Source organism: Rhizobium sp. NZLR8 (assembly GCF_019685025.1).
Taxonomy (GTDB): domain Bacteria; phylum Pseudomonadota; class Alphaproteobacteria; order Rhizobiales; family Rhizobiaceae; genus Rhizobium.
On record NZ_JABDVY010000004.1, the window covers coordinates 284789 to 340641 of the forward strand.

The 55853-nt window shown below is 62.0% G+C and carries 56 protein-coding genes and 1 other RNA gene (2 of these 57 running past the window's edge); 28 read left to right on the forward strand and 29 right to left on the reverse strand.

Annotated elements, in window-relative coordinates:
• Window positions 1-265, reverse strand: partial view of a DUF2000 family protein gene (locus tag HJB89_RS11820; protein WP_207581092.1) — the 5' portion only. Its footprint begins 143 nt before the window's first position; 265 of the gene's 408 nt are visible here — the first part of the coding sequence; its start codon is at window positions 263-265; its stop codon lies off the left edge, out of view.
• Between the two features lie 41 nt (window positions 266-306).
• Here HJB89_RS11820 and HJB89_RS11825 point away from each other — a divergent pair, with 41 nt between their 5' ends.
• The gene (locus HJB89_RS11825; protein ID WP_221149911.1) at window positions 307-1218 is read left to right on the forward strand and encodes an AraC family transcriptional regulator; all 912 of its coding nucleotides are present in this window, start codon (window positions 307-309) and stop codon (window positions 1216-1218) included.
• On the opposite strand, the gene HJB89_RS11830 is transcribed toward HJB89_RS11825, so the two are convergent.
• Both HJB89_RS11830 and HJB89_RS11835 read right to left on the reverse strand, forming a co-directional pair.
• The gene (locus tag HJB89_RS11830) at window positions 1178-2272 is read right to left on the reverse strand and encodes an AbrB family transcriptional regulator (RefSeq protein WP_221149912.1); all 1095 of its coding nucleotides are present in this window, start codon (window positions 2270-2272) and stop codon (window positions 1178-1180) included. The two genes, HJB89_RS11825 and HJB89_RS11830, sit on opposite strands and share 41 nt — an antisense overlap.
• A 255-nt stretch (window positions 2273-2527) precedes the next feature.
• Window positions 2528-3430: a LysR family transcriptional regulator gene (locus HJB89_RS11835; protein ID WP_221132073.1), complete on the reverse strand. Its 903-nt coding sequence runs from the start codon at window positions 3428-3430 to the stop codon at window positions 2528-2530.
• Between the two features lie 92 nt (window positions 3431-3522).
• On the opposite strand from HJB89_RS11835, the gene HJB89_RS11840 reads away from it, so the two are divergent.
• From HJB89_RS11840 to HJB89_RS11850, 3 genes are all read left to right on the forward strand, one after another.
• The gene (locus tag HJB89_RS11840) at window positions 3523-4557 is read left to right on the forward strand and encodes an aldo/keto reductase (RefSeq protein ID WP_221132072.1); all 1035 of its coding nucleotides are present in this window, start codon (window positions 3523-3525) and stop codon (window positions 4555-4557) included.
• 268 nt (window positions 4558-4825) lie between these two features.
• Window positions 4826-6238: an FAD-binding oxidoreductase gene (locus HJB89_RS11845; RefSeq protein WP_221115773.1), complete on the forward strand. Its 1413-nt coding sequence runs from the start codon at window positions 4826-4828 to the stop codon at window positions 6236-6238.
• Window positions 6239-6448: 210 nt separating this feature from the next.
• Window positions 6449-10156 (forward strand): AsmA-like C-terminal region-containing protein, encoded by a 3708-nt coding sequence (locus HJB89_RS11850; protein ID WP_221115772.1) that lies wholly within the window; start codon window positions 6449-6451, stop codon window positions 10154-10156.
• Between the two features lie 96 nt (window positions 10157-10252).
• Here the strand turns inward: HJB89_RS11850 and HJB89_RS11855 are convergent, their stop codons facing one another.
• The 4 genes from HJB89_RS11855 to ssrA form a co-directional block, all read right to left on the reverse strand.
• Window positions 10253-10471: a ribbon-helix-helix domain-containing protein gene (locus HJB89_RS11855; protein ID WP_207581085.1), complete on the reverse strand. Its 219-nt coding sequence runs from the start codon at window positions 10469-10471 to the stop codon at window positions 10253-10255.
• Window positions 10472-10640: 169 nt separating this feature from the next.
• A complete protein-coding gene (locus HJB89_RS11860; RefSeq protein ID WP_007630199.1) occupies window positions 10641-10835 on the reverse strand; it encodes a DUF4169 family protein in 195 nt (64 codons plus the stop codon).
• A gap of 47 nt (window positions 10836-10882) precedes the next feature.
• Window positions 10883-11398, reverse strand: a complete 516-nt coding sequence (locus HJB89_RS11865; protein ID WP_207581084.1) for an SspB family protein — start codon at window positions 11396-11398, stop codon at window positions 10883-10885.
• A gap of 128 nt (window positions 11399-11526) precedes the next feature.
• Window positions 11527-11889: a transfer-messenger RNA gene (gene ssrA, locus HJB89_RS11870) on the reverse strand.
• 111 nt (window positions 11890-12000) lie between these two features.
• On the opposite strand from ssrA, the gene HJB89_RS11875 reads away from it, so the two are divergent.
• From HJB89_RS11875 to HJB89_RS11895, 5 genes are all read left to right on the forward strand, one after another.
• Entirely contained in the window at window positions 12001-12795 is a 795-nt protein-coding gene (locus HJB89_RS11875; RefSeq protein ID WP_207581083.1) for a thymidylate synthase, read from the forward strand.
• A 13-nt stretch (window positions 12796-12808) separates the two neighbouring features.
• Window positions 12809-13327: a dihydrofolate reductase gene (locus HJB89_RS11880; RefSeq protein ID WP_221149913.1), complete on the forward strand. Its 519-nt coding sequence runs from the start codon at window positions 12809-12811 to the stop codon at window positions 13325-13327.
• 149 nt (window positions 13328-13476) lie between these two features.
• A complete protein-coding gene (gene hflK / locus HJB89_RS11885) occupies window positions 13477-14565 on the forward strand; it encodes an FtsH protease activity modulator HflK (protein ID WP_207581081.1) in 1089 nt (362 codons plus the stop codon).
• A gap of 3 nt (window positions 14566-14568) precedes the next feature.
• Window positions 14569-15528 carry a protease modulator HflC gene (gene hflC, locus HJB89_RS11890; protein WP_221115768.1) on the forward strand — a complete coding sequence of 320 codons (960 nt, stop codon included), beginning with the start codon at window positions 14569-14571 and terminating at the stop codon, window positions 15526-15528.
• A gap of 207 nt (window positions 15529-15735) precedes the next feature.
• The gene (locus HJB89_RS11895; protein WP_207581079.1) at window positions 15736-17511 is read left to right on the forward strand and encodes a Do family serine endopeptidase; all 1776 of its coding nucleotides are present in this window, start codon (window positions 15736-15738) and stop codon (window positions 17509-17511) included.
• A gap of 306 nt (window positions 17512-17817) precedes the next feature.
• Here HJB89_RS11895 and serB read toward each other — a convergent pair whose 3' ends face one another.
• Window positions 17818-18708, reverse strand: coding sequence for a phosphoserine phosphatase SerB (serB, locus tag HJB89_RS11900; RefSeq protein WP_207581078.1), 891 nt, complete (start codon window positions 18706-18708; stop codon window positions 17818-17820).
• Here serB and miaA point away from each other — a divergent pair.
• Together miaA and HJB89_RS11910 are read left to right on the forward strand one after the other, a co-directional pair.
• Entirely contained in the window at window positions 18707-19603 is an 897-nt protein-coding gene (gene miaA / locus HJB89_RS11905) for a tRNA (adenosine(37)-N6)-dimethylallyltransferase MiaA (protein WP_221149914.1), read from the forward strand. The two genes, serB and miaA, sit on opposite strands and share 2 nt — an antisense overlap.
• Window positions 19604-19911: 308 nt before the next feature.
• Window positions 19912-20814: a dihydrodipicolinate synthase family protein gene (locus HJB89_RS11910; RefSeq protein WP_221149915.1), complete on the forward strand. Its 903-nt coding sequence runs from the start codon at window positions 19912-19914 to the stop codon at window positions 20812-20814.
• Window positions 20815-20878: 64 nt separating this feature from the next.
• Here HJB89_RS11910 and HJB89_RS11915 read toward each other — a convergent pair whose 3' ends face one another.
• A complete protein-coding gene (locus tag HJB89_RS11915) occupies window positions 20879-22903 on the reverse strand; it encodes an ATP-binding protein (protein WP_207581075.1) in 2025 nt (674 codons plus the stop codon).
• A 324-nt stretch (window positions 22904-23227) separates the two neighbouring features.
• On the opposite strand from HJB89_RS11915, the gene HJB89_RS11920 reads away from it, so the two are divergent.
• Window positions 23228-25018, forward strand: coding sequence for an acetolactate synthase 3 large subunit (locus tag HJB89_RS11920; protein ID WP_207581074.1), 1791 nt, complete (start codon window positions 23228-23230; stop codon window positions 25016-25018).
• Window positions 25019-25101: 83 nt separating this feature from the next.
• A complete protein-coding gene (gene ilvN, locus HJB89_RS11925) occupies window positions 25102-25674 on the forward strand; it encodes an acetolactate synthase small subunit (RefSeq protein ID WP_207581073.1) in 573 nt (190 codons plus the stop codon).
• 34 nt (window positions 25675-25708) lie between these two features.
• Here the strand turns inward: ilvN and HJB89_RS11930 are convergent, their stop codons facing one another.
• Complete coding sequence (locus HJB89_RS11930) at window positions 25709-26557, reverse strand: aldo/keto reductase (RefSeq protein WP_207581072.1); 849 nt, start codon at window positions 26555-26557, stop codon at window positions 25709-25711.
• 151 nt (window positions 26558-26708) lie between these two features.
• Between HJB89_RS11930 and HJB89_RS11935 the strand changes: the two genes are divergently transcribed.
• The gene (locus HJB89_RS11935) at window positions 26709-27302 is read left to right on the forward strand and encodes a LysE family translocator (RefSeq protein WP_207581071.1); all 594 of its coding nucleotides are present in this window, start codon (window positions 26709-26711) and stop codon (window positions 27300-27302) included.
• Here the strand turns inward: HJB89_RS11935 and HJB89_RS11940 are convergent.
• The 3 genes from HJB89_RS11940 to HJB89_RS11950 are packed head-to-tail and all read right to left on the reverse strand — an operon-like array spanning window position 27294 to window position 29743.
• The gene (locus tag HJB89_RS11940; protein WP_207581070.1) at window positions 27294-27770 is read right to left on the reverse strand and encodes a DUF2269 domain-containing protein; all 477 of its coding nucleotides are present in this window, start codon (window positions 27768-27770) and stop codon (window positions 27294-27296) included. The two genes, HJB89_RS11935 and HJB89_RS11940, sit on opposite strands and share 9 nt — an antisense overlap.
• Entirely contained in the window at window positions 27770-29053 is a 1284-nt protein-coding gene (locus HJB89_RS11945) for an SDR family oxidoreductase (protein WP_221132067.1), read from the reverse strand. The genes HJB89_RS11940 and HJB89_RS11945 overlap by 1 nt, the downstream gene beginning before the upstream one ends.
• A gap of 21 nt (window positions 29054-29074) precedes the next feature.
• Window positions 29075-29743 carry a hypothetical protein gene (locus HJB89_RS11950; protein ID WP_246762676.1) on the reverse strand — a complete coding sequence of 223 codons (669 nt, stop codon included), beginning with the start codon at window positions 29741-29743 and terminating at the stop codon, window positions 29075-29077.
• Window positions 29744-30001: 258 nt separating this feature from the next.
• Between HJB89_RS11950 and nthA the strand changes: the two genes are divergently transcribed.
• Genes nthA through HJB89_RS11965 form a run of 3 tightly spaced genes read left to right on the forward strand, consistent with a single transcriptional unit; the run spans window position 30002 to window position 31660 of the window.
• The gene (nthA, locus tag HJB89_RS11955; protein ID WP_207581069.1) at window positions 30002-30646 is read left to right on the forward strand and encodes a nitrile hydratase subunit alpha; all 645 of its coding nucleotides are present in this window, start codon (window positions 30002-30004) and stop codon (window positions 30644-30646) included.
• On the forward strand, window positions 30643-31302 hold the full coding sequence (gene nthB / locus HJB89_RS11960) for a nitrile hydratase subunit beta (RefSeq protein WP_221149917.1): 660 nt from the start codon (window positions 30643-30645) through the stop codon (window positions 31300-31302). Before nthA ends, nthB begins: the two co-directional genes overlap by 4 nt.
• A complete protein-coding gene (locus HJB89_RS11965; RefSeq protein ID WP_221132064.1) occupies window positions 31289-31660 on the forward strand; it encodes a nitrile hydratase accessory protein in 372 nt (123 codons plus the stop codon). Before nthB ends, HJB89_RS11965 begins: the two co-directional genes overlap by 14 nt.
• 202 nt (window positions 31661-31862) lie before the next feature.
• On the opposite strand, the gene HJB89_RS11970 is transcribed toward HJB89_RS11965, so the two are convergent.
• The 5 genes from HJB89_RS11970 to HJB89_RS11990 form a co-directional block, all read right to left on the reverse strand.
• Entirely contained in the window at window positions 31863-32645 is a 783-nt protein-coding gene (locus HJB89_RS11970) for an anti-sigma factor (RefSeq protein ID WP_221149918.1), read from the reverse strand.
• Window positions 32642-33157 carry an RNA polymerase sigma factor gene (locus tag HJB89_RS11975; RefSeq protein WP_207581065.1) on the reverse strand — a complete coding sequence of 172 codons (516 nt, stop codon included), beginning with the start codon at window positions 33155-33157 and terminating at the stop codon, window positions 32642-32644. Before HJB89_RS11975 ends, HJB89_RS11970 begins: the two co-directional genes overlap by 4 nt.
• 49 nt (window positions 33158-33206) lie before the next feature.
• Window positions 33207-33587: a hypothetical protein gene (locus HJB89_RS11980; RefSeq protein ID WP_207581064.1), complete on the reverse strand. Its 381-nt coding sequence runs from the start codon at window positions 33585-33587 to the stop codon at window positions 33207-33209.
• Window positions 33588-33744: 157 nt separating this feature from the next.
• A complete protein-coding gene (locus HJB89_RS11985) occupies window positions 33745-34161 on the reverse strand; it encodes a VOC family protein (RefSeq protein WP_221132061.1) in 417 nt (138 codons plus the stop codon).
• A gap of 40 nt (window positions 34162-34201) precedes the next feature.
• Window positions 34202-34537 (reverse strand): cupin domain-containing protein, encoded by a 336-nt coding sequence (locus HJB89_RS11990; protein WP_221132060.1) that lies wholly within the window; start codon window positions 34535-34537, stop codon window positions 34202-34204.
• Window positions 34538-34674: 137 nt separating this feature from the next.
• On the opposite strand from HJB89_RS11990, the gene HJB89_RS11995 reads away from it, so the two are divergent.
• Both HJB89_RS11995 and HJB89_RS12000 read left to right on the forward strand, forming a co-directional pair.
• Window positions 34675-35253: a MarR family winged helix-turn-helix transcriptional regulator gene (locus HJB89_RS11995; protein ID WP_221132059.1), complete on the forward strand. Its 579-nt coding sequence runs from the start codon at window positions 34675-34677 to the stop codon at window positions 35251-35253.
• A gap of 115 nt (window positions 35254-35368) precedes the next feature.
• Window positions 35369-35857 (forward strand): Rrf2 family transcriptional regulator, encoded by a 489-nt coding sequence (locus HJB89_RS12000; protein WP_221132058.1) that lies wholly within the window; start codon window positions 35369-35371, stop codon window positions 35855-35857.
• Here the strand turns inward: HJB89_RS12000 and HJB89_RS12005 are convergent, their stop codons facing one another.
• The 4 genes from HJB89_RS12005 to HJB89_RS12020 all read right to left on the reverse strand — a co-directional run bounded on the left by HJB89_RS12005 (window position 35858) and on the right by HJB89_RS12020 (window position 39217).
• Window positions 35858-37339: a mechanosensitive ion channel family protein gene (locus tag HJB89_RS12005; RefSeq protein ID WP_221149920.1), complete on the reverse strand. Its 1482-nt coding sequence runs from the start codon at window positions 37337-37339 to the stop codon at window positions 35858-35860. It abuts the gene before it with no gap.
• Window positions 37340-37432: 93 nt separating this feature from the next.
• Window positions 37433-37852 carry a cupin domain-containing protein gene (locus HJB89_RS12010; protein ID WP_221132056.1) on the reverse strand — a complete coding sequence of 140 codons (420 nt, stop codon included), beginning with the start codon at window positions 37850-37852 and terminating at the stop codon, window positions 37433-37435.
• A 61-nt stretch (window positions 37853-37913) separates the two neighbouring features.
• Entirely contained in the window at window positions 37914-38669 is a 756-nt protein-coding gene (locus HJB89_RS12015) for an SDR family oxidoreductase (RefSeq protein ID WP_221149921.1), read from the reverse strand.
• 68 nt (window positions 38670-38737) lie between these two features.
• Window positions 38738-39217, reverse strand: coding sequence for a carboxymuconolactone decarboxylase family protein (locus tag HJB89_RS12020; RefSeq protein WP_221115751.1), 480 nt, complete (start codon window positions 39215-39217; stop codon window positions 38738-38740).
• Between the two features lie 132 nt (window positions 39218-39349).
• On the opposite strand from HJB89_RS12020, the gene HJB89_RS12025 reads away from it, so the two are divergent.
• Together HJB89_RS12025 and HJB89_RS12030 are read left to right on the forward strand one after the other, a co-directional pair.
• On the forward strand, window positions 39350-40267 hold the full coding sequence (locus tag HJB89_RS12025) for a LysR family transcriptional regulator (RefSeq protein ID WP_221149922.1): 918 nt from the start codon (window positions 39350-39352) through the stop codon (window positions 40265-40267).
• A gap of 79 nt (window positions 40268-40346) precedes the next feature.
• A complete protein-coding gene (locus tag HJB89_RS12030) occupies window positions 40347-41474 on the forward strand; it encodes an ATP-dependent RecD-like DNA helicase (protein WP_207581058.1) in 1128 nt (375 codons plus the stop codon).
• Window positions 41475-41598: 124 nt separating this feature from the next.
• On the opposite strand, the gene HJB89_RS12035 is transcribed toward HJB89_RS12030, so the two are convergent.
• The gene (locus HJB89_RS12035; RefSeq protein WP_221132053.1) at window positions 41599-42291 is read right to left on the reverse strand and encodes a MerR family transcriptional regulator; all 693 of its coding nucleotides are present in this window, start codon (window positions 42289-42291) and stop codon (window positions 41599-41601) included.
• Window positions 42292-42747: 456 nt separating this feature from the next.
• Here HJB89_RS12035 and HJB89_RS12040 point away from each other — a divergent pair, with 456 nt between their 5' ends.
• Both HJB89_RS12040 and HJB89_RS12045 read left to right on the forward strand, forming a co-directional pair.
• Window positions 42748-43500, forward strand: a complete 753-nt coding sequence (locus tag HJB89_RS12040; protein WP_221132052.1) for a pyridoxine 5'-phosphate synthase — start codon at window positions 42748-42750, stop codon at window positions 43498-43500.
• 176 nt (window positions 43501-43676) lie between these two features.
• A complete protein-coding gene (locus HJB89_RS12045; RefSeq protein ID WP_311044370.1) occupies window positions 43677-45509 on the forward strand; it encodes a WG repeat-containing protein in 1833 nt (610 codons plus the stop codon).
• Between the two features lie 114 nt (window positions 45510-45623).
• Here the strand turns inward: HJB89_RS12045 and HJB89_RS12050 are convergent, their stop codons facing one another.
• A complete protein-coding gene (locus HJB89_RS12050) occupies window positions 45624-46532 on the reverse strand; it encodes an SDR family oxidoreductase (protein ID WP_221149923.1) in 909 nt (302 codons plus the stop codon).
• Window positions 46533-46655: 123 nt separating this feature from the next.
• Here HJB89_RS12050 and HJB89_RS12055 point away from each other — a divergent pair, with 123 nt between their 5' ends.
• Complete coding sequence (locus tag HJB89_RS12055; RefSeq protein WP_207581054.1) at window positions 46656-47072, forward strand: helix-turn-helix domain-containing protein; 417 nt, start codon at window positions 46656-46658, stop codon at window positions 47070-47072.
• Between the two features lie 37 nt (window positions 47073-47109).
• Here the strand turns inward: HJB89_RS12055 and HJB89_RS12060 are convergent, their stop codons facing one another.
• The 5 genes from HJB89_RS12060 to HJB89_RS12080 form a co-directional block, all read right to left on the reverse strand.
• Window positions 47110-47292, reverse strand: coding sequence for a DUF6429 family protein (locus HJB89_RS12060; protein WP_246762763.1), 183 nt, complete (start codon window positions 47290-47292; stop codon window positions 47110-47112).
• A 165-nt stretch (window positions 47293-47457) separates the two neighbouring features.
• Complete coding sequence (locus HJB89_RS12065; RefSeq protein ID WP_207581053.1) at window positions 47458-48681, reverse strand: MFS transporter; 1224 nt, start codon at window positions 48679-48681, stop codon at window positions 47458-47460.
• A 105-nt stretch (window positions 48682-48786) separates the two neighbouring features.
• A complete protein-coding gene (locus HJB89_RS12070) occupies window positions 48787-49410 on the reverse strand; it encodes a TetR/AcrR family transcriptional regulator (RefSeq protein ID WP_207581052.1) in 624 nt (207 codons plus the stop codon).
• 59 nt (window positions 49411-49469) lie between these two features.
• Window positions 49470-50387 (reverse strand): bifunctional helix-turn-helix transcriptional regulator/GNAT family N-acetyltransferase, encoded by a 918-nt coding sequence (locus HJB89_RS12075; RefSeq protein ID WP_221149924.1) that lies wholly within the window; start codon window positions 50385-50387, stop codon window positions 49470-49472.
• Between the two features lie 261 nt (window positions 50388-50648).
• On the reverse strand, window positions 50649-51383 hold the full coding sequence (locus HJB89_RS12080) for an aspartate/glutamate racemase family protein (RefSeq protein WP_207581050.1): 735 nt from the start codon (window positions 51381-51383) through the stop codon (window positions 50649-50651).
• Between the two features lie 156 nt (window positions 51384-51539).
• Here HJB89_RS12080 and HJB89_RS12085 point away from each other — a divergent pair, with 156 nt between their 5' ends.
• The 4 genes from HJB89_RS12085 to HJB89_RS12100 form a co-directional block, all read left to right on the forward strand.
• Entirely contained in the window at window positions 51540-52004 is a 465-nt protein-coding gene (locus tag HJB89_RS12085) for an Lrp/AsnC family transcriptional regulator (RefSeq protein ID WP_207581049.1), read from the forward strand.
• Window positions 52005-52229: 225 nt separating this feature from the next.
• Entirely contained in the window at window positions 52230-52754 is a 525-nt protein-coding gene (locus HJB89_RS12090) for a BA14K family protein (protein WP_207581048.1), read from the forward strand.
• A 287-nt stretch (window positions 52755-53041) separates the two neighbouring features.
• A complete protein-coding gene (locus HJB89_RS12095) occupies window positions 53042-54307 on the forward strand; it encodes an NAD(P)/FAD-dependent oxidoreductase (protein ID WP_221115744.1) in 1266 nt (421 codons plus the stop codon).
• 417 nt (window positions 54308-54724) lie between these two features.
• Window positions 54725-55853, forward strand: partial view of a translation factor GTPase family protein gene (locus HJB89_RS12100; RefSeq protein WP_207581046.1) — the 5' portion only. The gene runs 839 nt beyond the window's last position; only the first 1129 of its 1968 coding nucleotides appear in the window; the start codon lies at window positions 54725-54727; its stop codon lies beyond the right edge, outside the window.

Genomic DNA, 55853 nt, shown 5'->3' on the forward strand with positions numbered 1-55853 from the left:
TTTCCTCGATGAACAGCGAGGCGGTGATATCGCGCTCCAGCGCACGGCGGTGGACGGCTGACATCGTCGCCTCGTCAGCGGAGAGAACAATGATCGGCTGGATCGATAGTGGATTGTAGAGATTGCCGGCACGGTCCTTGTAGGGCTCGCCAATGATCTCGGGATGCCCGCCGGCGATGCCGGTCATCAGGAAGGCGGTGACGTTCAGCTTCTGCCAGCCGGCAAGATTGTTTCGCAGGACGACGGCAATTTTGGTATCAAACATCGGACAGTTACCTCTGTATCGGTCATGGAGTATCGGGCCCATTGAGCCAGGATCTACATCCGCAGGCCTTCGAAGGTCTTGAACGTTTGTGCGCAGGACCATCCGGCAACGCCATCCTGGCGGCGCCGGCTTTTCCCGGCATCGAGCGCATCGGGGCGCAATTCTCAGGCAATGCCTTCGAGCCGCACCGTCACGACACCTATGCGCTCGGCGTGACGCTGAAGGGGGTGCAGACCTTCCGCTATCGCGGTGAGCAACGTTTCAGCCTGCCGGGGCAGGTGATCGTGCTGCATCCGGACGAGGAGCATGACGGCGGGGCAGGGACCGAGGACGGGCTGCAATACCGTATGCTCTACCTGGAGCCGTCGTTGCTTCTCGAATGCCTGGAGGCGGATGGGGTCGGCCTGCCTTTCGTCGACGAACCCGTCATCGGCGATCCGGGGCTGGCGGGTGTGCTGCTCGCCGCTCTCAGCGAACTCGACCGCGAACTGGATGAGCTTTTCGTCGACGATTTCCTGTCGCAGGTGGCGGGCGGGCTGTCCCGGCATGCGTCGATGCCGCGCCGGCCGCTCGGCGGCGTTGCCTGGCGGCAGGCGCGGGCGGCGCGGGATTATCTCGAGGCGCATGCAACGCGGCCGGTACGCTCCGGTGAACTCGAGGCGGTGACCGGGCTCGACCGTTTCGCGTTGTCGCGGCATTTCCGGACGGCCTTCGCCACCAGCCCGCATCGCTACCTGCTGATGCGGCGGCTGCAGCAGGCGCGGGCGATGATCGGCGCAGGCGAGGGGATTTCGGATACGGCAGCGGCAACGGGCTTTGCCGACCAGAGCCATCTCAACCGGCATTTCAAGAAGGCCTATGGCATGACGCCTGGCCAGTGGGCAACGCTCGTCCACAACTCTGCGCGGCGCTTTACACGGGGTTTTCCGCAAGGCCTGAACGGCGGGCGATGAAGCGGGCGAGCATCGGGCCGATCATCAGGATCACCAGGAAACGGCCGGTCTGCATCGCCATGACGAAGGGCACGTCGACATCGCTGGAGGCGGCGATAATGGCGACGGAATCGGCGCCGCCGGGGCTGGTGGCGAGATAGGCCGTCAGCGGATCGATGCCGGCGAAAATATGAAGGGCAGCCGCCATGCAGCCGCAGAGCGCCATCAGCAGGAGGATGCAGGCCGATACCCGCGGCAGGGCGCGCGCCACGTGGTTGATGATCGAACGGGTGAAACGCAGGCCGATGCTCCAGCCGACGAGCGCATAGGCGATGGCAAGCAGCCACATCGGCAGCTCGATCTTCAGGAGGCCCGAGCCCTGCAGAAAGGCGCCGAGAAAGAGCGGCACGATGATCGTGCCGCCCTGGATGCGCAGACGTTTTACGCCATAGGTACAAAAGGCCGCAAAAGCTAACGTCGCCGCAAAGGCCGGCCAGTCGACTTCGGGGAAGAGGACGAGCGGCGGCGGCTCGGCACCGTCGGCCGCCACCCACAGGCGCGAGATCACAGAGGCGCCGACGGCGACGAAGACGACGCGCAGATATTGCATAAAGGCGACGAGGCGGGCGTCGGCGCCATACGCCTCCGACATGATGACCATGGCGGACGCGCCGCCCGGCGAGGAGCCCCAGACGGCAGTCGTTCCCGGCAGGACCTGCCAGCGTGTCAGAAGCCAACCGAGGCTGGTGGCGATGGCGATGACCGAGAAGATGAACAGCAGAAAGAGCGGTGCGTCCTTTGCCATGGTGCCGAGAATGTCTGGCGTAATGGTGCGCGCCATCATGAGGCCGACGAGGACCTGGCCGAGCTGCAGCGGCCAGAAGGGCACATGAAGCTTTCCCTTGCCGACGGCGAGCGCCAGCAAGATCGCTGCGACCATCGGCCCGATCAGCAGCGAGGCAGGCAGGGCGAAGAGTTCGAGGAAGACGGTGAAAGCGAGCGAAAGCGCCAGCAGCAGCGCCCATTTCGGCAGGCCGGTATCGCGCAGCAGGCGGCTTGCGTCGCTGGGTGACATGTTCCCCGTATCTTTCCTGGCCGGTGCCAAGCCCTGAGGCTGAAGGTGGGAGGATGTCCCGGCATGGCAAAGAGCGGCCGGTGGCAAAGACCGCCTAGCGCGGTCCGGTATAGGCGGGTGCGAGGCGGACGGTCAATTGCGAAATCGGGCTTTATCGGCGTCCTGGACTGCGAAATTGATTCATCCGGCCGCGTCAAGCCATTGTTTTTATGCGCGTCGTCGTCGCGAACTGCTGAACGGTTTGGCCGCGATGCATCAGAGACGCACGTGGCTGGCGAGAAAATCGAGCAGCGCGCGCACGCGTGCCGGCAGCGGGCCGCCTTGACCGATATAGAGAGCGTGGAATTCCTCGCGATCGCCGGGATTGAGGTTTTCGAGCACCGGCACCAGCCGGCCGGCATCGATATCGGCGCGCACGGTGAAGGCGGCAAGTCTGGCGAGGCCGGCGCCGGATAGCGCCAGATGCCGCATGGCTTCGCCGTCTCCCACCTGTACGCCCGGCATGATCGGGACAGTTACCGTCTCGCCTCCTTCGCGTAGCGGCCAGCCCTCGACGGCGCGGACGTAGGAAAAGCCGATGCGGCAGTGGCGGTGGAGATCGGTGACCGTGCGTGGCTCGCCGTGATGCCCGAGATAATCCGCCGAGGCAACGATGATCTTGCCGGTGGCGCCGAGCTTGCGGGCGATCAGGCTGGAGTTCTTCAAGGGGCCGGCGCGGATCGCGACGTCGGCGCGTTCCTCCATCAGGTCGACAATCCTGTCGGTATGGGAAATATCCAGCGTCACGGCGGGATGAAGCGCCATGAAGGCTGGAACCAGCGGCGCCAGCACATGATAGCCGAACGAGCCGCTGGTGTTAATGCGGATGCGGCCGGCGGCTTCCTCGCCGGTCGAAGCATGGCGTTCCGCCTCGCCGATATCTGCAAGGATGGCGATGCTGCGCTCATAAAAGGCGCAGCCCTCGGGCGTCAGTTGCAGCTTGCGGGTCGAACGATTGACAAGGCGGGCGCCGAGGCGTGCCTCCAGCCGGGCGACGAGCTTGCTGACGGCCGACGGCGTCATGCGGCGGGCCATGGCGGCCGCGGAAAAGCCGCCGCGCTCGACGACACTGACGAAGACTTCCATTTCGCCGGAGCGGTTAATGTCCTGACGGCTCATGATGAATTCAAGTCACAGATGATTTGCTGGAATGCAATCTATATCACCAAACGGCCAAGGTCTATCCTACAGGAAACGAAGGAGACAGATTCATGGACTACAGAAATCTCGGCGCATCCGGCCTCAGAGTGCCGGTGTTGAGCTTTGGCGCGGGCACATTCGGCGGCAGCGGGCCGCTGTTCGGCGCCTGGGGCAATACCGATGCGGAGGAGGCGCGAAGGCTCGTCGATATCTGCCTCGAAGCCGGCGTCAATCTCTTCGACACGGCCGATGTCTATTCGGCCGGCGCTTCCGAAGAGGTGCTCGGCCAGGCGATTCGCGGCCGGCGCGACGCTGTGCTGATCTCGACGAAGACGGCGCTGCCAACGGGCGACGGGCCGCAGGACTGGGGAACGTCGCGGGCGCGGCTGATCCGTGCGACGGAAGATGCGTTGCGCCGGCTCGGGACCGACTATATCGACCTCCTGCAGCTTCACGCCTTCGATGCCTCGACGCCGGTCGAGGAGGTGTTGTCGACGCTCGACGGGCTCGTGGCATCGGGCAAGATCCGCTATGTCGGGGTTTCGAATTTTTCTGGCTGGGAGCTGATGAAATCGCTTGCCGTCGCCGAGCGCCACGGCCATCCGCGTTATGTCGCCCATCAGGTCTATTATTCGCTGGCGGGCCGCGATTACGAATGGGAGCTGATGCCGCTCGGCGCCGACCAGGGCGTTGGAGCCCTCGTCTGGAGCCCGCTTGCCTGGGGACGGTTGACCGGCAAGATCCGCCGCGGCCAACCGCTGCCGGCGTCAAGCCGGCTGCACGAGACGGCGCAGTATGGCCCGCCGGTCGACGACGAGAAACTGTTCGACATCATCGATGTGCTGGACGCCATCGCAGCCGAGACCGGCCGGACGGTGCCGCAGATCGCCATCAACTGGCTGCTCAGCCGGCCGACGGTATCGAGCGTCATCATTGGCGCCCGCAACGAGGAGCAACTCAGGCAAAACCTCGGTTCGGTCGGCTGGAGCCTGTCCAAGGATCAGATCGAAAGGCTCGACGCCGTCAGCGCTGTAACAGTGCCCTATCCCTATTTCCCCTATCGGCGGCAAGAGGGTTTCGCGCGGCTCAACCCGCCGATCGTCTGAGGCGCCGGAGACGGCGGACTTTGTGTATGGCTACCGGCCTATAACAAAGGGGGAATGAAATCTTCTGCCAATCTTAACTGGACAGCCGCTTTGACTTGCCGCATACCCAGCCTGCTGCATAATTCCTTAAATCGGAATCGATTTAAGGATGAAATTATGCAGCAATTTTAAAGTTCTACAGCGTCCTTTGCACATCTGAAAAGACGCGCGGCGCTGTAGCCTGCGGGACACGATACGGTTTCGGCGGAATGGCAGGGAGATTAAAGGGATGGCGCTGAAGGACGCGAAGGCCGGCACACGCAACGAGGCGGGCATCGCCGCCGTGCTCGGTATTCTCAAGCAGAGCTTCGGCGAGCGCTTCCAGACCGGCCAGTCCTTCCGCGAACAGCATGCCCACACGACCACCTACATCCCGCCGCAGTTGCCCGACGGCGTGCTCTTTGCCGAGAGCGCCGAAGATGTGAAGGCGGCGGTCAGGGCGTGTGCGGCCCACAAGGTGCCGGTGATCGGCTTCGGCGTCGGCACCTCGCTGGAGGGCCAGGTCAATGCCGCCAATGGCGGTATTTCCATCGATTTCAGCCGCATGAACCGCGTGCTCGAGGTCAATCCGGAGGACCTCGACTGCACCGTCGAGCCGGGTGTGACGCGCGAAGCGCTGAACATCCATCTGCGCGATACCGGCCTGTTCTTCCCGATCGATCCCGGCGCCAATGCCTCAATCGGCGGCATGGCGTCGACGCGGGCCTCCGGCACCAATGCCGTGCGCTACGGGACGATGAAGGACAATGTGCTTGCCGTCACCGCGGTCACCGCCAATGGCGAGGAGATCCGCACGGCGCGGCGCGCCCGCAAGTCTTCCGCCGGCTACGATCTGACGCGGCTCTTCGTCGGCGCTGAGGGTACGCTCGGCATCCTGACCTCGGTGACGCTGCGCTTGCAGGCGATTCCGCAGAAGATCGCCGGTGGCGCCTGCGCCTTTCCGAGCGTCAAGGCTGCTTGCGATGCCGTCATCATGACGATCCAGATGGGTATTCCGGTGGCGCGCATCGAGCTGCTCGATACGGTGCAGATGCGGGCCTGCAATGCCTATTCCAAGCTTTCCTATGCCGAAAGCCCAACGCTCTTCCTCGAATTCCACGGCACCGACGAGACGGTGCCGCTTCAATCGGCAGCCTTCGCGGAGATCGCGGCAGAATGTGGCGGGGCCGAATTCCTGTGGACCGCCAATGCCGAGGAGCGGACGAAACTCTGGAAGGCCCGCCACGACGCCTATTGGGCTGCAAGGGCGCTGGCGCCTGGGCTTGCCGCACTTTCGACCGATGTTTGTGTTCCGATATCGAGGCTCGCCGATTGCGTTTCCGAAACGCAGGCGGATATCGAGGAGCACCGGCTGCTGGGACCGATCGTCGGCCATGCCGGCGACGGGAACTTCCATGTGCTGTTGTTGTTCGACGATAGACGCGCCGAAGACATCGTCATGGCCGAGAGTTTCGTGCAGCGGCTCAACCGGCGGGCGCTCGACATGGACGGGACATGCACCGGTGAACACGGGATCGGTCAAGGCAAGATGGCGTTTCTGAAACAGGAACTCGGAGGCGCGGTAGATCTGATGCGACAGGTGAAACAGGCGCTCGATCCGGACGATATCTTCAATCCCGGCAAGATTTTCCACCATGGCTGACCGGAATATTCTCCTGAACTTGGGCCTTCGCCCCGGCATCGAGAGCGCTAGGGCATTTCCGTTCTCTGCACTTCGGAAATGCTCTGTCTTTTTGTTTTTCCGCAATTCGCTGAGAACATCACTTCGCGCTTTTCCCGGCAAAACCGCTGTGCACTTTTGCTGTAAGTGCTCTAGTGTCGGCACCAGAATCCCGAATGGAGAATCCTTGAATTGGTAGGCCGGTTCCTCGTCTTTCTGGGGGGAGTGATCGTCGTAGCGCTGTTTGTGGCGCTGCTTGCGCCGCTATTCATCGACTGGACGGATTTCCGCAAGAATTTCGAGGATCAGGCGAGCCGCATCATCGGCAAGAAAGTCACTGTCTACGGGACGGTGGATGCGCGGCTCCTGCCGTTTCCGTCGGTCACGCTGCATGATGTGCGCGTCGGCCAGGAAGCGGACGGCACGCCGATCGTCCAGGTCGAGCAGTTCTCCATGGATGCGGAACTCGCGCCTTTCCTGTCGGGAGAGGCGCTGATCTTCGACATGCGCGTCGTCAATCCGAAGGTGCGCCTGAGATTGCTCAAGGACGGCACGCTCGACTGGATGCGCGGCAGCCGCGCCGAAATACCGGCGAAAACCGTCGTTCTCGAAAACGTGCATGTCAGTGGCGGCGAAGTCGAGTTCATCGATGATCAGTCGGGCCGTTCACGCCGCATCACCGGCTTCAATGCGGAAATGTCGGCCAAGTCGCTGGCCGGCCCCTGGCGCATCGAGGGCGATGCGGCCCTTGACGGCGAGCACGGCAGCTTTTCGATCTCGAGCAGCCAGCCGGACGAGAAGGGCGTGCTGCGCATGCGCACGAAGCTTTCGCCGGACAAGCACCCCGTCAGCATCGATCTCGACGGTGAACTGAAGCTCGTCGACAGCAAGCCGAACTATCAGGGCCAGCTTTCGGCAGCGATTGAAAACCGCAACAGTGCCAAGCCCGCCAACAAGAAAGAGCAGCCGCCGCGCGTCAAGGGCCGCTTCGAGCTCACCAACGAACGCATCCGCATTCCCGAATACCGGATGGAGATCGGCCCAACCGACGATCCCTACGTCATAACCGGCGAGGCGACGCTGGATACCGGCAATGAGCCGGAATTCCTGTTGACCGCCGACGGGCAGCAGATCGATGTCAACCGCATCGGCAATCAGGGTGAGGCCGGCAAGACGACGCGCGACGCGGCGGTTTCGGCACGCCAGCGCCTTAATTCGCTGATCGATGTCATCGGCCAGGTGCCGATTCCGCAGGTGCCGGGCAAGGCGAGTGTCAAGCTGCCGGCGATCGTCGCCGGCGATACGACGCTGCGCGACGTGCAACTGGAGTTGGAGCCGGCCGGTACCGGCTGGATGATCGACAGCGCCAGCGGTACGCTGCCGGGGCGTACGCAGGTGGAAGGCAAGGGCAAGCTGCTGCTTCAGGGCGACGCCTCGTTCAACGGCCAGATCGTGGTGGCCTCCAGCCAGCCGACGGGACTTGCCTCCTGGCTTGCCGGCTCGGTCGATCCGGCCATCCGGCAATTGCGGCAGGCGGGCTTTTCCGCCAATGTCAGCCTGACACATGAATTGCAGCGGTTCGAAAATCTTGAAATCGCCATCGGGCCGGCGACCCTGAAGGGCCGGCTGGAGCGGCAGGCGCTTTCCGGCCAGACGCCGACGCTGTCGGTGGCGCTGAACGGTGATACGCTCGATCTCGATGCGCTGCAGGCGCTGAGCGGGCTGATGACTGGCCAGGATGCCGGCGACAACGTGCTGGACCACAAGATTGCCGCCCAGCTCAAGGCCGATAAGTTCACCGCCTTCGGCGTCGATGCCGAAAATGTCGAGACCACCTTCACGATCGCCGACGGCGCGCTTGCCGTCGACCGGCTGTCGATCAAGAACATCGCCGGCGCCGAGCTGACGGCGACCGGCAGGGCGGAAGGCTCGCTGCTCGACTACAAGGGCGCGGGCGAGATCACCTTCAAATCGGCTGATCCCGGCGGCTTCTTCACCATGCTGCGCGAGCACCTGCCGCATCACCCGGTGCTCGACCGGCTGGTGCGCAATGCCGGTTGGTACGGCAATACGGCGCTGCGCGGCGCGCTGACGCTCGGCGGTGATGAAGGCAACGCCCTGACGGTAACGCTGGCGGGCGTCTCGAATGGCAGCCGCGTCAATCTCGACTACCGCATGTCCGATCTCCTGGCGCTGACCGGCAACGGCACGACGAGCCTCGAAACGACGCTCGAAAACGCCGTGCCGTCCGTCTTGTTCGGCCAGGCCGGGCTCGATCCGCTGCCGGTCGATGTCGGCGCCAATGGCCGCCTGACACTGAAGGTGAAGGCATCGGGCAACGATCCTGCCGATGCGGCGCTGACCTTTGCGACCGACCGGACCTCGTTCACCGCCAATGGTAAGGTCGATGTCCGGCCGGAGACTTTCATGAACGGCCAGATCGTGCTTTCGCTCGACAGCGCCGACATCGACCCCTACCTCATCATGAACGGGATCGCCCTGCCGCAGACGGGAACCGGGCTGCCGTTCGGCCTGCAGGTCAATGCCGCCGTCGATAGCGACAAGATCGTCTTTTCCGATCTCAAGGGCCATGCGGCCGACAACGAGTTTTCAGGCGCGCTAAGCTTTGACCGGAAGGCTGCGAAGACGACCGCGTCCGGCGAGCTGAGGCTCTCCAAGGCTGATGCCGGCTGGCTCGGCGAGGCGGTGTTCGGCCAGATCGTCGATCCCGCCAATGGCGCGCTGACGACGGCGCCGCTCGGGTTGCCCGTCTTCAAGGATCTCGACGTCAATGTGAAGCTGACGGCCAAGCAGTTCTGGCCCGGTCTGCCGGAAACGGAGGTCACCGACTTTACCAGCAACGTCGCCTACAAGGGAGACGAGCTGCAGCTCAATGACATGGCCGGCAACTTGGATGGCGGAAAGCTCTCCGGCAATCTGCTGTTCACCAATGCCGATGGTACCGGCTTCCTGCAGACGAAGCTTGCACTTGCCGATTCCGATCTTGCCGGCGTCGTCTGGTTGCGCGACGGCGCGCCGATCGCCAACGGCAAATTCGGATTGTCGCTGTCGATGGAAGCCTCGGGCAAGACGATCGGCGAGATTGCCAGTTCGCTCAACGGTTCGGGCGAACTGAGGCTCGGCGAAACCAGCATACGTGGGCTGAACCTTGCCATCCTTCCACCGCTGCTTGCTGCGACCGACACGATGCAGGAGCAGATCAATGCCGGCAAGGTGCATCCTATCGTCGAGACGCTGCTCAGCAACGGAGAGGCGAAGCTGCCGCCACTCGGCATCCCCTTCAATATCACCGATGGGACATTGCGCGTGCAGAACGTCACCGTCGCCAACGATCTGGCCCGCATCACCGCCGATGCGCAGATCGCGCTGCCGGAGGAGCGGATCACCGCGACGCTGGGCGTCGGGCTCAATCCGGGCACGGAAGCGCTGTCCGGCGCCGAGCCGGCGCTCAGGCTGAATTTTTCCGGCATGCTGCCGTCGCCCGGCAAGACGATGGATGTGACCGATATCACCAGCTATCTGTCGCTACGCGCTTTTGAGCGCGAGCGCCGGCGCGTCGAGCGGCTACAAGCGATCGTGCTCGAAAAGCAGCGGCTGCGGCGCGAGGCAGCACTCTACCGGTTCAATGACGCCGAGCGCGTCAAGGCGGCTGAGATCGAGCAACAACGGCAGGCGGAGGAAGAGCGACTGCGCGCATTGGCGCAGGCAGCGGCGGCGCAAAAGGCTGCTGCCGAGGCTGAGGCTGCACGCACGGCGGAAGCCAAAGCCAAGGCGGATGCGCAGGCGAGGGCTGCCGCCGAGGCGGAAGCGGCGCGGCGCAGCGGGCCGCTGCCCGGTTCGCTCAATTTCGACCAGGTGCCAGGCGTTCAGGCGCAATGAAAATGCATGGGATTTGATTACAGCTCGCGGCTACAGCGCCGCGCGTCTGAAAGACGCGCAAAGGACGCTGTAGCGCTTTCGATTCCGATTTAAGAACTATGCAGTAGCGCCGGCTTTCGCCCAAGCGAGCACATGCAGCCGGAGCGCCGAGGACAGGTTGCTGTCTGGCGGCCGATGATCATCGATCTCCGAAATCAGCGCGGCGAGCGGTATAGAGCGGCTTGCGGCGATCGTCTTCAGCTCGGCCCAGAATTCATCCTCCAGCGAGAAACTGGTGCGGTGGCCGTGTAATGTCGCCGAATGCTTGCGGATCATGAAGCGGCTTTACATCTTGATGGGATTGTCAGATCGATTCATGCAAACCGCATAAGTGGCTGATCTCAATGCAGGTCGCCCGGAAGTGTGCAGCAGTTGCGGGACAACGACATGCACAAGACAAAACTTTCAGAGTTCACTCCGGCTGTTCAAGCTTTGCATGAAACCGTCACGCGCCATCGTCATCCGTCTCGATCCGGCCGTCTCGATGCGCCCTGTCAGCCTTTTCGTTCAGGCTGCGGGTGAGCTGCTTTTCGGCCTTGGTGCGGCCGAAGGAAATACGGTTCTGTTCGGCCTGCGTCTCCTTTTCGGAGCGGGCCTGCTTCTTGCGGAATTGGCGCAGATTGACGATTTCGGCACTCATGCGGGGCCTTAATCCTTATGAAAAAGGGAGGCTTGGCCTCCCTTCAATCACTGCTTCTTGCGGAAGGAGTCGAGCGAGACGACCGAACCCGGTTTCTTCTCTTCGCCATCGGCAGGTTTTGCTCCTGCGGCCTCATCCGACTTTCCTGCCGCGTCGACTGGATAGGCGGTGATTTCACCGGACGGCAATTCCTCGCCATCGGCGAGCGGAACGTCGAATTCGAGCTCGAAATTGACGGAGGGATCGTAAAAGCCGCGGATCGCATTGAACGGGATGACCAGCTTTTCTGGAACGTCGGAGAAGGAAAGGCCGATCTCGAAATGCGTCTCGGTGATCTTCAACTCCCAAAACTGATGCTGGATGACGATGGTCATCTGCTCGGGATATTTCGACTTCAGGTGCTGGGAAATGCGTACGCCGGTGGCACCGGTGAGGAAGGTGATGAAGAAGTGATGGTCGCCCGGCAGGCGGCCCGTCGCTCCGACTTCCGCCAAAACCTTGCGGATGACGCCGCGAAGTGCATCCTGTGCCAGAATGTCGTAGCGGATATGATCCTGCCCCATGCTTTTCCTGTCTTTCGTCGGTTCGGAAGTCTTTTCACAAGGTTATATGCCACGTCCAGGCGCCTTGGGAAAGACCGGAGCCGAGTCACGTTTTTAAGCAGCATACATGATTTCGGCGGCAGGGAGAAGGTGAAGGCTTCTGTTGCCAGGTGCCTTCGGACCCCGCCTAGAGGTGCGAACCACTAGGACTTTGATTGAAGTGTCACACCGCGATTAAGCAGCGAGACGAGCTTCCGCATAGTTGTCGTTTGCAACTACAATTTTAGCCCGATAACGGCGGTACAATGCCGAGCAAAAAGACGATCTTTACACCCTTGTCGATCCTGTTTCGCCCCCATCAAAAGCCGGCCTTCGAGGCCGCCGGTTTTTGGTGGAGGCGCCGGGTACCGCCCCCGGGTCCAATAGGCTTATTACACCGCTCATTTATCGCCATAGCCAGCCCGAAAGCTAGCACGGGTGATATAGTGGTTTCCTCAGCCGATGGAAAGGGCAAACGTCATAAAAGCGTTATGCGATCCATCAGAAATATTGGGAAAATGCCTGCCGGCGATTGGTTTCCTGCTGCTAGAGGCTTAAATTAACGCAAACGGAATCAGCGCAACATGAAGCAATATCTCGATCTCCTGACCCATGTGATGGAAAAGGGCTCCGACCGGGGCGACCGCACCGGCACCGGCACGCGCTCGGTCTTCGGCTATCAGATGCGCTTCGATCTCGAAGAGGGCTTTCCCGTCCTCACGACGAAAAAGCTGCATCTGCGCTCGATCATCCACGAGCTCCTCTGGTTCCTGAAGGGCGAGACGAACATCCGCTATCTCAAGGAGAACGGCGTTTCTATCTGGGACGAGTGGGCTGACGAAAACGGCGATCTCGGGCCGGTCTACGGCGCCCAGTGGCGCTCTTGGCCAGCGCCGGATGGCGGCCATATCGACCAGATCGCCAACCTCGTCAAAGGTATCGTCAACAACCCGAATTCGCGCCGCCACATCGTCTCGGCCTGGAATCCGGCCGAGGTCGACGAGATGGCGCTGCCGCCCTGCCATTGTCTATTTCAGTTCTATGTCGCCGAAGGCAAGCTTTCCTGCCAGCTCTATCAGCGCTCGGCCGACATTTTCCTCGGTGTGCCGTTCAACATCGCCTCCTATGCGCTTTTGACGATGATGGTGGCTCAGGTGACCGGGTTGAAGCCCGGCGATTTCGTTCACACGCTTGGCGACGCCCATCTCTATCACAATCATTTCGACCAGGCGAAGCTGCAGCTGGCGCGCCGGCCGAAGCCGCTGCCTTTCCTGCGCATCAACCCCGATGTAAGGGACATCTTCGGCTTCACCTTCGACGATTTCGAGCTGATCGGCTACGAGGCCGATGCCAGCATCAAGGCGCCGATCGCGGTCTGATCCGGGATATTTCATGGCTGACATCCGCAAGACCATTATCGTCGCCGTTGCGCGCAACGGTATCATCGGCCGCGACGGCGACATGCCTTGGCGGCTTTCGAGCGATCTCAAGCGCTTCAAGGCGCTGACATTGGGCAAGCCGGTCGTGATGGGCCGCAAGACCTACGATTCAATCGGCAAGCCGCTGCCGGGGCGGCCGAATGTCGTCATCTCGCGGCAGGTGGCGATCGACCATGCTGATGTCTCCATTGCGCATTCGCTGCCGGAGGCGATGACGGCGGCCGAAAGGCTGGCCATCGAAACGGGCGTCGACGAGATCTGCATTATCGGCGGCGGGCAGGTTTACGCCCAGGCGATCGGCCTTGCAGACCGGATGTGCATCACCCATGTCGAGGCCGACCTCGATGGGGACGCTTCGTTCCCCGCGATCGATCCCGACATCTGGCGTGCAGGGGAGTCTATCGCGGTTCCGGCCGGCGAGAAGGACAGTCACCCCACGCGCTTCGTCGTCTATGAACGCCGACACGGCTGAAAATGAACTATTTTCCATTTAAATTGACCAAGTTCCTCACGTTGCGTTGAAAGCGGATGCGGCGATACCTATAACGGTCACCAACGCATCCACCGGTCAGCCCCCACGGTTCCGGATGCGTGGAAGACTTAACGAACAACGAGGTTTTGATGCCCTGGAGCAATCAGAATGGCGGCGGCGGCCCTTGGGGCGGCGGCGGCGGTAATAATAATCAGGGACCATGGGGCCAGGGGCCGAACCGCCCGCGCGGCGGTGGCAGCGGCAAGGGCGGACCGCCCGATCTGGAAGATATCATCCGGCGCGGCCAGGACCAGCTGCGCAACATCATTCCCGGCGGTTTCAACGGCGGCGTCGCGGTGATCGTCGCGGCGATCGTCGCAGTCTTCTGGCTGATCCAGTGCGTCTACGTGGTGCAGCCGGATGAGCGCGGCGTCGAACTGCGGTTCGGCAAGCCGAAGGACGAGATCTCGATGCCCGGCCTGCATTTTCATCTGTGGCCGATGGACTCCGTCGAGACCGTCAAGGTGACCGTGCAACAGCTGAATATCGGGGCGACCTCGGCATCGTCTTCAAACGGCCTGATGCTGTCTAGTGACAAGAGCGTCATCAACGTGCAGTTCGCCGTGTTCTACACGGTCAGTGATCCGAAGGCCTATCTCTTCAACGTCGAAAATCCGGCAGAGACCCTGCAGCAGGTTTCCGACAGCGCCATGCGCGAAATCGTCGGACGGCGTCCGGCGCAGGACGCCTTCCGCAGCAATCGACAGCCGATCGAAGTGGACGTGCTCAATATCCTGCAAGATACGATGAACCGCTACGGCGCAGGCGTGACCGTCACCGGCGTGACGATCCAGAACGTGGCGCCGCCGCGCGAAGTCGCCGATGCTTTCGAAGAAGTGCAGCGTGCCGGTCGCGACCGCGACAGCACGATCGAAGAGGCCAATCGCTACACCAACCAGAAGCTCGGCCAGGCGCGAGGCGATGCGGCGCGAATCCGTGAAGATGCAGCCGCCTACAAGGACCGCGTCGTGAAGGAGGCGGAAGGTGAGGCGCAGCGCTTCACTGCGATCAACGACGAATATGCGAAGGCTCCCGAAGTGACCCGCAAGCGGCTGTTCATCGAAACGATGGAGCAGGTACTGAAGAATTCGAAGAAGGTCATTATCGACGAGAAGCAGGGCGTGCTGCCCTATCTGCCGCTCAATGAGCTCGGCAAGCCGGCGCAGCAGGGAGGTTGAGCCATGATATCGAACAGACTTCCCATCATACTCCTCATCCTCGCCATCGTTCTGGTCGGGCTCTATTCGTCCATCTTCGTGGTGAATGCACGCGAGCAGGCGATCGTCGTCCGCTTCGGCCAGATCCAGTCGGTCAAGACCGAGCCCGGCATCTATTTCAAGCTGCCCTTCGGCTTCATGGATGCCGACCGCGTTCAGCTGGTCGAAAAGCAGGCATTGAGGCTCGATCTCGACAATATCCGCGTTCAGGTCCAGGACGGTCAAACCTTCGACGTCGACGCCTTCGTGATCTATAACATCTCGGATGTTCGCCGCTTCCGCGAAACGGTCTCGGGCGATCGCGAGGCCGCAGAAGCGCGGTTGAGGGCGCAGCTCGATTCATCGCTTCGCCGCGTCTACGGTCTGCGCGATTATAATGCCGCGCTCTCGGAAGAGCGTGTCGCGATGATGCTGGAGATTCGCGACGACCTGCGAACCGATGCCGAAAATCTCGGCCTGCATATCGACGATGTTCGCATCCGCCGCACCGACCTTTCGCCTGAGGTTGCGCCCAACACCTATAACGCCATGCGCTCGGAACGCCTGGCCGAGGCCGAGCGTATCCGTGCCGAGGGTAATGAAGAAGGCCAGCGGCGCCGAGCCATCGCCGACCGCCAGGTTGTCGAGTTCACCGCGGGCGCCCAGCGCGATGCGGAAATCCTGCGCGGTCAGGGCGACGCGGAACGCAACCGCGTCTTCGCCGACGCCTTCAGCAAGGATCCTGGTTTCTTCGAGTTCTATCGCTCGATGGCGGCCTATTCCTCCGCGCTCTCGTCGCAGGACACGACATTGGTGTTGTCGCCCAATTCGGAATTCTTCCGCTATTTCGACAATGCCGCCGGCACCCTGCGAACGCCGACAAATCCGGCGGCGGCAATTCCCGGCGCGGCTGCTCCCGCAGCACCCGCGCAGCCGGCGAACTGACGCCAAAGGATGCCATTCGCATCCTGACAATCCTGGAAGGGCCGGCCCGAGTGCCGGCCCTTTTTTCGTGGAAAGGTCGAGATAATCAGGCTTTTGCGAGGGCGCATCATATTGCTCGGGGATTTCGCGAAAAGGTGATTTCACCCTCCATCATTCCGCCTTATGCTGGTGCTCAATGTGCGCATTTACCGCTTATGAGGATGCTTGATGGCCCCCACGACTCGCTCGCCCTTCAGACGAACGCTCGCGCTTATGGCCAGCGCTGCAATTCTTGCGCATGCCGGCATGAACGGGGCCGCCTATGCGCAAACCGCGCCTGAGACGACAGCGCCTGGGGTTGTTGCACCCGCTCCTTCTACTCCGGAAACGGCCGCTCCTGCACCTACGCCGCCTGCACCCTCCGCACCGCAGCAGGCCGCACCGATGCAGGCCTCACCAATTCAGGCCCCAGCAATTCAGGCCCCAGCAATTCAGCCCGGAGTGCCCAACAGTGGTCCGGCTTCGGTTGCCGATCTCGCCGAGGGGCTGCTCGACGCCGTGGTCAACATCTCGACCTCGCAGAATGTGAAGGACGACGAGGGCGCAGGCCCGGCGCCGCGGGCGCCCGACGGCTCGCCGTTCCAGGAATTCTTCAACGATTTCTTCAACAAGCAGCAGGGCAACAAGGGCCCGAACCATAATGTCAGCTCGCTCGGCTCCGGCTTCGTCATCGATCCGGCCGGCTATATCGTCACCAACAACCATGTGATCGAGGGTGCCGACGACATCGAGATCAATTTTGCCAATGGTTCGAAGCTCAAGGCGAAGCTGATCGGCACGGATACGAAGACCGATCTTTCGGTGCTGAAGGTCGAGCCGAAGGCACCGCTGAAATCGGTGAAATTCGGCGATTCCAGCACGATGCGCATCGGCGACTGGGTGATGGCGATCGGCAATCCGTTCGGCTTCGGCGGCTCGGTGACGGTGGGCATCATTTCCGGGCGCGGCCGCAACATCAATGCCGGCCCCTACGATAACTTCATCCAGACGGATGCGGCGATCAATAAGGGCAATTCCGGAGGGCCGCTCTTTAACATGAAGGGTGAGGTGATCGGCATCAACACCGCGATCATTTCGCCGAGCGGCGGCTCGATTGGTATCGGCTTCTCGGTACCCTCCGAGCTTGCCTCAGGCGTCGTCGACCAATTACGCGAATATGGTGAGACGCGGCGCGGCTGGCTCGGCGTGCGCATTCAGCCGGTGACCGACGATATCGCCGACAGCCTCGGGCTCGACACCGCCAAGGGCGCGCTGGTCGCCGGGGTCATCAAGGGCGGCCCCGTCGACGATGGTTCGATCAAGGCTGGCGATGTCATCTTGAAATTCGACGGCAAGACCGTCAGCGAAATGCGCGATCTGCCGCGCGTTGTGGCGGAAAGCACGGTCGGCAAGGAAGTCGACGTGGTGGTGCTGCGCGACGGCAAGGAACAGACCGTCAAGGTCAAACTTGGCCGGCTCGAGGACAGCGATCAGGCGGCAGCATCCGACGATGCGGCGCCCGATGGTTCACAGGATGACGGGGTGATTACGCCTGATCCCGGCGAGAACAACGACATGGACCAGCCGGATTCCGACGATCAGGCGCAGCCCACACCGGGCAAGCCCGACCATCACCAGGGCCAGGTGTCGCCGGATGCGGCAACGCCGAAGAACGTGCTCGGGCTGTCGCTGTCGCTTTTGAGTGCCGAAACGCGCAAGGCTTTCGGCATCGCCGAGAGCGTCGACGGTGTCGTCGTGACGGAGGTGACGCCCGGTTCGGCCTCGGCCGAAAAGGGGTTAAAGCCAGGCGATGTGATCGTCGAGGTGGCGCAGGAGTTCATGAAGTCGCCGGATGCGGTCGCCGCCAAAGTGCAGGCGTTGAAACAGGAGGGCCGCCGCAACGCCCAGTTGATGATCGCATCGGCAAACGGCGATCTGCGGTTTGTGGCGGTGCCGATGGAGTAAGGGGACGGCGGCGGTGACCGTCTCGCTGCCGTGGCCTCGACTTCCTTCATTGACAAGCACTGGAATGAGCGAGGAGAGGGCGTGCCGTGCGGTACCCCCTCTGCCCTGCCGGGCATCTCCCCCACAAGGGGGGGAGATCGGATATGGCCTGCGCCTCCTATCTATCGTTTTGCCGTGCTGGACGTTAATTGTTTGGGGAAGCCAGTGCGCCCAGCCGATCTCCCCACCTGTGGGGGAGATGTTCGGCAGGGCAGAGGGGCGGCCACAGTCACACGGGTGAAGGCGGAGAAGTGTGTGTCGCGTGGTTTACGCGGTCACAAAATCCGTCTTCCTATAGCCCTGGACGTAGAGCAGGGCGGTCAGGTCGCCGTGGTCGATGCGCATTTTGGCTTCTGCGGCAACGGCGGGCTTGGCGTGGAGGGCGACGCCGGCGCCGGCGAGGTGCAGCATGCCGAGGTCGTTGGCGCCGTCGCCGACGGCGATTGCTTCTTCCGGCGAAATGCCAAGGCTTGCCGAAATCTCGTTCAGTGCATCGACCTTCGCCTGCTTACCGAGGATCGGTTCGGCGACAAAGCCGGAGAGGATGCCGCCGTCTTCGAGCAGCGTGTTGGCGCGGTTCTCATCGAAGCCGAGAGTGGCGGCGATGCGGCTGGTGAAGACGGTGAAGCCACCGGAGACGAGGGCGGTGTAGTGACCTTTCGACTTCATGGTGGCGATCAGTTCCGGGCCGCCCGCCGTCAGCGTGATGCGCTTGGCGATCACTTCGTCGACGACCGATATCGGCAGGCCCTTCAACAGGGCGACGCGTTCGCGCAAAGCGGGCTCGAAGGCGATCTCTCCGTTCATGGCGCGGGCGGTGATGGTCGCGACCTTCTCCTTCAGGCCAACTTCGGCGGCAAGTTCGTCGATGCATTCCTGGCCGATCATGGTCGAATCCATGTCGGCGATCAGCAGCTTCTTGCGGCGGCTTTCCTGCTCCTGGATGACGAGGTCGATCGGCGCGCCTGATAGGACTGCAAGAATATTGGCCTCGGCCGCTTGCGCATCCATGCCGTCACGCAGCGCGATGTCGCAGGCGATGCCGTCGGCCAGCCAGTAGAGGCCGGCAGCGTTCACCGCCTCGGCCGCCTTTTCGGCGATTGCGGGTGTCAGCACGGGATTTGACGGATTGGCAACAAGCGTGGCAACGAGGGCCATGATGGAAAACCTTCTGAGCACAGTGAACGCGATCCTGATAACCGGGCCGACCGCCAGCGGCAAGTCCGCTCTCGCCGTCGAACTGGCAAAGCGCCATCGCGGCGCGGTCGTCAACGCCGATAGCATGCAGGTCTATGACACGCTGCAGGTGCTGACCGCGCGCCCGTCGGAAGAGGAGATGCAGGGTGTGCCGCATCATCTCTACGGCCATGTGCCGGCGGGTTCCGGTTATTCCACTGGCGCCTGGCTGCGCGATGTCGCGGTGCTGCTGCCGGCGCTCAGAGCTGCCGGCCGGCTGCCGGTCTTCGTCGGCGGCACCGGGCTCTATTTCAAAGCGCTGACCGGCGGCCTCGCCGATATGCCCGAGATACCGGAGGCGTTACGGGAGGAATTCAGGGCGCGGCTGCTGGAGGAGGGGCCGGAGGGGCTTCATGCAGAGCTTGCCGAGGCCGATCCCGCCATGGCGGCAAGCCTCAACCGCCAGGACGGGCAGCGCATCGTCCGGGCGCTTGAAGTGGTCAAGGCGACGGGACGGTCGATCGCCGAATTCCAGGGCCGGTCCGGACCAGTGGTGATCGACGCTGCCCAGGCTCGCAAGATCGTCGTGCTGCCGGACCGGGCGGTGCTGCATGAGCGCATCAACGGTCGTTTCGAAAACATGCTGCGGCAGGGCGCGGAGGACGAGGTGAAGACGCTGGTGGCGCTTGGTCTGCCGGCCGAGGCCCCTGTGATGAAGGCAATCGGCGTGCCGCAGATTGCGGCGATGCTGAAGGGCCAGATGACGCGCGACGAGGTGCTGGAGAAGGGGGCTGCGGCAACGCGGCAATATGCCAAGCGGCAAATGACCTGGTTCCGCAACCAGATGGACGGCAGCTGGGAACGGCTGACGGTTTAGGTGAGGCGGCGAAGTCGTTCGGCTGTCGCACTTGTGCTGGGTATTGGGCAAAATCCACTTTCATTCTGTGCGGTTGTTCGTGACCATAAGAGCCCGCCTTCGTCGACGGCTCCCGGTCGGTCTCGATCAGGCATATGGTAACCGGGTACTTTGCGATCGCAGGAGATCTGATAAGTGTCATTGGCATAGTCGACATTGGTGCTGTTACCAAAGTCTGCGTCGGCGACCGAGGGAAGTCTTGCCGTGTTTTTCGCCGGTGCCGGATCGCGCCTGTTGTTCTCATGTCGACCGTCTTTTAGGATCGCATCATGTCTGTCGCTTCACCGTTTCATAGCCTTTCGGCCTTTCCGCCGACCCCCGCCGATATAGATGGCCGCGTGGACACCGAATCCCTCTGCCGCCTGCTGGATCGTCTGTGTGACGCAGGCGTCGCTTCCATCGGCCTTCTCGGCAGCACCGGGATCTACGCCTTTCTCACGCGTGAGGAGCGGCTGCGGGCCGTTCAAGCTGCGGTCGAGTGCGTCGCAGGTCGCGTTCCCCTCGTCGTCGGCGCCGGTGCCCTGCGGACGGACCATGCCGTCGATCTCACCAGGGATGCCGAGGCCGCTGGTGCAGACGCTCTTCTGCTGGCGCCCGTCTCATATACGCCGCTCACCCAGGAAGAAGCCTACCAGCACTTCCTCGCGGTCACGAAGGCGGCGAAGCTGCCGCTTTGCATCTACAACAATCCCGGCACGACCCACTTTACCTTCAGCCGGGACCTTTTGCAGCGGCTCTCCGAGATCGAGACAATCAGGGCGGTGAAGATGCCTCTGCCCGTTGACAGCGATTTCAGAGGCGAACTGGCGGCATTGCGTCAGACGACGAACCTTGAGATCGGCTACAGCGGCGACTGGGGCGCTGCCGAGGCGCTCCTCTCAGGCGCCGACGCCTGGTACAGCGTCGTCGGCGGCTTGTTTCCGCGCGTTGCTCTTGCGCTAACCACAGCCGCGATTGCCGGAGACCGCGCCGAGACGCTCCGGCTCGATGGCCTCCTGCAGCCGCTCTGGAAAACGTTCAAGGATTTCGGAAGCATCCGTGTGGTCTATACGCTGGTCGACGTTCTTTCTCTCGCCCAGGTACAGCTGCCGCGGCCACTCTTGCCGCTTGGGCCGATGGATCGGCAGCGTGTGCTCGACGCTGTCGAGCCCCTGATCGCCTTGGAACGGTAGGGCATGATGTCGTCCGAAAACCGCTACGCTTTTCGGGTCGTACTTTGGAGATCGAGCGCCAGCGTCAATCCTTGTTGTAGAGGCTGCTCAGCGGTTTTTTCAGGATGCTTTCGCGCAGCGACGTGCCGGGTTCCCGGCGGGTGATCGCGGGCTGGTCCGTCGGTGATGCCGGCCGGGGGAAGACCGGCTCCTCGCGGCGCATCTCGCGGCGGAGCGCGTCCAGCCGGGGGTCGATCGCTGGCGGTGCGACCGGGTCCAGTCGCGGTGTCTGCGGCAGCAGTTCGCGCCGGTAGGATTCGAGCGGAGCGGACGACGGCGCAGGCGGCGCGTAGGGTATTGCGTCGATATCCTCGTCGGCTGCATCGGCCTCGTCGGGGCCTGCGGCGGACGCAGCATAGCTCACCTGGAAATTCGAGATGTCGGGTCCGACAGTGACCGCCCGCATGCGGGTGACGATCTTGCGCAGGTCGACCGTATCCGGATCTTCCTCACTGTGTTTGCTGTTGGCGCTGCTCGCCTTCGGCAGCAGGCTCTCGTCGACGCGGGAAAAGCGCATGCGCATCGGTACGCTGATCGCCTCGCCGAAAGCAATCGCCTCACCGTTGCCGATCGAGGAGATGAAACTCGTCGTCGAGATCGACGAGTTCGGGATGGCCGAGCGGATGATTTCCTGGTCTCGGTCGTTGGCAAGGCGCATGGCAAAGAGTGTCGAGCACTGCGACAGGATCGTCTGGTCGAGCTCACCCGGCCGTTGGGTGATGATGCCGAGCGAGACGCCGTATTTGCGTCCCTCCTTGGCGATGCGGGCGATCGCCTGGCGCGTCGGCACGAAGCCGAGGCTCGGATCGGAGGGGATGTAGCGGTGGGCTTCTTCGCAAACGACCAGCATGTGGATGGCGCCTTCGCTCCACAGCGCCACCTCGAAGGCCATGCGGCAGAGCACGGAGGCGACCGAATTGACGACTTCGGAGGGAATGCCGGCGAGCTGGAAGGCGCAGATCGGCCGGTTCTCGCCCGGAACGCGGAAGATCTGCGCGATGGTCTCGGTGATCGTGTCGCTGATCGTGTTGTTGGAGAACATGAAGTGGTAGCGCGGATCGTTGATCGCGGCGATCAGGCGCATTTTCAGCGACCGGAGGAAGGGCTTTTCGGTACGGCCTTCGAGGCGACCGATGCGCTCGTCGATCAGCGCCAGCAGATCGGCCATGCGGTAGGGCACCGGCGTGTCGGCGGTGATGGAACTCTTTTCCGTCGTGCGGCGCACCAGCGAATTGTCACTGCCGCGGAAGGCGCGTTTGGCTTCCGGCAGGATATCGCGCAGCATGTCGAGCTCTTCGGGCACCGGCGGGCGGCCGCGAAAGACGACTTCGGCAAACTCCTCCAATCGCATCAGCCAGAAGGGCAGGTCGAGCGTATCGGTATCGATCGTGACGGCGTGGTTGGGAAAGGCAGCGGCGAATTCGTTATGCGGATCGAGGATCAGCACACGCAGTTTCGGATCCGCCGCGATCGCTTTGTGCAAGAGCAGCGACACGGCCGTCGACTTGCCGACGCCGGTGGAGCCGACGACGGCGAAATGCTTGGAGAGCATCGAGGGGATGTGGATCGCTGCGTCGATACTTTCATCCTGAGTCAGCTTGCCGATGACGGCGGTCGTGCCCTCTCCCGCATCATAGATGCGTATCAGGTCGGCAGCGCGGATGCGATGGGCGATGGCGCCGAGATAGGGATAACACGAGATGCCGGTCGAGAATTCTTCGCGCCCGTCCTCATCGACACGGACTTCGCCGAGCAGCTCGGTCTCGATTTTGAAATTATTGTCCTCGCCTTCGCCCCAGGCATGGCTGCCGGTGTTCATCTGGTAGACGAGGGCGACGACGCGGTTGCGGCCGACACTGATCGAAATCAGCCGACCGACGGACCAGAGTTCGGTCAGATCGGTGCCGCCTTCTTCGGCGACGGCAGCAATGGTCGCCCGCGAGCCGCTGCACGCAACGACGCGGCCAAGAAAGCGATTTCCCGGTGCATGGCCATCGCGGCGATCGTGCTCGCCTGCCTTGCCAGACACGCGCAAGTCGTTGTTGAGCAAAGGGCTACTCCCTGCAATGGGACATAAGAATAAAGTCCATCCTTTAACAAATCCTTCAAACCATGGTTTTTAGAGGGTAAAGGAGCGCGGATGGATTTTTATTGCGGCATGCGTTGACGCTGCGAAATTTTCTGTCTATCACTTCCGACCATGAAAATCGCAACGGCTCTTATCGTGGTGGGAAAGCGCATGGGCAGGATGGTGTAACCATCCGGCGGTAGCCACCCATGCGCTAGATGACAGGCTCCTCCGGGGCCTTTTTTTATGCCCGAAATTCGGGCTTCCGGCCACAAACGCAATCCCAGCATCAAACGGAACAGACAGATGAGCACGGACAATCAGGCGGCAGGCAATCGGATGACGGGAGCGGAGATCGTTCTCAAGGCGCTGAAGGACAACGGCGTCGAACATATCTTCGGCTATCCGGGCGGCGCGGTCCTGCCGATCTACGACGAGATCTTCCAGCAGGAAGACGTCAAGCACATCCTCGTCCGCCATGAGCAGGGGGCAGGTCATGCGGCCGAAGGGTACGCGCGCTCCACCGGCAAGGTCGGCGTCATGCTGGTGACCTCGGGCCCGGGCGCTACCAATGCGGTCACGCCGCTGCAGGACGCGCTGATGGATTCGATCCCGCTCGTCTGCCTGACCGGTCAGGTCCCGACGCCGCTGATCGGCTCCGACGCCTTCCAGGAATGCGATACGGTCGGCATCACCCGGCCCTGCACCAAGCACAATTGGCTGGTCAAGGACGTCAACCAGCTCGCCGCAGTCATCCACGAAGCCTTCCGCATCGCCCAGTCCGGTCGTCCGGGTCCTGTCGTCGTCGATATTCCGAAAGACGTGCAGTTTGCGACCGGCACCTACACGCCGCCCGCCGATTACGCGATCCAGAAGAGCTACCAGCCGAAGATCCAGGGCGACCTCAACCAGATCCATGCGGCGATCGAGCTGATGGCGAATGCGCGCCGTCCGGTCATCTATTCCGGCGGTGGCGTCGTCAATTCCGGGCCTGAGGCTTCCAAGCTGCTGCGCGAGCTGGTCGAACTCACCGATTTCCCGATCACCTCGACGCTGATGGGCCTCGGCGCCTATCCCGCTTCGGGCAAGAACTGGTTGAAGATGCTCGGCATGCATGGCTCCTATGAGGCCAACATGGCGATGCACGACTGCGATGTCATGGTCTGCATCGGCGCCCGTTTCGACGACCGTATCACCGGCCGTCTCAATGCCTTTTCGCCGAATTCGAAGAAGATCCATATCGATATCGATCCATCTTCGATCAACAAGAACGTCCGTGTCGATATCGGCATCCGCGGCGATGTCGGCCATATCCTCGAAGACATGGTCCGCCTGTGGAGGGCGCTGCCGAAGAAGCCGGAAAAGGGCCGCCTTGAGGACTGGTGGACCGATATCGCTCGCTGGCGGGCGCGCAACTCCTTTGCCTATACAAGGAGCAGCGATGTCATCATGCCGCAATATGCGCTGGAGCGGCTCTACGCGCATACCAAGGACCGCGACACCTACATCACGACCGAGGTTGGCCAGCACCAGATGTGGGCGGCGCAGTTCTTCGGCTTCGAGCAGCCGAACCGCTGGATGACCTCCGGCGGCCTCGGCACGATGGGATATGGCCTGCCGGCAGCGCTCGGCGTACAGATCGCCCATCCCGACAGCCTCGTCATCGACATTGCCGGCGATGCCTCGATCCAGATGTGCATCCAGGAAATGTCGGCTGCGATCCAGCACGATGCGCCGATCAAGATCTTTATCATGAACAACCAGTATATGGGCATGGTGCGCCAGTGGCAGCAGCTGCTGCACGGCAACCGGCTGTCGAACTCCTATACCGAGGCGATGCCTGATTTCGTCAAGCTGGCGGAAGCCTATGGTGCTGTCGGTCTGCGTTGCGAAAAGCCGGAGCATCTCGACGACACCATTCTGGAGATGATCGAGGTCAGAAAGCCGGTCATTTTCGATTGCCGCGTTGCCAATCTCGCCAATTGTTTCCCGATGATCCCCTCGGGCAAGGCCCACAACGAAATGCTGCTGCCGGATGAGGCCACGGACGAAGCGGTCGCCAATGCAATCGATGCCAAGGGCCGCGCGCTCGTCTGACATTTTTAATTTGCGCATAATCCTTTCCGAAAATCGTTTCCGATTTTCGGGGTTATGCGGCAGGGAAGAGGAAACTCAAGACCATGAACGCACACCTTCAGCCCACGGGCTCCGCCTATTTCATTTCGCCGGAAACGGCGGCGATCGAAAGCCACACGCTTTCCATTCTCGTCGACAATGAGCCGGGCGTTCTTGCCCGGGTCATCGGCCTGTTTTCCGGCCGGGGCTACAATATCGAAAGCCTGACGGTCTCCGAGACCGAACATCAGGCGCATCTTTCCCGGATCACCATCGTCACACGCGGCACACCGCATGTGCTGGAGCAGATCAAGGCGCAGCTCGAGCGCATCGTACCGGTACACCGCGTCGTCGACCTGACGGTGCGTGCCCGCGAACTCGGCCAGGACCGGCCGATCGAGCGCGAAGTGGCGCTGGTCAAGGTGATCGGCGAGGGCGACATGCGCGCCGAGACGCTGCGCCTGGCCGATGCCTTCCATGCCAAGGTGGTGGATGCGACGGTCGGTCACTTTATTCTTGAGATAACCGGCAAGTCATCGAAGATCGATCAGTTCGTGGCGATCATGAAGCCGCTCGGCCTCATCGAGGTCTGCCGCACCGGCATCGCCGCAATGAATCGCGGCGCGCAGGGCATGTAAGCTCGCTGCTGTAATAATTGGAAGCCGCTGAAGATCAGAGCATCTCCAGCGGTTTTTTCTTGGTGGGCGGCGGGAAGGCGGCGTCGAGCGCCTGCCAGTCCTCGGCAGTGATATCGAGCGAGACGCAGTCGCGGTTTTCCGCCGCGCGTTCAGCATTCGATGTCTTCGGGATGACGATGACGCCGTCGCGTTCGAGCAGGAAGGCCAGCGCCAGCTGGGCGGGCGTTGCCTGATAGGCCTTGGCGATGCGGATCAGCTCGGGATGATGCAGGATATGTCCCTGCTCGATCGGCGAATAGGCCATGACGGGAATCTTACGGCTCTGGCACCAGGGCAAGAGGTCGAATTCGATGCCGCGGCGGGAGAGATTGTAGAGCACCTGGTTGGCGGCGACATTGGCGCCGTCGGGCACTCCGAGAAGTTCCTCCATGTCGCCGGTGTCGAAGTTGGAGACGCCCCAGGCGCCGATCTTGCCGGATGCCTTCAGCATTTCGAAGGCCGCGACGGTCTCGGCCAGCGGATGGCTGCCGCGCCAGTGCAGGAGATAGAGATCGATGCTGTCGGTGCGAAGCCGTTCGAGACTGCGCTCGCAGGCCTCGACCGTGCCCTTCAGGCTGGCGTTCCAGGGATAGACCTTGCTGACGATGAAGACCTCGTCGCGCCGTCCGCTGATCGCTTGGCCGACGATCTCTTCGGCACCGCCGTCGCCGTACATTTCGGCGGTGTCGATCAGCGTCATGCCGAGATCGATGCCGACCTTGAGACTTTCGATCTCCGCCCTAGCGTGGCCGGCATCCTCGCCCATGGCCCAGCTTCCCTGGCCGAGTGCCGGCACTTGCGCGCCGTTCGGGAATGTAATGGATGGGATCGGGTCGTCCTGCATGGGTTTTCTTCCGTTCGCGAAGAGATTGGGCCGTATCGCCATCTTTCAAGCAATCCTGTCACCATGACAATGATGGAATGGTGTCAGCTGTTTAGGACAGTTATGCTGACCTAAAATGAACTCGGCCGAGAAGGTCGGTTCGGGAGGTCGCATGCCGCTGGATACATTTCTCGCCCTCATTCTCTTCGCCTTTACGACGTCGATCACGCCGGGGCCGAACAATATGATGCTTTTTGCATCGGGCGTGAATTTCGGCTTCCGCAGGACGATCCCGCATATGTTCGGCATCGGTGTCGGCTTCTTCTCGCTGCTCATCGGCGTCGGCCTCGGGCTCGGTGCGGTTCTGCATACGGTGCCGGTCGTCTATATGGCGCTGAAATTTGCCGGCGGTGCCTATCTCGTCTGGATCGCCTGGAAGATCGCCTCTTCGCGGTCGCTCGCCGAAGGCAGGAGCGGCGTCGAGCCGATGTCATTCTTTTCGGCTGCCGCCTTCCAGTGGGTCAATCCGAAAGCCTGGGTAATGGCGGTCACCGCGATGGCGACCTATACCAATCCGGAGCTTTACTTGGGCAGCGTGCTTCTCGTCGGCCTGGCTTTCGCAGCCGTCAACGTGCCAAGCGTATCGACATGGGCGGGCTTTGGTTCGGCGTTGCGGGAATGGCTTTCCGATCCGGTGCGGCTGAGATGGTTCAATATCAGCATGGCGGTGCTATTGGTGGCGAGCCTCTGGCCGATGCTAAAATAGAGCGATTGCCGGCTTCATCAGCATCAGCCAGAGAATGCCGACGACGGCTGAGAAGGCCGGAAAACCGCAGGCGAACCAGATGCGGTAGAGGCGAAAATAAGCCGGCGGCAAGGCGCTTCCAGACGCCGCGGCCATGCGGGCGAGATCGCGCAGCCGGATCTGGATCCGGACAACCGGCAGCCAGAACAGGCCGGTGACGACGTAAAGCAGCAACGAAAGCGTGATCCATCCCTCCGACAGCTCCCAGCCGATCGATCGGGCCAGCAGAGCGCCGGTGGCCGGCTGGAGAATGGCTGCGGTGGCGGTAAAGACGGTGTCTGCGACGACGACGGTGGCGGCGACATGGGCAATCAGCCGGGGATCACGTGTCCGGTGCGCCATCATCATGAAGAAGGCGATGCCGGCGCCGGTGCCGAAGAGCACGGTCGCGCCGATGACATGGGCAAAGAGCAACCATTGCTCAAGCATCAGCGTTCATCCAGGGTGGCGAGGGCTGTCAGCGTCAGCAGGATCGACGGCAGCACCTTGACGAGCGGGCCGAGCGGATCGAGCCAGAGTGCCGGTTCTATGAGGCTTGCGCCAATGAGATAGGCGAGCGACACGGCCAGCATGCCGAGAAGAGCGCGTTTGGCCAGCGGACGGAAAAGGACGGCGGCGCCGAGCGCGATGTCGATCAGGCAGGTGGCCAGTGTCAGCATCGTTGCGGCTGCCTCCGGCATAAACGGCAGGAAATGGGTGGATGTTTTCTCGATCGCAAGCAACGGGATCAGGCCGGAGAGCAGCCAGAAGGCGGAGAGGCCCGAGATGACAAGCGGCTTCAGGAGATAGAGCCGGGCAAACCAGAGATCCTGCACGCCGGAGGGATTGCCCGAAAGGGTTGCGGCCGCCGAGAGAGTCGCCAGGCCTGACGGTGGCGCGCGATCCATGCTGATACCTTCGGACATGACGGTCATGGCGGTAGAGCGCAGCGGCGAGCGCCAGCCGAGATGACCGGCCATATCCGCAAGCCATGTGACCGGCCTTGCAAGAATGGGCGGAATGGAAATGACGGGTGCATGCGGCAGGCCGAGCCAGGCGCGGTGGAGTTTGACGAGGCTTGCGAGCGTTTGCCGTTCTTCGGCCGCCAGTTCGATATCGCTGCCGGAGGGGAGCGCACCGCAGATTGCGGCTGAGACTGCGGCGGCGACATCTTCGACGGCGACGGTTTCGACCGGGCTGTCGGCGTGGATGAGCGGCAGGACGAGGGGGATGGTAGCGAGGGAACGCAGCAGCGCTGTGCCACCGTGGGCGTTTCGGCCGAGCACTAGCGCTGGGCGCAGGATCACGTAGGGAATGCCGCTTGCCGCAAGCGCCAGGTCGGCGGCACGCTTGGTCGCTAGAAAGGGCCGATCACGACCGGCGCCGTCAGTGCGCGCCGATATCTGGACGATCAACTTCACGCCGGCCGTGCGTGCTGCTCCCTGCAGCGCGATCATCGCCCGTTCCTGTGTGGCGGCAAGGTCGTCAGACAGGCCGTCCTGCAAAGCGCCAGCGCCGTTGACGACAATCTGCTGGCCTTCAAGTACCGTCGCCCAGTCGGCCGCGTCGGTCATCCTAGCCAGATTTGCGCTGATCCAACGGATGCTGGGCTGGCGGAGGCGCGCCCGGCCGGGATTCCGGCCAAGCCCGGTGATGACATGGCCATCCTCTAGCAATCTTGCCGCGACCGCCGAACCGATAAAGCCTGTAGCACCGAGAATGAGAATATTCATAAGGAGGAGGTTACCGATACCTCAAGCAATTTTACGCGGATCGATTTTTGCCATGGGAACGGCGCATTCGGTCACGATTTGTGCTGCCAGTAGCGGGTCTATCGGCTGCTCGTCGATCGCGAAAGCAAGCTCGATTGCCATGCCGATCGCCAGCGGCCGCCGCCGGACCGGGACATGGTTCATATCCAGAACCTGCCGGGCAATCGGCCAGAGGCGCCTGACATAGCTGATGGGCAGGGCGCCGGGCTGATCATCTTCCGCCAACCGTGGCCTGCCGAACTGCGGATCGCCGATGGTGGCCGCGACATGGCGAAACGTATCGAGGACCGTCTCTTGCGACAGAACCGCGCCCTGGTTTCCGGCGGCGCCATAGGTCAGCGCCAGCAGAGAATCATGGCTTTCCAGCAGGAAAGCATTCGGCAGATTGCCAGCGTAGTAGCGAGATCCATCCCTTGTTTCCATGGTGACTAGATCGGCGCCGTCGCGACATTGCCCTGCTTCAGCCACATTGAGTGCGGCAAGAACACAAGAGAATCCGCCGATTGATCCGAGCGCCGCCAATAGATCGATCATCCGAAAACGGCCGTCTTCGGCGATTTCCTGACGGATCCGGTCGAGGAGGGCGCGGGCCACGAGCCTCGGGCCTTGCAAAGGATTGCCGGCCTCGTTCGGGCGCGGATCGTCCTGCACAGCGCTTTGCGCACGGATCTTTATTTCCTCTGCCTGAGAGGAGGAGGAAGAGGCGGGCGGATTGGTTCTTCGGCCGAATGTCGGAGTTTTCATGCGGTGCAATCTGAAGATGAAGCCATTTATGTTTGGTTATATCGGCGGGGTGAAGGATGGTTTGCTTAACCAATCCCTATTCGCCTGGCGGCATCTTTACGAGAAACGCACTTGGCGGCCATCCGACCAGCGCCTAAGATCCAGCCGCCTATTCGGGAGAGCGTTATGCGGCACAGCGACGATCATGCAGGTCATGACCACGACGACCATGACCACGACAACCACTATTCCGACATGCAAGCCCGCGTCAAAGCGCTGGAAACGCTGCTGACGGCGAAGGGTCTGATCGACCCGACGGCGATCGATGCGATTGTCGAGACCTATGAGACGAAGGTGGGGCCGAGGAACGGTGCGCATGTCGTTGCCAAGGCCTGGAGCGATGCCGATTTCGCCGAGTGGCTGAAGCGCGATGCGACGGCGGCGATTGCCAGCCTCGGCTATACCGGCCGGCAGGGCGAGCATATGCGCGCCGTCTTCAATACGGCCGAGACCCATAATCTCATCGTCTGCACGCTCTGCTCCTGTTATCCCTGGTCGGTGCTCGGCCTGCCGCCGGTCTGGTACAAGGCGCCGGCCTATCGCTCGCGCGCGGTGATCGATCCGCGCGGCGTGCTTGCCGAATTCGGGCTGACGCTGCCGAAGGAGAAGAAGATCCGCGTCTGGGATTCGACGGCGGAGCTGCGTTATCTCGTCATTCCCGAACGGCCGGACGGCACGGACGGAATAGACGAGGCAGCTCTCGCTGATCTCGTCAGCCGCGATGCAATGATCGGCACGGCCGTCGCCCGAAGCCCGGAGGCTCTTGCATGAACGGACCGCACGATCTCGGTGGTCAGATGGGTTTTGGTCCTGTCGCGCCGGAAAAGGACGAACCCTGTTTCCACGCCGAATGGGAAAAGCGGGCGCTCGGCGTCACGCTTTCCTGCGGCGCTTTCGGCGCATGGACGATCGATGAAAGCCGGCATGCGCGCGAGAATATTCCGCCGGCCGACTACCTCGCCGCCAGCTATTACGAGATCTGGATCCGCGGCGTCGAGACGCTGCTCGAACGGCACGGCTTTGCGACGCGCGCGGAATTGCAGTCCGGCCATGCGCAGCAGGGCGGCGCGGTGCCGAAGCGGGTGCTGAAGGCGGAGATGGTGCCTGCTGCTCTGGCCAAAGGCGGACCTTGCGATCGTCCGATCGGGACCACGCCGCTCTTCGCAGTGGGTGAGGTGGTGAAGACAAAGAATTTCAATCCGGCCACGCACACGCGCCTGCCACGTTATGCGCGCGCCAAGACGGGTGTCGTCGAGGCGGTGCAAGGGGCTTTCGTCTTCCCCGACGATAACGCGCATGGCCGCGGCGAAAATCCGCAATGGCTCTACACAGTCGTCTTCGACGGCGGCGAGATCTGGGGCGAGGGGGCGGATCCATCACTGACGGTCTCCATCGATGCGTGGGAGAGCTATCTTGAGCGTTTGTGAGATGCCGTCTCAGCTGGCGCAATCGCCAGGTTTGCCGAGGTCGCCGGAGGGGGATCCGGTTTTTCCCGAGCCTTGGGCGGCGGAAGCTTTCGCTATGACCGTGCACCTGTATGAGAAGGGGCTATTCGCCTGGGGCGAATGGGCTGAGGTTCTGTCCAAGGAGTTGCATAAGCCCGGCCGTGCCGAAGATGGCAGCGATTATTTCGACTGCTGGGTGGCGGCCCTTTCCGAGCTGCTCGTCAGCCGCGACATAGCAGATGCATCCGTCATCCTCGACCTGCAGCAGAGCTGGCAGCGGGCTGCCGAAGCCACGCCGCACGGGCAGCCGATCGAACTTACCAACGATCCGCTGCGCTGATCTGTAGAGCGGTTCAACGGAAGCGCAGAACCGCTCTAGTCTTTTGTTTTTACGCAATTTCGGCCGGAAAACCGCTTCGCACTTTTCCTGGAGTTGCTCTAAAGCGTGTCGCGATCTTTCAGATTCGGTTGTCACGCTTTAGGTCTTTGTTTTTATGCATGTCTTTATCGCAAAACCGCGGCACACTTTTGCGAGACATGCTCTAGGACGGAAACTGCCGGTAGCATTCCTCGGCAACATTACGCAGCGCCTGCCTGGAGATTTCGCCGGTGACGGCATAACCGAGTTCGCCGTCGATCCAGTAGAAGGTCTCGAGATTGCCCGATGAGGCGAAGCGGAAGCTGGTCGTGCGGTTTTCGGTGTTGCGGCCGACGATGACGGTCAGGCGTTCGCCTGCCTGGTTCTCGTACATGAACATGGCGCCCGGTCGGCCATCGACCGGCAGTAGGCGGCCGCCGACCAGTTTGAAGCCGAGCGGCTGCAGATTGGGGATCTTCAGATTCTGGATGGCCAGGCGCTTGCCGAGCCAGGTGGCGAGATGAAGCTCCTCGTCGGCGAAGACCTCGACCGGATGGCGAACCTCGGCGGCATAGACCATGAACGCGGTCTCAGCCTGCTTCGGCAGGGTTTCGGAGCCGGCAAGCTGCAGCTCCGGCCTTTCCAGCAGAGCCGGGCCGTAGTGGCCGGCGACGGCGCCGAGCGCGAAGACGACGAGGGCTGCGGCGGCGATCGCCAAACGTTTCCGCCCCGATGAAATGGCGCGCAGGGGCGAGACGAGCAGAGTGTCGGTGTCCTTCGCGTGCTCATATCCTGAAAACAGCGACCGGATGCTGCTATTCTGCGCCTGCCATTCGGCGACCAGAGCCGCCTCGTCGGGGTTGTCGGCGAGGTAAGCCTGGATCCGGGCGCGCGCCGCTTGTGGCAACTGGCCGTCGGCATAGGCGTGGAGATCGGCTTCGGTGACGATCGGGTTGGCTTCGTTCATTTCGGCCTCCGAAGCGTAATGATGTTATCGGCTTTCAGCCGCTCGGCGACGCGCTGGCGGGCGCGCGACAGCCGGGACATGACGGTGCCGATGGGGATGTCGAGGGCAGCGGCAACCTCGCTATACGTGTATCCCTCGATGACCACGAGCATCAGCACGGCGCGGCGCTCCTCCGAAAGGCTGTTCAGCGCGTTGTCGAGCCGGGCGCGCTCCAGCGGATCGGCCAGCGTTTCGGGTGCGGCGATGTCCCCTGCGGCGTCGAGTTCAACGACGGCGTCGCGCGCCTTGCCGCGCCGGCCGTTGCGGTAGAGATTGGTCATAATGGTCAGGACCCAGCCGCGCAGGTTGAGGCCGCGCCATTGGCCACGGCGCGCCAGCACCTTCTCGACACAGTCTTGGAGCAGATCCTCGCCGTCGGCATCCGAGCGCGTCAGGCTACGCGAATAGCGCCGGAGCGAGGGGAGGAGGGCCAGGATCTGGCCCTCGAAACTTTCCGGTGCGGGTGTTTTCACGCCGACCGCTCTCTTGTGATGACCGCCCCTTCGATCAAGGCCTCTACAATCAAGGTTTGGCAAGGCTCCAGTTGCCGCCGACGCCATCGCCGGTGATGTCGCCCATCTTCTTGTCCTTGACCCAGTAATAAAGCGGCATGCCGTCCTTGGCCCATTGCTTCGTGCCGTCCTTACGGTCGATGATAGAATATGCACCATCAGCCTTGGCACCGCCAGCGGCCATCAGCGGCGGCCAGTTCTTGGCGCAATCGTCGTTGCAGTTGGAAACGCCCTTGGCGTCCTTTTTGAAGGTGTAGAGGGTCATGCCGTCTTTCCCGGCAAGAACTTTACCCTTGGCGGATTCGACTTCCTTGACTGGAGTGGCTGCGAAAGCAGCCGTGGCGGCAAGGGCGGCAGCCGCCACGGCGAACAGGAATTTCACGGATTTCATGATGTCTCTCCTTGAGATTGGGCATGCAATTTTGCGATGCCTGAGATGAGACACGAGACGAGGCGGTTTTGTTCCCGACGCATGGAAAGTTTTATGGCAGGCGAGGCCGGCTTGAGCCGCTCGCCCGCACATCTCGGTCGTACCGGGCGCCTCCGCGCTATTGCCCGGAAGCGGAGGCTGCCGCCATATCGACCCACACGGCTTCGAAAATATGACCGTCGGGGTCCTCGAAGGCGCGGTTGTAGAGCCAGCCCATGTCCGTCGGAGCGCGTGGGTCGGCTCTGCCGCCTGTGCCTGCTGCGGCTTCGACGATGGCGTCCACCTCTTTGCGGCTGTCCATTGTCAGGGCGATCAGCATTTCGCTCGCCTTCTGCGCTTCGGCGACGGGCTTCGGCGTGAAGGTGGCGAAGTAATCGCGCGTCAGCAGGTGGAAGACAATGGCCTCGGACCAGACCATATTCGATGCCTGGTGGTCGCTGAACTGTTCGTTCTTGCTGCAGCCGATCACGTCGTAGAAGCGGGTCGCGGCAGCCAAGTCTTTCACTGGCAGGTTCACGAAGATCATCTTGGGCATTGCGATTGCCTCCTCTTCCTTTTTCGGGCGACGGCTCGCCTCAGACAAACTCTTGCACGATCGTGTCGCTCGCATGGATGCAGACGACTTCGAGCCGGTCGGTGCCGACATTCTCGAAACGATGGGGAATATTGGCGTCGACGACAACGATGTCGCCGGGAAAGACGCGGGTCTTGGCGTCCCCCACGGTGAACTCGGCTTCGCCCGTCCTGACCGCCCATGTCTCGGAATAGGGATGGACATGCAGGTCGGGCCCCTGGCCCGGCTCGTTGTCGACGATAAAAAGCGATACCGCGCCGCCGTGATCGCGGCCTTCGAAGCGGATGGTCCGGCTCTGATCGGGACTCGGTTCCTGGTGGCGAAGAATTCTGAACATCACGTGCCTCCCGCTCGTATCGGCTGAACAAAGTATCTTCTCGAGAAGATATATTCTGAAAACTGTCTTCTTGTCAAGATATCTTCCTCGCCCCGGATGGAAGGTGTATGTCTTGCCTGTGGTGATAAGAGGCAGAGATGACGAATGGAATTGCAGGGGACGACCATCGCTCCCCGGACAAGGGGCGCTCCGGAGAGGACCATGTCGACCGGCTGCGTCGACAATGGGCTGTAGAGTTGCCGGACCTCGATACGGAGCCGATGGCGATTCTCGGGCGGACGTTTCGGCTGTCGAACCTAGTGCGCCCCAGCATCGAGGCGACCTTTGCCGATTTCGGCCTCGACCGCGGCGAGTTCGATGTGATCGCGACGCTTCGCCGGTCCGGACCGCCTTACCGGTTGACCCCGACCGACATATATTCGGCGCTGATGATCTCTTCGGGGGGCCTGACCCACAGGCTTGACAGGCTGGAGAAGGCGGGCCTGATCCGTCGCGAGAAATCGCAACGTGACGGGCGCAGCGTGCTGGTGGCATTGAGCGAGGCTGGCGCCGCACACGCCGAAAAGGCTTTCCGCACCGACATGGCGGGCGAATCCGCGTTTTTGCAAGCACTTGATGCGAACGAGCGCGAGGCGCTGGCGACGCTGCTGCGCAAGCTGCTTGCCGGAATTGAAAATGACCAGGCGCTAAGTGGGAACGAAGACACGGACAGCTAAATATCACCGCTCAAACAGAACACGCTGCTTTTACTGGTCGTTTACATCATGTCGATTTTCGGATAGCGTATATCCTTAAATCACTTCCTGAAACAGCCATCACGCGAGTTGCTGAATGATCCTGAAAAGCCAGGTCGAGTGGGCGCTTCATTGTTGCGCCATCCTCGCAGGCCTGCCAGAGGGCAGGTACCTTTCCACCAAGGCGCTCGCAGAGCTTCATGGTCTGCCGAAGGAATACCTCTCCAAGGCGCTCCAGAGCCTTTCGCAGGCGTCGCTGGTCGAGACCACGCTTGGCCCGACCGGTGGCTACAGGCTTGCGAGAGGGCCTTCGGAGATCAATTTTCTCGAGATCGTCGAGGCGGTCGAGGGAAAGGCGCTGATCTTCACCTGCACGAACATCCGCGAGAACAATCCATGCCGGCCGGCAGGCTATTGCGACAGCAAGCCCTGCGCAGTCGCCCGCATCATGTGGGAAGCCGACGAGGCCTGGCGCGATACGCTGAGACGGGTCCGGCTTTCCGATCTGGTCGGCACCTTGTCCGAGGAAGTGCCGGCCGAGCTTTGGCGGAGTACCTTCGAATGGGTTCTCAAGCGCGCCGGCTGATTACCCCCTGAAGATTGTCCTGATGGTTTTCAGGATAGCGCGCGCGCTGTGGGCGGGTTCCGCGGGCCGGGCGGCAACGTCGCGGAATCGCTCCGCGCGGAGGGCGAGGTCTTCGGCGATTTCTTCCGCCAGCGCCGGACGCTCATTCAGCAGCGGCGCGAAGGCTTGCTGATCGATTTCATAGACCGTCACGGCGGTAAGAGCCTCCAGGGTACAGACTTCCCGCATGGCCGCGAGCAGTCCGGTCTCTCCGAAAAAATCACCCGGCGCGAGCCGCCCGCGTTCCCCATCTCCGTGCCGCGCCGCGATAATGCCGGCCCGCACCATCATCAGAGACGGCAGCATTTCGCCCTCCCGCGCGATCACGTCGCCCTTGCGGAACTCACGCACGGCGGTGGTCTCGGCAAGTTTCCGCTTTTCATCGGTCGTCAGCGCCGCAAAGATCGGTATGGCCTCGATCAGTTCGAGCGGCGTTACGCGCGGCGACCGTGCGCTCTCTTCGGTCGGCAGCTCGCCCGTCAGGACCGAGGCCGCTGCCGGAACGGCCAAAAGCAGGCCGGCCGATTTGCAGTGACGGTAGACGAGATCGAGCACCTCGTTTCGCGCCGTCGCGCGCTGGCTGGGGCTCGTCACCCGGAACTGTAGCTCGACCTCTAGTGCCGTGGCGTCCAGCCCCCTCAGCGCCACGACCGGCGGCGGCTCGCGCACGATGGAATTGCAGCTCGCGAGCGCCGACAACATCACTTGGCGGACCGATGCCGGCATCCGTGTCGGGGCGATGCGGATGGTGAGGATCAGCAGATGGCTTTCGTCCGGCCGGCTTACATTCGTCACGGCGAGCTTGGCCAAAAAACTGTTCGGCAGAACGACGAGATTGTTTGCGCTGGTCAGGATGTGCGTCGCGCGCCAATTGCTTTCGACGACGCGTCCCTCTGTGCCGTCGCTCAAAAGAATCCAGTCACCGATGATGTATGGCCGGCCGAGGGTCAGCGCGATGCCGGAGAAGACGTCTGCGAGCGTGCTCTGCAGCGCAAGGCCGAGAATGATGGCCACGACGCCCGAGGTCGCAACGAGGGTGCCGATCGGCACGCCGAAGACGAAGGCCAGAACGGACAGGGCCATGCCGATATAGACGACGCCAATGACGAGATCCTGGAGCAGGCGAGCCTCTCGTGGACTGCCTTCCAGCACCAGATACAGCCTGATGAAACCGATGACGGCCCATGCCAAATGAATCCACCAGAGCGTTTTCGCGACGATGACGAGCAGAGCCTGCGGATCCTCGGACTTATATCCTTGAAACCGGTGGGGTTCGATGCCGCTGCCGACGAGGATCAAAGTCATCGCGGCGAAGAAGAATATCTGCACCACCAGCCGCGTCGTGGGCCGTTGGCGGGAAAGCAGGTGCCAGACGACGATCCCGGCGAAGCCGACTGTTATGAGCGATATCAGAGGCTTGCCGAAGAGCGCGTCGTAGATCATCTGTCTTTGTCTCCGGGAGGGGCGGGCGGCGTATGATTCAGCATGTCGGCCGCCAGCGCAAGCATCGGCCCGCGCGGACGGTTTGGCGGCCCCTTACTTCTTGAGGGGATAGGTCAGCTCTTTCTGGTTGGTGTCGACCACGAAGACGGCGAGCAGGCGGGCGGGCTTGGTTTCGCTGCCGTTGGCGCTGACGCCGTGCCGGTCGCCCGGCATTTCGGAGAAACTCTCGCCGGCATGATAGACCTTGACGGGGCCGTCATTGACCTGGCTGCGGATCGCTCCTTCGAGCACGGTGGCGTAGATGAAGGCCGTGTCCGGATGGGTGTGGCCTTCGGTGAAGCCGCCCGGCCCATATTCGACTAGCACGCCCTTGATACTCTTGCCCGGCACGTTCGGAAGCTCGTGCTCATAGACGAGGGTGACCTTCGCAGACTTGCTGTTGTCGTGGGCGCTGGCGCCGGTGGCAGTCAGAAAGGCGAGGGCGACGGCGGCGAGGACTGAGGTTTTGATCATTGGAATCTCCATATTGCTTGGATGAGCAGGACGCGCCTGAGCGGCCGCGTCCTGGCGCAAATCACTTCGGCTGGGCGGATTTTGCGAACCATTGTTCGAAGGTGATCGAGCCGAGGCTGCGGCTGTCGTCGGAAACGAGCGACTGGTCGTTGAGCCGGACGCCGAAATATTTCGCTTCCGGATCGGCTTCGACGGTACGCGGGTCTTTCATCGCCTTCAGATATCGGGCGACGAGTTCGCTCAGGCGCGCCCGTTCCGGACCTGATATCTCGATTGTGGCGTTGGCGGGCGCGGAGAGCGCCACATCCGCCATGACGTCGGCGACGTCGTCGGAGGCGATCGGCTGGACATAGGCCGGCGACAGGCGAACTGTGTGGCCGACCGTTGCCGATTGGGCGATTCCGCCGAGGAATTCCATGAATTGCGTCGAATGCACGATGGTGTAGGGAATGCCAGACGCCTTGATCAATCTTTCCTGAGCGAGCTTGCCGCGGAAATAGCCGCTTTCCTGCAGTCGCTCGATACCGACGACGGAGAGAGCGACATGGTGTTTTACCCCGGCAACCTTCTCGGCGGCGAGAAGATTGCGGCCCGAGGTCTCGAAGAATTCGAGCACGGCCTTGTCTTCGAAGGATGGCGAATTGGCAAGGTCTAGCACCACTTCGGCGCCCGACAGCGCGTTCGCCAGTCCTTCTCCCGTGATCGTATTGACGCCTGAGTTCGGCGAGGCGGCAATCACGTCATGCCCGCGCTTGTGCAAGCGTTCGACAGTCTTTGAACCGATGAGGCCGGTTCCGCCGATGACAACGATTTTCATAACAGATCTCCGTTCGCTGCCGGGGTGCGACAGCGTCAAAGGTGAATCTTCTCAATGAATTGTGGGGTTTAGTTCAAGCCTGATTTGTCGAGGCCATAGGCCTTGTCGGCCGAGCCGGGGACCGTCTTGAAGCCGACATTGACGCGGTTCCAAGCATTGATGGCCATGACGACAAAGGTCAGATCGGAGATTTCCTTTTCGGAAAGCTGGCCGCGAACCCGTTCGTAAATCTCGTCGGGAATGCCGCCCTCGGGAAGCTTCGTCAGCGCTTCGGTCCAGGCAAGGGCTGCGCGCTCGCGGGGAACGAACAGGTTGGATTCCCGCCAGATGGCGACGTGATGGAGCCTGAGCTCGGTCTCACCATGGATCTTTGCCTGCTTCACATGCATGTCAAGGCAAAAGCCGCATCCATTGATCTGTGAAGCGCGGATCTCGATCAGGGCCTGAAGCTTCTCGTCGATCACGCTGCTCTTCAGCGCCATGCTGAATTCCATGAATTTCTTGAAAAGCTCGGGGGACTGCTGGGCGTAGTTCAATCGCTGGCTCATGTCATCTCTCCTCTAATTAAGGATATTTAGTATCCTTATGGATAAAAGATATCCTTAATTGCTGGACTGTAAAGCCATTCTCGCTTAGTTTGGCTGCATAAGGCCTATGCGCAAAAGTATGAGGGGGCAGGGATGGATATCGTTTCGGCATTGCGAGCCTTCCAACGCGTCGTGGAGACGGGCTCGTTTTCAGCGGCGGCGCATGATCTCGACGTGACACAGCCGGCGGTTTCACGGCAGGTCGCAGCCCTTGAAGGCCATTTCAACACGCGCCTCCTACATCGCACGACGAGCGGCCTGTCGCTGACGGCGGAGGGGGAACGGATGCTGCCGATGGCGCAGAGGATTCTTGAAGCGGTGGAGGAACTCGGCGATGCGGCCGGATCGGATGGGGCCATGGCTTCGGGGAGGGTCAGACTCAGCGTCCCCGCGCCGCTCGGCCTCTATCTCAGCGAACGGTTGGGCGATCTTCTTGCCGTCCATCCGAAGCTTTCGGTCGAACTGCTCCTCAGGGAGCAAAGCTCCGATATGATCGAGGAGCGCCTCGACCTCGAAGTGCGGCTGGGCTCGGTCGCTGACAGCAGCCTCGTTTGCCGGCGGATAGGTTGGACGACGGCCTTCCTTGTGGCATCACCCACCTATCTCGCGCGCAAGGAAGCGCCGCGGGCGCCGAAAGACATCAGGGAGCACGAATGTCTGTGCTACAACAGGGCCGGCGGAGCTTCCACCTGGTCGTTCTCGAATGGCTCGGAAGACATTTCGGTTCGGATTTCGCCGCGCCTGACCGCCTGCAGCGCCGTCGCCATTCACAGGGCAGCCCTTGCCGGCGCGGGCCTGGCGGTCCTCTCCCATATCATCGCCGTCCCGGATATCGCCGCTGGCCGGCTGATCCCCTTGATGGAGGATTTTCAACCAAGCCGCCTGCCGATCACGGTCGTATATCCCTCGAGGCGCAACATGCCGCTCCGCGTCAAGACGGTTCTGGATTTTCTGACCGATGCGATCGGGCGGGACCCGTCGATGTGCGCGAGCGGCATGGGCTGGCAGTAGAACGGATGATCGTCCCGCCGCGCGATTTGCCGTTTTCCGCCTTGCCTAACGCCCGCGAATCCTGCCAAGTCGTCCGATCATGCAATTTGCGCCGCAACAAGACGAAGCCCTCAAGGCTGTTTCGAAATGGCTGAATGAAGGGCGTTCGCCGCTCTTTCGCCTATTCGGCTATGCCGGAACGGGCAAGACGACGCTTGCCAAGCATTTCGCCGAGAATGTCGACGGTGATGTGCTGTTTGCGGCCTTTACCGGCAAGGCCGCACAAGTGTTGCGCTCGCGCGGCGCCTCCAACGCCCGGACGATCCATTCGCTGATCTACCGCCCGCGCGGCGAGGAAGCGGTGGAGGACGAAGAGACCGGCAAGACTTCGATCGCACCGATGTTTTCGATCAACCGGCAGAGCCCGGTCGCCAAGGCGGCGCTGATTATCGTCGACGAATGCTCGATGGTGGACGAGGCGCTCGGCAAGGATCTGATGAGCTTCGGCACGCCGATCCTGGTGCTCGGCGATCCCGGCCAGCTGCCGCCGGTCACCGGCGGCGGTTACTTCACCAATCAGGATCCCGATTACCTGCTGACCGATATCCATCGCCAGGCGCGCGATAATCCGATCATTAAGCTCGCCATGCAGGTGCGCGAGGGCAATGAGGTGATGTACGGCGATTACGGCACGGCCAAGGTGATCTCGAAGAACGAGGTGACGCAGCAGCTGGTACTCGATGCCGACCAGGTGCTCGTCGGCACCAACAGGACCCGGCGGCGCTACAATCAGCGCCTGCGCGAGCTGAAAGGCTTCAATGCCGATTACCCGCAGACCGGCGACAAGCTCGTCTGTCTCCGGAACGATCCCGCCAAGGGCCTGCTGAACGGCTCGCTCTGGCAGGTGATGACCTCGTCCAAGGAAACGACGAAGCCCGGCATCAATCTGCTCGTCCGGCCCGAGGATGACGACATGGACCGGGGGGCCGCCAAGATCAAGCTCCTGAAACAGGCCTTCGAGGATGTCGAAGGCGAGATTCCCTGGAACACCCGCAAACGCTACGACGAGTTCGACTATGGCTATGCGCTTACCGTTCATAAGGCGCAGGGCTCGCAATGGAACGACGTCGTGCTGTTCGACGAGAGCTGGGCCTTTCGTGATACGCGCGAACGCTGGCTTTATACCGCGATCACGCGCGCGGCGGAGACGCTGACGATCGTGCGCTGACCTCGATCGCGCCTCGCGATTTTGGGCGGGAAGTCGACGGTGGCGGCCGTCGGGAATGATGCGTGCAAGTTTGCACGCGGCTTGCGTTAGGCTTGCACGCGACGTGCGTTAGGCTTGCACGTGGTTATGCCTGGACGATGCCGAGCAGAACAGCCTTGGCGATCGCCTGGAAGCGGTTGTTGGCGCGGAATTTCAGGATGATTCCGGCTTCGAGATCCCTGGTTTCGTCATGTTTCAGGTCGAGCGCTCGGGCGATTCGCTGGGTGGAATAGCCCTCCGCCATCAGCTCCAGGCACTGCCGCTCCTGCGGGGTCAGGCTTGCGCTGTCCTGGTTGTCGTTCAACGGCGGCTCTTCGACACTGGCGTCATAATCCAGGAGGTCGCCGACCTGCTGGAGCTGGCGGTGCAGGGTCGACATCTCGGCCGTCAGCTCACGTTTGCGCACCTGCAGCGCTTCGCGGAACATCGCCTCGGCTCTTTCCTGCGACTCGGCCTTGCGAAGCTCGTCCATCAATTCCTGGATGACGGCGATCGGCATTCCGGTCTCACGGCAGACGGTGATGACCGCCATGCGCATCACATCGTCTTGTCCGTAGACCCGCATCAGGCCGATGCGATTGGCCGAAACCAACCCCTTCTCTTCGTAGAAATGCAGCGTCCTGTGCGTAACGCCGAATGCGTTGGCCATATCGGCGATTGGCACGGGACCGTCCGGTAGATCCGGCGGCAGCGCGGCCGAAGGCAGGAACCGGTATTTTGACCGGGCCTCCGAAGCGATACCGGCGGCAGCAAACAGGCGTTTGGAACCGTCTGGCATGAACCCTCCTAGGGCATAGTGTTGCACCTCATGCGGATTTGCCAGTTGCTTCCCAGGCGCGGCGAGTGGGGTTTTCCTCTGGGCGTTCTTGTCATTGGGAAAGAAGCAGTACGCGGCCTACGTTTACGCGATACAATGTCCATGTTATGCGTGAACGATCTTTTTTATAAGTGCTAAAAGTAATCTCTTTTAAATGGGATAGCAACGCGACGACGTGATTTGCCCGGGTTTCTGGGTGTGCTGCAGCAAAACACGCGCTGCATTGCAGCATCGGTCGGCCGTCTTCAAAGGCGACGGGAATTACTGTTTGCGGTACGCGGGGGAGGGTGAATACCCCCACCGACAGCGATGGCCATCAACAATCGGCATCGCATCCATCTGCGAATCTCCTTGGTCATCTCAAGGCACTTGGCTTAAAAGCAGGGGCCTTTGTTTTAGCACCGATGGATATCAGCCATGCCCGCCAAGCTCTCTGTGAACCTCAACGCCATTGCCATGCTGCGCAACCGGCGCGATTTGCCCTGGCCGAGCGTCGAAGCGCTCGGGCGCATTGCGCTTGCCTCCGGCGCCAGCGGCCTGACGGTGCATCCGCGCCCCGACCAGCGCCACATCCGCTTTTCCGACCTGCCGGTCATTCGCAACCTGATCGACGACGAATTCCCCGAGGCCGAGTTTAATATCGAGGGCTATCCCACGCAGGCGTTCTTCGAACTCTGCGCCGGGGCGGCACCGGAGCAGGTGACGCTGGTGCCCGACGATCCCGCCCAGGCGACCTCGGATCACGGCTGGGATTTCCGCAAGCACCGGGCATTTCTGACCGATGCCGTCGCGCGGCTGAAGGCGATGGGATGCCGGGTCTCGCTGTTTGCGGACGGCGATGGCGATGCTGAAGCCATTGATATCGCCAAGGCGGTCGGCGCCGACCGGATCGAACTTTATACCGGTCCCTATGGCGGCTGCTACGACGCGCCGGAACGGGCGGCCCCGATCCTCGACGCGCTCGGACGGACGGCGGATGCGGCGCTGGCGATCGGCCTTGCCGTCAATGCCGGCCACGATCTGACCGTCGAAAACCTGCCGGCGCTGGTGAAGCGCATTCCCCAGCTTGCCGAGGTTTCGATCGGCCACGGCCTGACCGCCGACGCGCTGGAATACGGCATGGCCGAGACGGTGCGGCGGTTCTGCCGGGCGTGCGGGCAGGCGGTTTAAGGAAGGGCTGTTTCCTTCTTGCGTATTGGCGGCAACTAATTTGATACGCTGCAAAGGTTTCCCGTGCTCATGGGGTGAAGGCGCTGGATTCCTGTACTCATGACCTCCGACCTGCGGATTGGCCATATTTCCAACACACGAGCATCTCCTAGTTCTTTCAACCGGGGGGCGTTAGGGTGAGCGTTGCTACACGTCAATTTATGTTTGTCGCGGCGGCATGGGCGAGTTTGCTCTGCTCCGTTGGAACCGGCGTCGCCGATCCCCGGCCGGAAAGATGGGTGGAAAGGTGCGGCGGCGTCTACGCTCTTTGCGGCTATATCGACAGAGCGACGTTAGAACCGCGGATTGATCGCAAGTTCGAAGTTGCGCTTCCTTTCTCGGAGGGGCTGGCCGCCGTGCGCTCCGAGGGGAAATTCGGCTATATCAATTCGAGTGGCGAGATGGTGATCGCGCCTGCGTTCGACCTTGCCCGCGGATTTCGCAAAGGCCACGCCGAAGTGGTGGTCGCTGACAAGGCAGGAATTATCGACAGAACGGGCAAGTTTCTGCTGTTGCCGTACTATGCGCGTGCCATTCCATTCGGAGCCGGGGCGGCGCTCGTTCGTCCCGGCAAAGCGGTCGCGTCGGATTCTTTCGGCTTCCTGCGTTTTATGTTCGGGGAACTGTTTTTTGAGAGGAGCGATCGACCCTATCTGCTCGTCGATCTGCCTTCAGGAAAGATACTGAAGGACGAGCTGGCCATTAAAGAATTCGAATTCGGCACTTTCGTTTGGGCAGCTCAGCCGGGAGATAAACGATACGGATTGCTTGCTCCCGACGGAACCTGGAAGGTCGAGCCTCGCTTCGAAACAGCCAGCAAACTCGGTGGAGGAAGAGCAATTGTCTGTTATGGCGGTTCGGCCGGACACAAAGGACAGTCCAGCCAACGTGACCGGGCCGACGCCACCCAATGCGGCGTGATCGGCCGGGACGGCCAAACTATTCTCGCCCCACAGCAATTTAGGATCCAGGATCATCGAAACGGGTTTTACCGTGTGGCCAAAGACCAGAAATTGGGCGTCCTTGACGAGGCGGGACGGTTGCTTGGCGGTCGTCTGTTTGACGATGCGAGACTGCCGGATTATTCCGGTGAGGTGGCCAGGGTATCGGTGGACGGCCAGTGGATCGGGCTCAACCGGGCCGGGGATCTGGTGCCCGACCCGGAGGACGGGAAGGCGTGGGCGGCATGTCCTTCGGGTCTCAAATTCATCCACCGCGGTAACCTTATTCAGGTCGTCGGAGCGGATGGAAAGCCGACCGTTTCGTATCTTTTTGACAACACGTACATGACCTGCGAATTCCCCGTATCGGTTCGGTACAATCGAAAATGGGGGTTTCTCAAGCAGGACGGTAAACTGCTTGTCGATCCACCATCATTTCAGAGCCAATCTGGTTTCAGCGGTGGCTATGCCGGCGTCGATGTTCAGGGCAAATGGGGAATACTGGACGCCAACGGTGTGTTAGCCCTCGCTCCGCAGTTCGATGAGTTGCAGCCCGATTCCGGTGCCTATGCGGTATCGAAGGATGGGCGGAAGTTTTGGATCGACGCATCAGGACGTGAAGTCTCCGAGCCGCGCCGCCTGGAAGACCGGCGATCAAAGTTGCGTTGCGGACCCGACGGCGGACAGCGCGTCTCGAGGAATTCGAACGGAACCTTGCTTTGGGGCATTGAGGATGCCGCCGGGAACACTGTCGTCGAGCCGAAATATCGGGCCATCACCTGTTTCCGGGATGGTCTCGCATGGGTTCCGCTCGACGAAGGACGAGAATGGTGTGCAATCGATCGGAATGAGCGGAAACGCGAGAGCGTCGCGTGTGTCAAGAACTGGGCTGACAGCAATGTCGCCGACGCGCGAACTGAGACAATGTCCGACGATCCCTATGAAAGCGGCGTGCTCTGGATGCGGGCCGAGCTTGAATACGGACTTGACCTCAGGGAAAAACCGCCTGGCTTCGTTTCGCAATTCTGAGGGGCGACCCTGCGCGTCGGTGCGGTGAACGACACATCTGATGTGATCAGGGATCCAGTGTCCAGAATCGGAGTCCGCTCATCCCTGCCGCGAGCGCAGGGATGAGCGGAAAGCTCAATGGCCTCCGGCATTGCCTGAAGCCGTCAACGCAGCCTTGTGCGCCACGAAGAAATCCTTCAGCGGCTGCGGCTGTTTGCCGGTCAGCTTGGTGAAGTCTCCGGTGACGATGTCGAATTTGCCGGCGCGGATGTTGGCGTCGGCCGAAACCAGCATGTCGGCGACGAAACCGGGAAGGCCGGCGCCGCGGATGCCCTGGCCGAGCTGCTCGTCGTTGACGTCGACCACCTCGAGCGGCTTGCCGGCGACATCGGAGACGATGGCGGCGATCTGCCGGTTGGTGAGCAATTGCGCGCCGGTCAGCGTATAGGTGGCGCTCTCGGAGGTGCCGGAGGCAAGGGCGGCGGCGATTGCCAGGGCGCAGTCGTCACGCGAAATGGTCGAGACCTTGCCGTCGCCCGTGGCGCTGTACCATTTGCCGCCCTGCAGGTTGTGCGGCATGCCGTGCAGGTAATTGTCGTGATACCAGGCGTCGCGGATGATCGTATAGGCGATGCCGCTTGCCTTGATGGCGTTTTCGCTGCCGAGATGATCCGGCGCGAAGGTGACGAGCGAATCGTCCGGCGCCGGCATCGAGGTATAGGCGATGTGCTTGACGCCTGCCTTAGCGGCAGCGGCAACGGCTGCCTTGTGCTGGGTGAGGCGCTTGCCGGGGGTATCCAGCGCATCGGTGCTGATGATTAGCAGCCGGTCGATGCCGGCGAAAGCCTTCTCCAGGCCTGCCGCGTCATCAAAATCGGCCTTGCGGGTGACGACGCCCTTGTTTTCGAGTTCGGCGAGCTTTTCCGGGCTGCGCGTAGCCGCCACGATGCTGCCGGGAGCGACCTTATAGGTCTCGATGAGATGATGGATGACACGCTGGCCGAGCTGCCCGGCGGCGCCGGTGACAATGATGGTTTCGTTCATACGTCGTTTCCTTCTGTGTTCTGGGGGTAGTCTCGAAAAGAGAGTAACACTAGAATAGGAATTGACTCGGCGATGTAAAGGAGGCAGTTTTTCGGCTCTACGTTACCAAAAGGGAACCAGCAGATGAGCGGTGCGGTCGTCAGTCTGAAGAACAGAATGCCGGGGGCGCGGCGCGAGATCGATCTGGCTGGCCTCGATTTTTCCAATTGTCCCGTCAGGGACATGATGCAGCAGATCGGCGGCAAATGGTCGACGCTGCTGCTCGAAGTGCTGGCGGCCGAGCCCCGCCGCTTCGGCGAGCTGCGGCGCATGCTTCCCGATATATCGCAGCGCATGCTGACGCAGACGCTGCGTGATCTGCAAAGGGACGGTTATGTCGCTCGCGAAGTCTTCCCGACCAAGCCGCCGAGCGTCGAATATTCTATGACGGATCTCGGCCGTTCGCTCTACCGGCCACTGTCGCAACTGTTGAACTGGGCGGAAGCGAACCACGACGCCGTTCGCGCCGCCCGTTCGCGTTTTGATTCAGCCGATAGTTAGTAAGGTAGGTCACGTTTCTAGAAACCGGAAACGGTGATCATTCCGGCGGTCGAGTAAAAAGAGCGCGGAACAATTCCTCAGATCGTCGCAAACCTTCGTCGCTCAGGACGACGGATTTGGCTTTGCCTGCGGGATTTGCGATCAGGCCCTTCCGATACAGACGGTCCATTGCGTCCCAGTCGAAGCCTTTCCAAGCTCTGTCCTCGTCATGCAGCGTCAGTCATAGCAATGCCAGAACAGCGTCATCGATCTTGTCTTCGTCTATGTCCATGCTGGAACATCCCATGCAGAAACGAAAATTCGGCAGCAGTGAGCGGATGCGTAGGCTGCTGCCGGGATGTCCGCATTTATAAGCCGGCACTGTCAAGGTTTTAGATATCCGGTCTCAGATTTTGCTTTCCTGCTTGCCGCGGTGTTCCGTCAGAAACAACAGGAAGGCGAGCGCCGGGAAGGCGAAGCCGATCCAGGCGGTCATCGTCCAACCGCCGGTCGCGTAGGCCCAGCCGCCGAGCGCCGAGCCGAGCGCGCCGCCGGCAAAGAAGGTGGCCATGAAGAGGCCGTTTAGCCGGCTGCGATGTTCCGGGTTCAAGCCATAGATGGCGCGCTGGCCGCAGACGAGATTGGTCGTCACCCCGAAATCAAGCATGATCGCCGCCACCGTCAGAAGGATCAGGGCGGTCAGCGAGCCGTCCGCGGCGAAATGGCTGATCAGGAAGGAAGCCATTCCGAGCAGCATGGCAAGCGTCGAGGCAATTTTCGTCATGCCGCGATCGGCAAGCCGGCCGGCGATCGGCGAGGCGATGGCACCGGCAGCACCGGCGAGCGCGAAGAGGGCGATGCCGTTCTGCGTCAGGCCGAAGGCCGGGCTTGCGAGCAGCAGCGGCGTCGTCGTCCAGAACAGGCTGAAGGCGCCGAACATACCGGCCTGATAAAGCGCCCGGCGCTGCAGCACGCGCGAGGTCAGCGCCAAGTGGCCCATGGAAGCCAGCAGCTCACTGTAGCGTAGCTTCGTCTTCGGCACGCGGACCGGCAGGTTGGCGCGCAGGATGACGGCGAGCACGATCATCAACGCTGCGGTGACGTAATAGACCACATGCCAGGACGAGGCCTCGGCGACGAAGCTTGCGAAGGGGCGGGCCAGCATAATGCCGCAGAGCAGGCCGCTCATGACATTGCCGACGACCTGTCCCCGTGTCGCATCGGGGGCCATGTTGGCGGCAAAGGGAACCAGGACCTGAACGGCGACCGATGAAAGGCCGATGCAGAGTGAGGCGACGAGGAAGGCCGTGGGTGTTGAAGCCAGCGCCGCGCCGATCAGCGCAACAGCGGAGACGGCAACCAGCAGCAGCACAAGCCGGCGGTTCTCCGTGAGGTCACCGAGCGGCACGATCAGCAGCAGGCCGAGGCCGTAGCCGATCTGCGTCAGCGTGACGATCAGGCCGGTTGCGGCAGGCGTGAAGCCGAGCTCGGCGCTGATTAAGCCGGCAAGCGGCTGGCCGTAATAGAGATTGGCGGCCACCAGCCCGCAGGCGGCGGCAAAAAGAAAGGTGAGCCAGGGGGATAGCGCCCGTGGAATGGCCTTATCCGGCGCGGTGGCTGAAATGCTCATCAGAAACTCCGGTATGGTTGAAAGGATTAATCGCAAATCGGTCTGCCGGCAGCCACCCGTTTCCGGCCGCGCAGGGGAATGCTGGCATTCCCCCTGGGGGAAATTTCATGTCACCAGCTTCATCGCGGCTTCGGCAGCGGCAGCCATTTCTTCGCCGCTGCGTTCCGTCTTGCCGATAACGCGCATGCCTTTGGTGAGGCAGAGAAGCGCAAGTGCGACCGCCGATATATCGATATGCGCCGAAATCGAGCCGTCGGACTGGCCGAGGCGGATGAGGTCGGCGAGAAGCGTCTCGTCGGTCATGAAGGCGGTGGCGACACGTTCGGCCGCCTCTTCGTCGAAGAGGGCGAGATCGCTGGCGCTGCCGACGACGAGGCAACCCTGCCTGCCGATTTCACCGTGCGAAGAGCCGGCAAAGAAGGTGATGAGCGCATGGAGCTTGTCGCGGCCGGTCTCGGCACTTGCCAGCCTGGCATCGAGCAGGCCGCGACGCACGGCGCGGTAGCGGTCGAAGGCGGCGAGGAAGATGCCGCGCTTGTCGCCGAAGGCCTTGTAGACGCTTCCGGCGGCCAGCCCCATGGCCTCGGTGAGTTCGCTGATCGAGGCGGCATGATAGCCGCGCTCGGAAAAGACGCGCAGGGCTGCGTCGAGTGCCGCCTCCGCATCGAATTCCCGCGGACGACCGCGGCTCCGGGTCTTCTCTTGATGGTCGAGGGTCGTTGCGTTCATGTTCGCCTAATTAGGAAATGATCGTTTCCAAATCAAGCGAAATTTTGCGACGAAGCAAGTCAGAGGGTGAGGACCCAGGTCTGGCCATTCGCTTCGGGGCCGAACATTCGATGTCTCTCCTCGGAGACAAGCCGAAAGCCGGCCTTGATATAGATGACGCGGGCCGTCTCCAGCATGTCATTGGTCCAGAGCGAAAGCTCGCGGTAGCCCTTCTGCCTGCAAAAGCGGATGCATTCGTCGACCAGCAGCTTGCCGAGCCCGAGGCCGCGGGCCGATTTGTCGACATAGAGCAGCCGCAGCTTGGCGATGCCGTCGCCGCCATTGGTGACGAGGACCGAGCCGACATTGACGCCGCCACGTTCGGCGATCCAGCAATATTCCTTGGCGGGATCGAAGTTGGCGAGAAATTTGCCGGCGACCTGGGCGACCAGCGCCTCGAAGCGCAGGTCCCAGCCATATTCCTCGGCGTAGAAGCGGCCCTGGCTCTGAACGATCCAGCCGATATCGCCGGCGCGGTGGGCGCGGATGATGGCGGGTGCGGGCTTGGCCGCCGGGTCGAGCAGGGCGCGGATGGTATGCATGGCCGAGACGACGGCTTGCGGTTCGCCGATCGCCAGATCGTCAAAACGGGCGGCGATCTGGGCATTGGCGCGCCGGCCGAGTTCCTCGAACTGCGCGAGTCCCCGGTCGGTGACATTGATGATCTGGCTGCGCAGGTCGGCCGGATCCGGGCTGGTCTCGATCAGCCCCTCGGTGCGGAAACGCTTGAGGATGCGGCTCAGATAGGCCGGGTCGAGATGCAGGTCGCGGACAAGGGCTGCGGCGCTGACGCCGTCATGCGAGCCGATCTCGAAGAGAATGCGGGCATCCGTCAGGGTGAAGGGCGAGTCAAGATAGGCCTTGTTCAGCAGGCCGAGGAAGTTCGTGTAGAAGCGGTTGAAATCGCGGGCGGTTTCGATGAGGGCGGAATCGGACATGGGCGTGATCTCCAAGGGAGACACGGAGATCTCCAGATGGAGATCTCGCCAGACTGCGGGGCAAAGCACGCTCTTCACTCGGCGTCATCCTCGGCCTTGTGCCGAGGATTTGCTGCCTGTCAACCGGAGGCAGATGCTCGGGACAAGCCCGAGCATGACGAAGGAGGGGTGGCCGACTGTGCCAACAAACTGAAAAAAGATCTCCGAACGAAGACATTTTTCATGCATTTAGTTGACTGAGTCAACTAAATTGTGGCGCGGTCAAGCCGCCTCTTCTGTCTCCGCCTCTTCTGTCTCCGCCTCCTCGTCGCCGAGAGCGAAATCCACCGCCGCGCGGGCATGGATCGCGGTAGTGTCAAAGCCCGGCAGTGGCAGGCGGTTGGGATCGAGGATCAGGCAGATCTCGGTGCAGCCGAGGATGATGCTGTCGGCGCCGTTATCCATGGCGCGGTCGATGATATCGATCAGCTTTTCGCGCGAGCTGTCGAGCACCCTGCCGGCGCAGAGTTCGTTGAAGATGATGTCGTGCACGATGGTGCGGTCGGCGGCGTCGGGCACCATGATGTCTAGGCCGAGGCTCTTCATCCGGTCGGCGTAGAAGCCGTGCTCCATCGTGTAGCGCGTGGCAAGCAGCAGCGGACGCTTGCGGCCGGCCGCATGCAGCGATTTCGCCGTCTCGTCGATGATATGGATTAGCGGCACGGACACCTTTGCCGCGATTTCATCGGCGATCAGGTGCATGGTGTTGGTGCAGATGAGGATACAGCCGGCGCCTGAAGCCTGCAGCCGTTCCGCAACTGCGCCGAGGCGGCGGGCCGCTCCAGCCCAGTCGCCGGCCTTCTGAAGAGCGACGATCTCCTCGAAATTGACCGAATGCAGGATGAGCTCGGCCGAGGCGAGGCCGCCCCTGCGGGCGCGCACCATCTCGTTGACGAAGCGGTAATAGACCGCCGAACTTTCGAAACTCATGCCGCCGATCAGGCCGATCGTTTCCATCTCTTCATGCTCCTCATGCTTCGAGTTTCGAAAATAATGCCGCAGTTCTGGCGCGGCGTGTTTGCATTATTTGTCCCTTACGTCCAATACATGCTATTATTTTGCGCGATTTGGAGAGATCGTGCAAAATCAGGGCGGAAGGGTTATTTCTTACACATGTTGGACGATCGCGACAGGCGCATTCTCGACATGCTGCAGAAGGATGCAGGCATATCCGTGACCGATCTGGCCGAGCGCGTGGCGCTTTCGGTGTCGGCCTGCTCGCGGCGGATCCAGCGGCTGGAAGAGAGCGGCCATATCGCCCGGCGCATCATCGTGCTCGACCGGGAAAAGATGGGCGTGCCGACGACGGTCTTTGCGCTGGTCAAGACGGCGCATCATTCCGACGAGTGGACAGAGACCTTCCGCCGGATCATCGCCGACATTCCCGAGATCGTCGAGGCGCACCGGCTGACCGGCAATCACGATTACATCCTGAAAATCGTGCTGCCGCGCGTCGAGCATTACGACGTGATCTACAAGCAGATCGTTCGCAAGCTCGAACTCTTCGATGTTTCGGCGTCGATCTCGATGGAAGAATTGAAACATGGAATGGCGATACCCGTGGGCTACGCCCGGTAGTCTCGCCAACGAACCTCAGCTTCTGGGGATCGACGATGCGCGACACGTTTACAGCCTTCTGGAAAAGGCAAGGTGCGGATTGCACGCGGAGCCGATAATTCTCAGCACCAGCGATAGCGATTAATTTGTCTCCAGACGGAACATTTTTCGACATATTGCGTTCACCTTTGGTTCAGGAGGAGGGGAAGATGTCTCCTCCACTTGGAGGAGCAGAGGAGAACAGTCATGAGAAAGCTAAGCGTCGCCGCGTTATGCTTGATCATAGGTGTGCCGGGCATCACGCCGGCTCAGGCGTTTCCGGCTATCAACCCACCCAGGATCGAAGCACAGCAGCAGATAGAGCAGGTGCAATGGCGTGGCCATGGCGGCCACGGGGGTGGCGGCCATTACGGGGGTGGCGGCCATTACGGAGGCGGGTATTACGGGGGGCACCACCATAGTGGAGCGGGCTGGGGCTGGGCCTTGGGTGGTCTCGCTGTCGGCACCATCATTGGCGGCGCCTTGTCACAGCCCTATTACGGCTCGTACTACGGGTCGCCCTACGGCTATTACGGCTCGCCATACGGCTACCGCCGGCCCTACTACGGCTATTACGGCCGGCCATATCAGAACTATGCATCATCAGCCTATTATGGAGGGGGAAGCAGCCACGAGAGTTGGTGTTATGCGCGCTATCGTTCGTACAGGGCGTTCGACAATACCTTCCAGCCCTATCACGGACCCCGTCGCCAGTGCGTCGGTGCCTATTGATTGGTACGACGCATATGCCGCTTGTGAACTGGTTGCAGGCCCGACGACCGTCCTGCGACCCGTTCGCATGGCATGTCTGCCTTGCACCCAGCCGAAGCTCGCTCCGGGCAACTAAAACCCGACTGGCTTTCCGCGCCGGAACTTCGCCGGGATCATTGCAGGAGTAGCCGATAATCTCAGCGCCATCGACTGCGATCGGCGCAGGGGAGACATGCCGAAACGGCGGTTGCAACCATTGCGCCGAGGGCCACATTGGCTTTGTGCAAAATGGCGCAAAGGGGTATGTCATGAGCGACCATCATGTCGTCGTTGTCGGCGGCGGTTTCGGCGGGCTGCAGCTCGTCAACGGGTTGAAAGGTGCCGGCGTCAGGATCACGCTCGTCGACCGGCGAAATCACCATCTCTTCCAACCGCTGCTCTACCAGGTGGCGACGACCATTCTCTCCACCTCGGAGATCGCCTGGCCGATCCGCCGCCTCTATGCCGACCGGCCCGATGTGAAGGTGTTGCTCGGCGAGGTCACCGGTGTCGATAGCGGCGCCAGGACGGTGTCCCTCCGCAACGGCATGACTCTGGGTTACGATACGCTGGTGCTGGCGACCGGGGCGACGCATGCCTATTTCGGCCGTGACGAATGGGAGCCAGTGGCGCCGGGCCTGAAGACGCTCGAGGATGCGACGACGATCCGCCGGCGCGTGCTGCTCGCCTTCGAGAAGGCTGAGATGGAGAGCGATCCTGCCGTGCGCGACGCGCTTCTGACCTTCACCATCGTCGGTGCCGGGCCGACTGGCGTCGAGCTTGCCGGCATCATCGCCGAGCTTGCGCATTTCACGCTGCCGAAGGAATTCCGCAACATCGATACGCGCAAGACCCGCGTCGTGCTGGTCGAGGCCGGCCCGCGGGTGCTGTCGAGCTTCGCCGAGGAGCTTTCGGCCTATGCCCAGACGGTGCTGGAGAAACTCGGCGTCGAGATCCATCTCGGCAGGCCGGTGACCGAGTGCAGCGCCGACGGCGTGAAGATCGGCGATACCTTCGTCGCCAGCCGGACGATCGTCTGGGCAGCCGGCGTCACCGCCTCGCCGGCGGCACGCTGGCTCGGCGTTGCCGCCGACCGGGCAGGGCGCGTCGTCGTCGAAAAGGACTTGAGCGCACCGGGTCTGTCCGATGTCTTCGTCATCGGCGACACGGCATCGGTCATGCGCGAGGATGGCAAGCCGGTGCCGGGCATCGCACCGGCGGCCAAGCAGCAGGGCGGCTACGTCGCCAAGGTCATCCGCGCCCGCCTGTCCGGCAAGCCGGCGCCCGCATCCTTCCGCTACCGGCATCAGGGCAGCCTGGCGACGATCGGCCAGAGTGCGGCGATTATCGATTTCGGCCGCATCAAGCTGAAGGGCTGGATCGCCTGGTGGATCTGGGGCCTTGCCCACATCTACTTCCTGATCGGCACCCGCTCGCGCTTCTCCGTCGCCTGGAGCTGGCTATGGATCTATCTCAGCGGCCAGCACAGCGCCCGGCTGATTACGCAGCGGGAGACGATGCGGGAGGAGGGGTAGGACTCGGCGGTGTGTATGGCGATCCTGCGGATTGCCTAAAGTGCATCTCGGAATGCGCCCTCTCTTCGGCCTCATCTGAGGTGCCCCGGAGGGGCCTCGAAGGACGGGGCCGGCCACCGGCGCGTCACCAGCGATTCGGCCCGCAGCACGCTCCCGCAGAGTCACCCGCCCTCGTGGTTCGAGACGGCCCTCTGGGCCCCCTCACCATGAGGGCTGATTGGTGTGCTTGGCGCCGCGCCACGCGCAGGGATACACCCAGGCTTGACACATCTGCCCACGCGCCCTTAGCATTCCACCCGCGTCGCCCAACCACCGGGCGCTCCGCATCCAGCCGTCGCGATCAGCGAATAGAGGTTCCAATGCGCCGACTCACTTCTCACGAAAATCACATCCGAAATTCTGAGAAGTTGGTGGTTCATGCGCACTTTGAATCTGGGCATCCTCGCCCATGTGGATGCGGGCAAGACTAGTCTTACCGAAAGACTGCTTTTTGACGCCGGGGTCATCGACAAGCTCGGCAGCGTCGATACAGGCAATACACAGACGGACACGCTCGAACTCGAACGGCAACGCGGCATTACGATCAGGGCCGCGGTGGTGTCGTTTACGATCGGCGACAGGACCGTCAATCTGATCGACACACCCGGCCACCCCGATTTCATCGCCGAGGTCGAGCGGGTGCTTGGGTTACTGGATGCCGCGGTCGTCGTCGTTTCGGCGGTCGAGGGCGTGCAGGCGCAGACGCGTGTGCTGGTGCGGGCGCTGCGGCGACTTGGCGTGCCCTTCGTCTTCTTCATCAACAAGGTCGATCGCCTCGGCGCGCGGTATCCGGACGTGATGGAAGCGCTTGCCGCGCAACTGGCGGTGCGTCCCATCGCCATGTCTTCCGTCATCGACGCCGGCAGCAAGCTTGCCCGGGTGGAGGCTCTGGCGCCGGGAGACGAGCCGCTTTTTTCGGCGCTCTGCGAGGCGCTCGGCGAGAACGACCAGGCGCTGCTCGATGACTATGTGCTCGCCCCCGAACGACTGACCACGGAAAGGCTCAGGCGCAGCCTGGCCGATCAGGTGGCAAGGGGCCTGGTGAATCCCGTCTTCGCAGGAGCGGCCATGACCGGCGCCGGCCTGCCGGCGCTAAGCTCGGCCATCGCGACGCTGTTGCCCGGGCGGCGGCTTGATCCGGACGGGCCGGTCGCCGGCAAGATCTTCAAGATCGAGCGCGGCTGGGGCGGCGAAAAGCTCGCCTATCTCTACCTGACTTCGGGCACCGTGCGGCTGCGGCAATATCTGGATCTGCCCAGGGGCGAGGATCGGGTGACCGCAATCCATGTGTTCGAGGCCGGCCGCAGCCATGGCGCCGCGCGCTTCTGCGCCGGCCAGATCGCCCGCGTCGGCGGCCTTGCCGGCGCCCGGATCGGCGATGCGGTGGGCAGCGATCCGGCCTCGGGCGGGCGGGCGTACTTCGCTCCGCCGACGCTCGAAACTCGCGTGCTTGCCCGGCGGCCCTCGGACAGCGCGGCACTTTGGCTGGCACTGAACCAGATGGCCG

Coding starts and splice junctions, on each gene's coding strand:
- HJB89_RS11830 (WP_221149912.1), bottom strand. CDS start 2,272: ATGTCACCCAGCGACGCAAGCCGCCTGCTGCGCGATACCGGCCTGCCG.
- HJB89_RS11835 (WP_221132073.1), bottom strand. CDS start 3,430: ATGAGCCGTCAGGACATTAACCGCTCCGGCGAAATGGAAGTCTTCGTC.
- HJB89_RS11840 (WP_221132072.1), top strand. CDS start 3,523: ATGGACTACAGAAATCTCGGCGCATCCGGCCTCAGAGTGCCGGTGTTG.
- HJB89_RS11845 (WP_221115773.1), top strand. CDS start 4,826: ATGGCGCTGAAGGACGCGAAGGCCGGCACACGCAACGAGGCGGGCATC.
- HJB89_RS11855 (WP_207581085.1), bottom strand. CDS start 10,471: ATGATCCGCAAGCATTCGGCGACATTACACGGCCACCGCACCAGTTTC.
- HJB89_RS11860 (WP_007630199.1), bottom strand. CDS start 10,835: ATGAGTGCCGAAATCGTCAATCTGCGCCAATTCCGCAAGAAGCAGGCC.
- HJB89_RS11865 (WP_207581084.1), bottom strand. CDS start 11,398: ATGGGGCAGGATCATATCCGCTACGACATTCTGGCACAGGATGCACTT.
- HJB89_RS11875 (WP_207581083.1), top strand. CDS start 12,001: ATGAAGCAATATCTCGATCTCCTGACCCATGTGATGGAAAAGGGCTCC.
- HJB89_RS11880 (WP_221149913.1), top strand. CDS start 12,809: ATGGCTGACATCCGCAAGACCATTATCGTCGCCGTTGCGCGCAACGGT.
- hflK (WP_207581081.1), top strand. CDS start 13,477: ATGCCCTGGAGCAATCAGAATGGCGGCGGCGGCCCTTGGGGCGGCGGC.
- hflC (WP_221115768.1), top strand. CDS start 14,569: ATGATATCGAACAGACTTCCCATCATACTCCTCATCCTCGCCATCGTT.
- HJB89_RS11895 (WP_207581079.1), top strand. CDS start 15,736: ATGGCCCCCACGACTCGCTCGCCCTTCAGACGAACGCTCGCGCTTATG.
- miaA (WP_221149914.1), top strand. CDS start 18,707: ATGATGGAAAACCTTCTGAGCACAGTGAACGCGATCCTGATAACCGGG.
- serB (WP_207581078.1), bottom strand. CDS start 18,708: ATGGCCCTCGTTGCCACGCTTGTTGCCAATCCGTCAAATCCCGTGCTG.
- HJB89_RS11910 (WP_221149915.1), top strand. CDS start 19,912: ATGTCTGTCGCTTCACCGTTTCATAGCCTTTCGGCCTTTCCGCCGACC.
- HJB89_RS11920 (WP_207581074.1), top strand. CDS start 23,228: ATGAGCACGGACAATCAGGCGGCAGGCAATCGGATGACGGGAGCGGAG.
- ilvN (WP_207581073.1), top strand. CDS start 25,102: ATGAACGCACACCTTCAGCCCACGGGCTCCGCCTATTTCATTTCGCCG.
- HJB89_RS11930 (WP_207581072.1), bottom strand. CDS start 26,557: ATGCAGGACGACCCGATCCCATCCATTACATTCCCGAACGGCGCGCAA.
- HJB89_RS11935 (WP_207581071.1), top strand. CDS start 26,709: ATGCCGCTGGATACATTTCTCGCCCTCATTCTCTTCGCCTTTACGACG.
- HJB89_RS11940 (WP_207581070.1), bottom strand. CDS start 27,770: ATGCTTGAGCAATGGTTGCTCTTTGCCCATGTCATCGGCGCGACCGTG.
- HJB89_RS11945 (WP_221132067.1), bottom strand. CDS start 29,053: ATGAATATTCTCATTCTCGGTGCTACAGGCTTTATCGGTTCGGCGGTC.
- nthA (WP_207581069.1), top strand. CDS start 30,002: ATGCGGCACAGCGACGATCATGCAGGTCATGACCACGACGACCATGAC.
- nthB (WP_221149917.1), top strand. CDS start 30,643: ATGAACGGACCGCACGATCTCGGTGGTCAGATGGGTTTTGGTCCTGTC.
- HJB89_RS11970 (WP_221149918.1), bottom strand. CDS start 32,645: ATGAACGAAGCCAACCCGATCGTCACCGAAGCCGATCTCCACGCCTAT.
- HJB89_RS11980 (WP_207581064.1), bottom strand. CDS start 33,587: ATGAAATCCGTGAAATTCCTGTTCGCCGTGGCGGCTGCCGCCCTTGCC.
- HJB89_RS11985 (WP_221132061.1), bottom strand. CDS start 34,161: ATGCCCAAGATGATCTTCGTGAACCTGCCAGTGAAAGACTTGGCTGCC.
- HJB89_RS11990 (WP_221132060.1), bottom strand. CDS start 34,537: ATGTTCAGAATTCTTCGCCACCAGGAACCGAGTCCCGATCAGAGCCGG.
- HJB89_RS11995 (WP_221132059.1), top strand. CDS start 34,675: ATGACGAATGGAATTGCAGGGGACGACCATCGCTCCCCGGACAAGGGG.
- HJB89_RS12000 (WP_221132058.1), top strand. CDS start 35,369: ATGATCCTGAAAAGCCAGGTCGAGTGGGCGCTTCATTGTTGCGCCATC.
- HJB89_RS12005 (WP_221149920.1), bottom strand. CDS start 37,339: ATGATCTACGACGCGCTCTTCGGCAAGCCTCTGATATCGCTCATAACA.
- HJB89_RS12010 (WP_221132056.1), bottom strand. CDS start 37,852: ATGATCAAAACCTCAGTCCTCGCCGCCGTCGCCCTCGCCTTTCTGACT.
- HJB89_RS12015 (WP_221149921.1), bottom strand. CDS start 38,669: ATGAAAATCGTTGTCATCGGCGGAACCGGCCTCATCGGTTCAAAGACT.
- HJB89_RS12020 (WP_221115751.1), bottom strand. CDS start 39,217: ATGAGCCAGCGATTGAACTACGCCCAGCAGTCCCCCGAGCTTTTCAAG.
- HJB89_RS12025 (WP_221149922.1), top strand. CDS start 39,350: ATGGATATCGTTTCGGCATTGCGAGCCTTCCAACGCGTCGTGGAGACG.
- HJB89_RS12030 (WP_207581058.1), top strand. CDS start 40,347: ATGCAATTTGCGCCGCAACAAGACGAAGCCCTCAAGGCTGTTTCGAAA.
- HJB89_RS12035 (WP_221132053.1), bottom strand. CDS start 42,291: ATGCCAGACGGTTCCAAACGCCTGTTTGCTGCCGCCGGTATCGCTTCG.
- HJB89_RS12040 (WP_221132052.1), top strand. CDS start 42,748: ATGCCCGCCAAGCTCTCTGTGAACCTCAACGCCATTGCCATGCTGCGC.
- HJB89_RS12050 (WP_221149923.1), bottom strand. CDS start 46,532: ATGAACGAAACCATCATTGTCACCGGCGCCGCCGGGCAGCTCGGCCAG.
- HJB89_RS12055 (WP_207581054.1), top strand. CDS start 46,656: ATGAGCGGTGCGGTCGTCAGTCTGAAGAACAGAATGCCGGGGGCGCGG.
- HJB89_RS12065 (WP_207581053.1), bottom strand. CDS start 48,681: ATGAGCATTTCAGCCACCGCGCCGGATAAGGCCATTCCACGGGCGCTA.
- HJB89_RS12070 (WP_207581052.1), bottom strand. CDS start 49,410: ATGAACGCAACGACCCTCGACCATCAAGAGAAGACCCGGAGCCGCGGT.
- HJB89_RS12075 (WP_221149924.1), bottom strand. CDS start 50,387: ATGTCCGATTCCGCCCTCATCGAAACCGCCCGCGATTTCAACCGCTTC.
- HJB89_RS12080 (WP_207581050.1), bottom strand. CDS start 51,383: ATGGAAACGATCGGCCTGATCGGCGGCATGAGTTTCGAAAGTTCGGCG.
- HJB89_RS12085 (WP_207581049.1), top strand. CDS start 51,540: ATGTTGGACGATCGCGACAGGCGCATTCTCGACATGCTGCAGAAGGAT.
- HJB89_RS12090 (WP_207581048.1), top strand. CDS start 52,230: ATGAGAAAGCTAAGCGTCGCCGCGTTATGCTTGATCATAGGTGTGCCG.
- HJB89_RS12095 (WP_221115744.1), top strand. CDS start 53,042: ATGAGCGACCATCATGTCGTCGTTGTCGGCGGCGGTTTCGGCGGGCTG.